At 45.0% G+C, this 57671-nt stretch carries 46 protein-coding genes (2 of these 46 running past the window's edge); 25 read left to right on the top strand and 21 right to left on the bottom strand.

Features of this window, described 5'->3' with window-relative positions; translation table 11 throughout:
• The 5 genes in view from Nant_RS02015 to Nant_RS01995 are tightly spaced (at most 57 nt apart) and all read left to right on the top strand, a layout consistent with a single transcriptional unit that may run on beyond the window.
• Positions 1 to 1931, top strand: the 3' portion of a protein-coding gene (locus Nant_RS02015; RefSeq protein ID WP_054339966.1) for an intermembrane phospholipid transport YdbH family protein. Its footprint begins 391 nt before the window's first position; only the last 1931 of its 2322 coding nucleotides appear in the window; the start codon falls outside the window, past its left edge; its stop codon occupies positions 1929 to 1931.
• Between the two features lie 22 nt (positions 1932 to 1953).
• Positions 1954 to 2151 (top strand): YnbE family lipoprotein, encoded by a 198-nt coding sequence (locus Nant_RS02010; protein ID WP_054339965.1) that lies wholly within the window; start codon positions 1954 to 1956, stop codon positions 2149 to 2151.
• Positions 2152 to 2162: 11 nt separating this feature from the next.
• A complete protein-coding gene (locus tag Nant_RS02005) occupies positions 2163 to 2504 on the top strand; it encodes a YdbL family probable chaperone protein (RefSeq protein ID WP_054339964.1) in 342 nt (113 codons plus the stop codon).
• Between the two features lie 57 nt (positions 2505 to 2561).
• Positions 2562 to 3086, top strand: a complete 525-nt coding sequence (locus Nant_RS02000) for a disulfide bond formation protein B (protein ID WP_076496098.1) — start codon at positions 2562 to 2564, stop codon at positions 3084 to 3086.
• Between the two features lies 1 nt (position 3087).
• Entirely contained in the window at positions 3088 to 4116 is a 1029-nt protein-coding gene (locus Nant_RS01995; RefSeq protein WP_054339962.1) for a lipid A deacylase LpxR family protein, read from the top strand.
• A 115-nt stretch (positions 4117 to 4231) separates the two neighbouring features.
• On the opposite strand, the gene Nant_RS01990 is transcribed toward Nant_RS01995, so the two are convergent.
• Positions 4232 to 6211, bottom strand: coding sequence for a TonB-dependent copper receptor (locus tag Nant_RS01990; protein ID WP_143773593.1), 1980 nt, complete (start codon positions 6209 to 6211; stop codon positions 4232 to 4234).
• Between the two features lie 142 nt (positions 6212 to 6353).
• On the opposite strand from Nant_RS01990, the gene Nant_RS01985 reads away from it, so the two are divergent.
• The 10 genes from Nant_RS01985 (at position 6354) to tal (ending at position 15964) form a co-directional block, all read left to right on the top strand.
• Positions 6354 to 8264, top strand: coding sequence for a DUF2207 domain-containing protein (locus tag Nant_RS01985; protein WP_054339960.1), 1911 nt, complete (start codon positions 6354 to 6356; stop codon positions 8262 to 8264).
• Between the two features lie 58 nt (positions 8265 to 8322).
• Complete coding sequence (locus Nant_RS01980; RefSeq protein WP_054339959.1) at positions 8323 to 8892, top strand: LemA family protein; 570 nt, start codon at positions 8323 to 8325, stop codon at positions 8890 to 8892.
• Positions 8893 to 8894: 2 nt separating this feature from the next.
• Entirely contained in the window at positions 8895 to 9653 is a 759-nt protein-coding gene (locus tag Nant_RS01975) for a glycerophosphoryl diester phosphodiesterase (RefSeq protein WP_054339958.1), read from the top strand.
• Positions 9654 to 10028: 375 nt separating this feature from the next.
• On the top strand, positions 10029 to 10970 hold the full coding sequence (gene paaA / locus Nant_RS01970; protein WP_054339989.1) for a 1,2-phenylacetyl-CoA epoxidase subunit PaaA: 942 nt from the start codon (positions 10029 to 10031) through the stop codon (positions 10968 to 10970).
• A gap of 12 nt (positions 10971 to 10982) precedes the next feature.
• The gene (paaB, locus tag Nant_RS01965; RefSeq protein ID WP_028469980.1) at positions 10983 to 11270 is read left to right on the top strand and encodes a 1,2-phenylacetyl-CoA epoxidase subunit PaaB; all 288 of its coding nucleotides are present in this window, start codon (positions 10983 to 10985) and stop codon (positions 11268 to 11270) included.
• 20 nt (positions 11271 to 11290) lie between these two features.
• Positions 11291 to 12055, top strand: coding sequence for a 1,2-phenylacetyl-CoA epoxidase subunit PaaC (gene paaC / locus Nant_RS01960; RefSeq protein WP_054339957.1), 765 nt, complete (start codon positions 11291 to 11293; stop codon positions 12053 to 12055).
• 3 nt (positions 12056 to 12058) lie between these two features.
• Positions 12059 to 12601 carry a 1,2-phenylacetyl-CoA epoxidase subunit PaaD gene (paaD, locus tag Nant_RS01955; RefSeq protein ID WP_238377044.1) on the top strand — a complete coding sequence of 181 codons (543 nt, stop codon included), beginning with the start codon at positions 12059 to 12061 and terminating at the stop codon, positions 12599 to 12601.
• A gap of 8 nt (positions 12602 to 12609) precedes the next feature.
• Positions 12610 to 13707 carry a 2Fe-2S iron-sulfur cluster-binding protein gene (locus tag Nant_RS01950; protein ID WP_054339955.1) on the top strand — a complete coding sequence of 366 codons (1098 nt, stop codon included), beginning with the start codon at positions 12610 to 12612 and terminating at the stop codon, positions 13705 to 13707.
• A gap of 218 nt (positions 13708 to 13925) precedes the next feature.
• Entirely contained in the window at positions 13926 to 14978 is a 1053-nt protein-coding gene (gene dusA / locus Nant_RS01945) for a tRNA dihydrouridine(20/20a) synthase DusA (RefSeq protein ID WP_420798922.1), read from the top strand.
• Positions 14979 to 15010: 32 nt separating this feature from the next.
• The gene (gene tal / locus Nant_RS01940) at positions 15011 to 15964 is read left to right on the top strand and encodes a transaldolase (protein ID WP_054339953.1); all 954 of its coding nucleotides are present in this window, start codon (positions 15011 to 15013) and stop codon (positions 15962 to 15964) included.
• A 236-nt stretch (positions 15965 to 16200) separates the two neighbouring features.
• On the opposite strand, the gene Nant_RS01935 is transcribed toward tal, so the two are convergent.
• The 9 genes from Nant_RS01935 to Nant_RS01895 form a co-directional block, all read right to left on the bottom strand.
• Complete coding sequence (locus Nant_RS01935; protein ID WP_054339952.1) at positions 16201 to 16683, bottom strand: STAS domain-containing protein; 483 nt, start codon at positions 16681 to 16683, stop codon at positions 16201 to 16203.
• Positions 16680 to 17885: a PP2C family protein-serine/threonine phosphatase gene (locus Nant_RS01930; protein WP_054339951.1), complete on the bottom strand. Its 1206-nt coding sequence runs from the start codon at positions 17883 to 17885 to the stop codon at positions 16680 to 16682. Before Nant_RS01930 ends, Nant_RS01935 begins: the two co-directional genes overlap by 4 nt.
• Positions 17886 to 17919: 34 nt before the next feature.
• Positions 17920 to 18648: an MlaA family lipoprotein gene (locus Nant_RS01925; RefSeq protein WP_082400016.1), complete on the bottom strand. Its 729-nt coding sequence runs from the start codon at positions 18646 to 18648 to the stop codon at positions 17920 to 17922.
• A 163-nt stretch (positions 18649 to 18811) separates the two neighbouring features.
• Complete coding sequence (locus Nant_RS01920) at positions 18812 to 19765, bottom strand: porin (RefSeq protein ID WP_054339950.1); 954 nt, start codon at positions 19763 to 19765, stop codon at positions 18812 to 18814.
• A 362-nt stretch (positions 19766 to 20127) separates the two neighbouring features.
• On the bottom strand, positions 20128 to 24108 hold the full coding sequence (gene hrpA / locus Nant_RS01915) for an ATP-dependent RNA helicase HrpA (protein WP_338011152.1): 3981 nt from the start codon (positions 24106 to 24108) through the stop codon (positions 20128 to 20130).
• A 93-nt stretch (positions 24109 to 24201) separates the two neighbouring features.
• On the bottom strand, positions 24202 to 25890 hold the full coding sequence (locus tag Nant_RS01910; protein ID WP_238377043.1) for an AMP-binding protein: 1689 nt from the start codon (positions 25888 to 25890) through the stop codon (positions 24202 to 24204).
• Positions 25891 to 25999: 109 nt separating this feature from the next.
• Positions 26000 to 26782, bottom strand: coding sequence for a class II glutamine amidotransferase (locus tag Nant_RS01905; RefSeq protein WP_054339948.1), 783 nt, complete (start codon positions 26780 to 26782; stop codon positions 26000 to 26002).
• Positions 26783 to 26785: 3 nt separating this feature from the next.
• Positions 26786 to 27247, bottom strand: a complete 462-nt coding sequence (locus tag Nant_RS01900; RefSeq protein WP_076496096.1) for a bactofilin family protein — start codon at positions 27245 to 27247, stop codon at positions 26786 to 26788.
• Positions 27196 to 28173, bottom strand: a complete 978-nt coding sequence (locus tag Nant_RS01895) for a M23 family metallopeptidase (RefSeq protein WP_054339947.1) — start codon at positions 28171 to 28173, stop codon at positions 27196 to 27198. The genes Nant_RS01900 and Nant_RS01895 overlap by 52 nt, the downstream gene beginning before the upstream one ends.
• 230 nt (positions 28174 to 28403) lie before the next feature.
• On the opposite strand from Nant_RS01895, the gene bktB reads away from it, so the two are divergent.
• Positions 28404 to 29588, top strand: coding sequence for a beta-ketothiolase BktB (gene bktB / locus Nant_RS01890; protein ID WP_054339946.1), 1185 nt, complete (start codon positions 28404 to 28406; stop codon positions 29586 to 29588).
• A gap of 145 nt (positions 29589 to 29733) precedes the next feature.
• Here the strand turns inward: bktB and ppnN are convergent, their stop codons facing one another.
• Positions 29734 to 31137 carry a nucleotide 5'-monophosphate nucleosidase PpnN gene (gene ppnN / locus Nant_RS01885; RefSeq protein ID WP_054339945.1) on the bottom strand — a complete coding sequence of 468 codons (1404 nt, stop codon included), beginning with the start codon at positions 31135 to 31137 and terminating at the stop codon, positions 29734 to 29736.
• Between the two features lie 142 nt (positions 31138 to 31279).
• Entirely contained in the window at positions 31280 to 31996 is a 717-nt protein-coding gene (cobB, locus tag Nant_RS01880) for a Sir2 family NAD+-dependent deacetylase (RefSeq protein WP_054339944.1), read from the bottom strand.
• A 106-nt stretch (positions 31997 to 32102) separates the two neighbouring features.
• On the opposite strand from cobB, the gene Nant_RS01875 reads away from it, so the two are divergent.
• The 4 genes from Nant_RS01875 (at position 32103) to Nant_RS01865 (ending at position 37184) form a co-directional block, all read left to right on the top strand.
• The gene (locus Nant_RS01875) at positions 32103 to 33488 is read left to right on the top strand and encodes a PhoH family protein (RefSeq protein WP_082400010.1); all 1386 of its coding nucleotides are present in this window, start codon (positions 32103 to 32105) and stop codon (positions 33486 to 33488) included.
• Positions 33489 to 33608: 120 nt separating this feature from the next.
• Complete coding sequence (locus Nant_RS01870) at positions 33609 to 34448, top strand: sensor domain-containing diguanylate cyclase (RefSeq protein ID WP_054339942.1); 840 nt, start codon at positions 33609 to 33611, stop codon at positions 34446 to 34448.
• A 136-nt stretch (positions 34449 to 34584) separates the two neighbouring features.
• Positions 34585 to 34857 carry a membrane protein insertion efficiency factor YidD gene (yidD, locus tag Nant_RS20925; RefSeq protein WP_076496095.1) on the top strand — a complete coding sequence of 91 codons (273 nt, stop codon included), beginning with the start codon at positions 34585 to 34587 and terminating at the stop codon, positions 34855 to 34857.
• 101 nt (positions 34858 to 34958) lie between these two features.
• Entirely contained in the window at positions 34959 to 37184 is a 2226-nt protein-coding gene (locus Nant_RS01865) for a sodium:solute symporter family protein (protein ID WP_054339941.1), read from the top strand.
• Positions 37185 to 37240: 56 nt separating this feature from the next.
• Here the strand turns inward: Nant_RS01865 and Nant_RS01860 are convergent, their stop codons facing one another.
• Positions 37241 to 38068: a mechanosensitive ion channel family protein gene (locus Nant_RS01860; RefSeq protein WP_054339940.1), complete on the bottom strand. Its 828-nt coding sequence runs from the start codon at positions 38066 to 38068 to the stop codon at positions 37241 to 37243.
• Positions 38069 to 38260: 192 nt separating this feature from the next.
• On the opposite strand from Nant_RS01860, the gene Nant_RS01855 reads away from it, so the two are divergent.
• A complete protein-coding gene (locus Nant_RS01855) occupies positions 38261 to 38842 on the top strand; it encodes a TIGR04211 family SH3 domain-containing protein (RefSeq protein ID WP_054339939.1) in 582 nt (193 codons plus the stop codon).
• A 63-nt stretch (positions 38843 to 38905) separates the two neighbouring features.
• Here the strand turns inward: Nant_RS01855 and mqo are convergent, their stop codons facing one another.
• The gene (mqo, locus tag Nant_RS01850) at positions 38906 to 40387 is read right to left on the bottom strand and encodes a malate dehydrogenase (quinone) (protein ID WP_054339938.1); all 1482 of its coding nucleotides are present in this window, start codon (positions 40385 to 40387) and stop codon (positions 38906 to 38908) included.
• 548 nt (positions 40388 to 40935) lie between these two features.
• Between mqo and Nant_RS01845 the strand changes: the two genes are divergently transcribed.
• Entirely contained in the window at positions 40936 to 41178 is a 243-nt protein-coding gene (locus tag Nant_RS01845; RefSeq protein WP_054339937.1) for a GrxA family glutaredoxin, read from the top strand.
• Positions 41179 to 41245: 67 nt separating this feature from the next.
• Positions 41246 to 41395, top strand: coding sequence for a hypothetical protein (locus tag Nant_RS21175; RefSeq protein WP_156298814.1), 150 nt, complete (start codon positions 41246 to 41248; stop codon positions 41393 to 41395).
• 64 nt (positions 41396 to 41459) lie between these two features.
• Here Nant_RS21175 and recD read toward each other — a convergent pair whose 3' ends face one another.
• The 4 genes from recD to Nant_RS01825 form a co-directional block, all read right to left on the bottom strand.
• Positions 41460 to 43328, bottom strand: coding sequence for an exodeoxyribonuclease V subunit alpha (recD, locus tag Nant_RS01840; protein ID WP_054339936.1), 1869 nt, complete (start codon positions 43326 to 43328; stop codon positions 41460 to 41462).
• Entirely contained in the window at positions 43325 to 46870 is a 3546-nt protein-coding gene (gene recB, locus Nant_RS01835) for an exodeoxyribonuclease V subunit beta (protein ID WP_054339935.1), read from the bottom strand. The genes recD and recB overlap by 4 nt, the downstream gene beginning before the upstream one ends.
• The gene (gene recC / locus Nant_RS01830; RefSeq protein WP_054339934.1) at positions 46860 to 50213 is read right to left on the bottom strand and encodes an exodeoxyribonuclease V subunit gamma; all 3354 of its coding nucleotides are present in this window, start codon (positions 50211 to 50213) and stop codon (positions 46860 to 46862) included. The genes recB and recC overlap by 11 nt, the downstream gene beginning before the upstream one ends.
• Positions 50214 to 50274: 61 nt before the next feature.
• Positions 50275 to 50490 (bottom strand): hypothetical protein, encoded by a 216-nt coding sequence (locus Nant_RS01825; protein ID WP_054339985.1) that lies wholly within the window; start codon positions 50488 to 50490, stop codon positions 50275 to 50277.
• A 209-nt stretch (positions 50491 to 50699) separates the two neighbouring features.
• Between Nant_RS01825 and ptsP the strand changes: the two genes are divergently transcribed.
• A complete protein-coding gene (gene ptsP / locus Nant_RS01820; protein ID WP_054339933.1) occupies positions 50700 to 52949 on the top strand; it encodes a phosphoenolpyruvate--protein phosphotransferase in 2250 nt (749 codons plus the stop codon).
• A gap of 28 nt (positions 52950 to 52977) precedes the next feature.
• Here ptsP and Nant_RS01815 read toward each other — a convergent pair whose 3' ends face one another.
• Positions 52978 to 54153, bottom strand: a complete 1176-nt coding sequence (locus Nant_RS01815; RefSeq protein WP_054339932.1) for an MFS transporter — start codon at positions 54151 to 54153, stop codon at positions 52978 to 52980.
• A gap of 252 nt (positions 54154 to 54405) precedes the next feature.
• Here Nant_RS01815 and Nant_RS01810 point away from each other — a divergent pair, with 252 nt between their 5' ends.
• Entirely contained in the window at positions 54406 to 55209 is an 804-nt protein-coding gene (locus tag Nant_RS01810; protein ID WP_054339931.1) for a response regulator, read from the top strand.
• A 110-nt stretch (positions 55210 to 55319) separates the two neighbouring features.
• On the opposite strand, the gene Nant_RS01805 is transcribed toward Nant_RS01810, so the two are convergent.
• Together Nant_RS01805 and Nant_RS01800 are read right to left on the bottom strand one after the other, a co-directional pair.
• Positions 55320 to 57113, bottom strand: a complete 1794-nt coding sequence (locus Nant_RS01805) for a methyl-accepting chemotaxis protein (RefSeq protein ID WP_054339930.1) — start codon at positions 57111 to 57113, stop codon at positions 55320 to 55322.
• Positions 57114 to 57284: 171 nt separating this feature from the next.
• On the bottom strand, positions 57285 to 57671 hold the 3' portion of the coding sequence (locus Nant_RS01800) for a M48 family metallopeptidase (RefSeq protein ID WP_054339929.1). It continues 336 nt past the right edge of the window; the window shows 387 of its 723 coding nt (coding positions 337–723); the start codon falls outside the window, past its right edge; its stop codon occupies positions 57285 to 57287.

The following is a 57671-nucleotide window of genomic DNA, read 5'->3' as shown; positions in this document are numbered from 1 at the left end:
TACCCGATCAATGGCTAGGCTTTGCACCCGCTGAAGAACTGGTTATCGGTCAGCTGGATATTCACTGGCACGGGCCGAATCAACCAGATTACCGCTTCACCGGAAACATTTACCTCACTCAGAAGCAGCTGTTAACCCGCGTCCTAAGTAGCGTTAATAACCATCCAATCGCACATTCTGATATAACGCTGCTGGCAGATAACCGTTTTCAAATCAACGTCATTGACCAAAACATCCCTATTACTAATCCGATTTTCAGAATGGTCGGGCAACTAGGTCACGACGATACTTCGATCACCCTGCAGTCCCTGCACTCGCTGGACATAGGTAAAACGCATCAAGCAATAAAACTGCTGGAATTATCAGAAATAGAAAAAATACCCTCTAGCAACGGCGCTTACTCGGGAAAAACTGAACTTTCTGTGGCGCGACACTTTACGGGCAACACCACCCAATGGCTCGCCAGCATAAAAGTAACACAGCACAACCAACTAACTATGTGGCTTGAACATCCACACCCCAGTATCGGTAGACTGGACACGCATCTATCGTCTGAAATATCACTTTCCGGCAGCCAGGACCTTACTATAAAAATAGCCGACGATAGCAGCCTGATAGTTTACCAGGCCCAACAAGGCGATTGGGTAACGGCAAAAATGGAATTGAAACTGGATACCCCGCTGAATATCCGTTCTGATTCAGAAATTTCCATTGCGCCTTTTAAAGTAATCTTTACCCCAGAGCCGACGGTTAATACTGATATCCAGCTAAGCAGCCATCCTATCAGCCTGGCAATCAGTGATATTGATGTTAAACAGCAACGAGCGTTGATTGTATTTAACGCGGAACAGGTACGCAGCACGCTCAATAAGATAACGTTACCGGCGATTCAGGCACAGGGAAAGATCTACATAAAACTCCCGGAAATCAAAACAGAAATAAGCCTGGCGAGTAAGACGTTTCCATTAAACAGCACCATTAGCATAACCGCGAATCTTGACAAAGAGCATATTGATGCGCAATGGCGAATTAAAGAGATTCCACTTTCTGAAAGCCAGTCACAATGGCGTCCTTATCTTCCTTTTGAATGGCCTGAAAAATTAACATTAAAAAATGGCAGCTATACTCAAACAGGTCATTTTCAATGGTTCAGTGGACGTTTGGATGGCAGTCTTACTCACACAATCGACAACCTTAGTTTTGCCCAAGACAGCATCGCCGTGTCAGGTGTATTTATTAACAGCAGCACTCATCTTAGAGGCGATCGTATAGAGGAGCAGGGCTCAGTAAAGATAGACAAAATCATTGCAGGTACTGATATAACCAACCTGCGTACCGAATTTCGTCTTAATAAGCTCGGAACAGATAATAGCATTGCCAATATTAGTCATTTATCCGGCAACATACTCGGTGGCACATGGCAGGCAGCGCCTTTCTATACAAACCTGAACCCGCTTAATCTCAATACTGACATTACACTCAATGAACTTTCTCTTGATGAATTACTCAAACTAGAGCAACAACCCGGATTATCCGGCGAAGGGCGCTTAGAGGGTAACTTGCCACTACGCTATGATAATGCGGGCTTTCATGTAAAGAACGGTAAAATCAACGCGCGCGGGCCCGGCATTATTCGTTACCAGCCGGATGAAGGCGTGCAAGCTTTGCGGGATTCGTATATCGGTTTAGGAATAGCCTTGGATGCCTTATCAAATTTCCATTATCGTCACTTAACGATTCAGGCCAATTACGCTCCCGACGGAACCTTATTATTAGAAAATAATATTGAAGGTACGAACCCCGATTGGAATAACGGACAAGCGGTAAACTTCTCAGTGAATATTGAAGAAAACTTACTTAAACTCCTGAAAACTCTCCAATTCACGGATAAATTGACGGAGACGATAGAGAAGCGTTACCGTACACCTTAGATAGCTTTGAAAGGAGATACTGATGCAACGACATATCACGCTTCTCGCGGGGCTGCTACTCGGTAGCACGCTACTGTGGGGATGCTCACCCAAGGTTCAGGTTTCTGTTCCGAATGAGCCTATTACCATTAACCTGAATGTTAAAATCGAACATAAAATTCTGATTAAAGTTGATCGTGAAATTGATGATCTGCTTAATGATAAAAGTGGTTTATTCTAGGGGTATATTTAATGAAACATACAATACGTTCACTCCTGGCGACTCTCTTTTTGGCTCTCTCGGTTATCGCCATACCCGCATGGGCGATGTCACTTGATGAAGCTAAAACAAAAGGCATCGTTGGCGAAACACCCACCGGTTATATCGCCTCTGTAAAACCCACAGCGGATCAGAATGTCATTAAGTTGATTAATGAGATCAACACTAAACGTCGGGCTGCTTTTACAGAGAGCGCAGCCAATGCTGGCGTAACGATAGACATCATAGAAATCCGTATAAGCCAACGCCTGTATGAACTTGCACCCAAAGGTACTTATTTACAAACCCCGAACGGGCAGTGGCAGCAGAAATAACACACACCAATACAATCGTGATCACAATAAAAACAATAATTATGTGTAGGGCTGCTTGTGAAACGACAAATTGACAATGCGTTTTTTTCTTACCGAAGACTCAATTTAGCGGGTTTATTGCTTACAGGTTCCGCACTGGCGTATGCCTCAATAGTACTTGAAGAACAACTAAACGCGGTTAACTGTTCGCTATGCACTATCGTGCGCCTGTGCTTACTATGCATGAGCGCACTGTTCTTCCTGGCGTTTATACACAACCCCTCAACGTTCGGACAACGCGTCTATGGGCTGCTAAACTGGCTCTTATCTATCGCGGGTATAATCACTACCGGACGCTATATCTGGCTGGAATCACAACCAGCCGATGCATCGTTATTGTGTAATACAGGTCTGGAAGCGTGGACTGAAAAATTACCTTTTTTACCTGATGTATTATTAGCAAACCAGAACGAATGTCTTAGCATTACATGGCAGTTCATGGGATTATCACTATCACAAGTAACTGCAGGCTTATTTATACTCCTGTTCCTAATCACTTGGCGGCTGTTAATCCGGCGCCCTATACCTAAACTATTCTTCTGAAATGACACTAAAACACGTAACATTGCTGGCATCACTACACCTGTTCTGCGTGCCCGCTATCGCCGCACCATGGACACAAAATCTGTATTTTGAAAATGATCTTTTTGCCGACACGGATCAAAGTTATACCAACGGTATCCGGCTTGCCTGGGTATCTCCTGACATTGACACCTATTTGTATGATCCGGCACTTCCGGCATGGTTACGCGAAGTCAATTACTGGTTCACTCCTCTGTACCCACATCCTGAAAACAATAAAGATGATATTCATCGTAATCTTGTATTTACGATTGGCCAACAGATGTATACCCCCGAAGATAAAGCACGCGTCACACTCGACCCAAACGACCGGCCCTATGCAGGCTGGCTCTATGCGGGTTTTGGTTACCATGCAAAAACCAACAACAAGCTAAACTCTGTTGAGCTTAATATTGGTGTTGTGGGCCCTGCATCACTGGCAGAAGACGCCCAGAACCTGATACATCGCGCCCGCGGTATCGACTTATTTCAGGGCTGGGATAATCAATTAAAAAATGAATTGGGTCTTCAACTGGTATGGGAGTACAAGCATCGAATAGCCAAGCAGCCACTTTTTGGCCGCTTTGGATATGATGTAATCACCCATTATGGTGGCAGCTTCGGCAACGTCGGCATTTATGCTAATACCGGGGCAGAAATACGTTTTGGTTTCCACCTGCCGGATGATTTCGGCACCTCTGCACTGCGTCCCGGTGGTGATAACAGCGCGCCGGGAAATGCAGATCCACGCCTACGTCAAGGCTGGGGAGTACACACTTTTATCTCGATAGACGGTCGCCTGGTTGCACGAAATATATTTCTTGATGGTAATACTTTTCAGAGCAGCCACTCTGTTGATAAAAAATACTTAGTCGCCGATGCGGCCTTCGGTATTGCCGGTGTTTATAACAAATGGAAAGTATCCTACGCGCAGGTATATCGCACTAAAGAGTTTGAAGCTCAGAAAGATGCACAAAGTTACGGCTCGTTTACGGTTGCTTATTCTTATTAAAATACGTTCTTATTGGAATAGGTTCTTATAAAACAAAGTATCTCTATACAATATTATCCGCGCCTATTCGAAATAGGCACGGATAATAGTAGGGTCTTTCAGTTCAGGGTTACTATCAGAATCGGGCCGACAGCTTCATCCACACCGACCGGCCGGGTTCGTTTACCTGCAACGGTGTCGGATCAAACACATCATCACGGCTTTCATGCACCCGATACGTTTTATCAAACACATTATCGATACCAGCAGCCAGCGTCACGGCAGGTGAGATCTTATAATCAGCAAACAGGTCAACTAATCCATAACCTGCTGTTGGAGTGACATCCAAACCCGCACAATCTGATGACGCCAGACAAACCTCGTTTTGTGAGGCAACCAGACTACTGATGATACCGCCCCCCCATTTCCCCGATTGATACAGTGCCTGCAGACGTGCAGAGAGTGGCGATATACGCGACAACGCCTGATCATTATCCAGATTGTTACCAACGGTATAGCTGAGATTGCTTTTCAATAACCATTGCTGACTAAGCGGGTATTGATGCTCAAACTCAACGCCGTATATTTCCGCTTCTACATTACGATAGCGCTCTATCGAACTGTCGCGATAACGCAGAATGTAATCATCGATGCGGTTGTAATAAGCTGACAGTGACCACGGAGACTTTGCAGTATTGCTCAATACCCATTCGATCTGGTGATGTTTTTCAGGTGCTAACCAGGGATTACCAATCCAATTACTTTTTGCCATATACCGCTCAGTCGCATCTGCCGTACGCACACTACGTGAAGCGGTCATTTCCACTTGGTAGCTCTGATTAAGCGAGTGCTGCCAGGTGACAAAACCAGCGATATTATGCTCACTCTGCTGTTCAGGCGATGCGCCATAAAGCACTGCCGCCGTCTGATTCATCATAAAGACGTCATTGTCGTTATCCGCATCAGCCGTAATGTAATCGTAACGCAGCCCCAGCTTCACGCGGTTCGTTGCTGACAGTGAACGACTTACTTCACCAAAAATCCCCATTTGTTCAATGCTGACATCAGGCCATAACTGCCCCATCAACTTATTCGCCGGATAGCTATACACCACGCCATTACGCGTATTATTTTGATAGTCCACACCAAACGAGGCCTGATGCGCGCCAAACCAGCCATCAAAGATAACCCGACCACCGCTGGTATCTGAGCTACTAGGGGCGAACATACCTGCCGTTTTATCTCTGAGTGAATAACTGTCCATCAGATGATCAACATTGCTCTGAAATAACTCAGCCTTCATCCTCTGAATCATCCCACCATCAAAACTATGCTCAAGTTTGACGCGATAAATATCCGCATTCGACTCGGGAGAATCCATACCGGCTCCCGCAAACAGTACATCACGCTCCTCATTACGATCATAGCTGATCGTCAGATCGGTATTTTCACCCATCTGCGTTCCCACAATCAGTGCGCCGGAACGAGATCGATAGGCGGATCGCACACTATCGTCATTACCATCTTCGTAGCTATCCATGTCGGCAACTTCACCAATAAAGCGAAAATAACCCTGGTCATTTCCAGCGGCTATATCGGTTGATAGCGTTCCTCCTTCGCCATTACTACGAGCAACCCCCGTCACTGTGGCGGCATATCCCTGCTCATTAAATAGCGGTTTTTCGCGGGTTAAAATCACAGTTCCGCCACTACCACCACTGCCATATAAAACCGTCTGACTTCCTTTAATCAAGGTGACTGAGTCATAGCTATCGCCTGAGGCATAAGTCGTTGGCGGATCCATTCTATTGGGACAACCACCATGAATATAAGCGCCGTCCAGCAGAACATTGAGCTGCGTCTCCCGTTGACCACGAATAATAGGATCAATTGCACGTCCGCCCATTCTCGTGCCTGATACTCCATTGACTGAACGTAACAGCTCCGCCATATCAGCACCCGGCTTATAAGCCATCGACTCTGATGTAAAATAACTAGCGGATTGATCAAGCAAGACTCCGCGAGTGACTTCAACCATCAGAGGGCTTTCATCCGCCTGCACACCCACTGATATTAACGAACAACAAATACAGAGCATCTTCCGCTGACTTTTCAAACCTTTCACCTCAAAACATTAGAAAAAAGCATTTTAGCAGCGGCTAATGTTTTAAAAAATGTGGCAAAACGCCGCAGACTAACGACAAGGATAGCGGTAGACTAAATCACAATATCATAGCGAACTAGCTTAGGATCTAACCGTGGAAGTAACTGTATTAACACGTTTTATGGTAATGCTCGGCATCATATTTATGAGCATAGGTTTAACATCGGCTGAGGAACGTATTCTCGACTACAACACTCATATTCAGGTCAAAGCAGATGGTGAGCTGCTAATAACAGAGAGCATTAAGGTCAATGCTGAACATGCGGTCATTCGGCGCGGCATCTATCGGGATATCCCCACTGTTTACACCTTAGCTAACCATCAGACGCAGCATGTCGGTTTTGAAATCATCAGCATCTTGCGCGATGGCCAAAGCGAACCGTTTCATACCGAAAAACGCCAAAACGGTACGCGTATCTATATCGGCGACAGTGAAAAATATGTTTCTAAGGGCGAACATAGTTACCAAATTTTTTATCGCACTAATCGCCAGATACAATTTCTCGATCAGCGGGATGAACTCTATTTTAATGCCATAGGCCATGGCTTTAGTTTTCCTATCGATAATGCCAGCACCACTATCTCTCTTCCCTCATCGGCATACATTAAAGAATATAAAGCCTTTACCGGCGCTCAAGGCAGTACAGCCAGCCATGTTGACACATACCAAAGCCTGCCTTTCGAAGTAGAATTTAAAACCAGTCGACCCCTCAATAGCCGCGAAGGGATGACCGTGCTGCTGGCCTGGAACAAAGGCGTAGTCTCTCCGCCTTCAGATTTTCAACACATAGAATGGGGTATGCAGGATTACCGTGAAACGATTTATGCTGCAATCTCCACCTTGATTGTTTTTGTGTATTTGCTCATTGCATGGTTTGTCGTCGGGCGCGACCCTAAAGGTAGTACTATTATTCCTCTTTTCACACCGCCTGAAGGTCTATCCCCGGCTGCCTGCCAATTCATAAAAGACCGTCGCTTTAAACCGTCCGCTTTTACAGGAGCGCTGGTCAACCTCGCAGTAAAAGGTTTTTTGACCATTGAAGCATCACCTTCAAAAAACACTTACACACTAAGCAGAACAGGAAAAACAACTGACTTCTTTCCCAGCGAAAAAACATTAGCGGCCCATTTGTTTAGTAATAACCTGCAGCAGCAAACTATTGGCGGGAAATACTCCTCAACCATTGCTAACGCAAAGACAGAACTTAAGCACACGCTTACTCAAGAGTATGCAAAGCAAAATTTCATCAATAATCGTCTTTGGTTTTTTATGGGGGTTGTTATCTGCGTTGTTCTTGGGGCTATGATGGCGATTCAAGACCAGCGTTTTGAACTGATTCTTCTATCCGCATCTGCAGGAATTTTCGGTGTCGTCTTTGTTACATCCATTCGCAGCTCAATTCGTGCTGTAAAATCCACTTCGCCCGTTAAGACGCTCATCAGGCTGATCCCTGTCCTTTTGCCGGTCATTTTCATTTTTACGCTAGGAGGACCCTTCCTTTCTTCTTTTGATACATTGAGTATTGATCTCAACAGCATGGCTATTCCTGCATATTATCTGATATCCGCGTTGTTACTCATGTTGTTTTATTGGCTATTAGAAGCACCGACCCTTGCCGGCCGGGCGACATTGGATAAGATAGAAGGCTTTAAACATTACCTATCCGTGGCCGAGAAAGACCTTCTTAATTTTCAGCACCCGCCGGATAAAACACCTGAGCTGTTCGAACGCTATCTGCCTTACGCTATATCGCTGGGCGTTGAGAATGAGTGGGGGGAAAAATTTACTGCGTTACTGGCGGCTTCTGCGTTGAGCGGTGGTACAGCAATGAACTGGTACCATGGTCACACGAATAACGACTTTTCAAACCTGACATCGAATATGTCCAACGGACTCGACAGCGCTATCGCATCATCGTCTACCCCTCCCTCCTCCTCAGGTAGCGGGTTTAGCGGAGGTTCGTCTGGCGGTGGTGGTGGCGGAGGGGGTGGTGGCGGATGGTGAGCCCCGACTTATTGATTAGATTATTGCTTTTAACCCACGCTGGCGGAGAATACATCCTGTGATAACACTCTCGATTACTGCAGCTCTCATCGTAGCTTGCGCACTTTATGTCATCAGTCTTTATAACGGCTTAGTTGATAAAAAAACGCGGGCAGAGGAAGCATGGAGCGGCATTGAAGTGCAACTAAAGCGTCGTCATAACCTTATTCCTAATTTAATAGAAACCGTTAAGGGTTATGCATCACATGAACAGCAAACCTTTGAAAAAGTCGTCAATGCACGCAACAACGCCATTAAAACAGGACAATCCAGTACGGCAAGTACGGCGCAGGCCGAAACGGTTTTAAGCGGCGCGCTTCGCCAGCTATTTGCGCTCGCTGAGGACTATCCGGACCTAAAAGCCAACACCAACTTTTTGGATTTACAAGAACAATTAAAAGAGCTGGAAGATCATATCCAGATGGCACGACGCTTTTATAACGGCTCGACCCGTGACCTGAATATTATGGTTGATAGCTTTCCATCCAACTTAGTCGCTCAGCGTTTTAGCTTTAACCGCTTTGATTTCTTTGAACTGGATGAAATAGAATCAGCCGATGTTAAAAAAGCACCTGTTGTGAGGTTCTGAGTATGACAAATAAGAAAATCGATATGGGTAAAACGATACAAGCCAGCGCCATTATTGGCCATCGGGGCCTCTCGGCTCTGTCCCCTGAAAATACCCTCGCGGCCATTAAAGTCGCTCATCTTCATAAAATAGACTGGATCGAGGTGGATGCCAGCATTTTGGGTGATGGTACTATTGTGCTATGCCATGATGACACGTTAAACCGCTGCAGCGATAGACAAGGTTCTCTCCTCAGTATCAACCAGCAAGACCTGCTCACGATCGATGCTGGCAGTTGGTTTTCTGATACGTTTAAAGGCGAACCCATCCCTACACTGATTGAGGCTTTCGTGCTGTTGTCTGAGCTAAATATTGGACTGAACCTTGAATTAAAAGCACAGCAAGGTGTTACACCCCACACGACAGTTAACCTGATATACCCATTGATAAAAAACCACTGGAAAAGCAATAAACCACTCTTAATCAGTAGTTTTGATCATGAGATACTTCGCCTTTATCGTCAGCGTGACCCGCAACAACTGCTTGGCCCTTTATATGAAATAATAGAAGAGAACTGGCACACGACGATGCAGGAACTGGGAGCCGTCAGTCTACATTGTGACTGGCAGCATTTAACCCTACCACTCGCGATCGCCATTAAAACCGCCGGTTATCAATTATTTATCTATACCTGCAATGACCCTGATATAGCCAAAAAACTTTGGCATATGGGTGTCGATAGTATTATTTCAGACGTCCCGCACCTGCTCTCTCCTCGCTAAACTGAATCGATCCAACACCTATTCTGCTACCCAATTGACCACTACAAACAGCCACCTTGCGGTGGCTGCTATAAGCCTTTTTCAGACTAAATGATTAAAAACCGCATCATCTCATTGGATGTTATTTATCGCCTCAACTTTCGTCTCAACGCTAGCCTCAACCCTCACCTTAAGTCTTATAAACACCTGCATGAGAAAATAAAAACAGACTAAGTGATACACTAATTTACATTTTTGAGTATTTTTATGTATCATTTAAAAATATTTCGAGGTACATTTATTCTTAACGACAAGACCGATAGATGTGACCGCTATGAAGACAATAAAAAAATTTCATAGTCTGACAAACGAACAAGAAGATCGGAGAGCAGAATGATGACGCCAGAAGAACAAAATTTCATGCGTAAGATCAACGCTGAAGAGAAAATCGAACCCAAGGACTGGATGCCGGATGCTTACCGCAAAAATGTTATCCGCCAGATGTCTCAACACGCTCACTCTGAAGTGATCGGCATGCAGCCTGAAGGAAACTGGATCACTCGTGCGCCTTCCTTACGTCGCAAAGTCGTTCTGCTTTCTAAGGTTCAGGATGAAGCAGGTCACGGACTGTATCTTTACAGCGCTTGTGAAACACTGGGCATTTCTCGCGCAGAAATGATTGAAGCATTGCAAAAAGGTACGGCTAAGTACGCATCTATCTTTAATTACCCGACCCTTACCTGGGGTGATGTTGGCGCGATTGGCTGGCTGGTTGATGGCGCAGCCATTGTCAATCAGGTATCGCTGCAGCGAACCTCTTACGGCCCTTATGCGCGTGCCATGATCCGTATCTGTAAAGAAGAAAGCTTCCATCAGCGTCAAGGTTATGAAGCGCTTCTGGTATTGGCTAAAGGCTCACCAGAACAGAAACAGATAGCACAGGATTCATTAAATCGATTCTACTGGCCCGCACTCATGATGTTTGGTCCTCACGATGCAGAATCAGCACACTCTGCTAAGTCGATGCAGTGGAAGATCAAGCGTGAAACCAATGATGACTTGCGCCAGAAATTTATCGATCAGACAGTGCCACAGATCGAATTTTTAGGATTAGAGCACCCGGATGCAGCGATCAAATGGAATGAAGAGCGCGGCCATTATGATCATGGCGACATCGACTGGGAAGAGTTCTACAGCGTAATCAATGGAAATGGCCACTGTAACCGCCAGCGTATTGAGCATCATGTTGCCGCTCATGAAGAAGGCGCGTGGGTACGTGACGCTATTACTGCATATAACGACAAAAAAAATGCCAACAAAGTAAAAAACGTGGCGTAAGGGGTATTTGACATGACAACTGAAAAACTAGAACTGTTTGAAGTATTCATCCGCTCAAAACGTGGGCTTGATCATAAACACGTCGGCAGCTTACACGCAGAAGATCACGCACAGGCACTGGAATACGCGCGGGATTGCTACACGCGTCGTAGTGAAGGCGTTAGCATTTGGGTGATGAAATCGAACGATATCTGCGCTTCTCAAGAAGATGATGCTGAAAGCTTTTACGATCCTTCAGATGACAAACCTTACCGTCACGCGACTTATTATGTCTTGCCTGACCCTGTCAACAACATGTAATTCAGTGAGGACTATTTAAGATGAGTGATGCAATTAAAGCAGCCACACTGGAATATGCGACGCGCTTAGGTGATGACGCTCTTGTACTGGGACACCGCATATCTGAATGGGTAAGCTATGGTCCATTTTTGGAAGAAGATATCGCCTACGCCAACGTATCACTAGATTACGTAGGCCGTGCACGGATGTTCTACACCTATGCGGCAGAACTCGCTGCTGATGGCCGCACCGAAGACGACTTTGCCTATATGCGCAGTGATCGCGATTATCACAACCTGCTATTACTCGAAATGCCGCGTGGTGACTTTGCCTATTCACAGGTTCGCCAACTGTTTGCTGATGTTTACTACAGCCTGGTACTACCGGAACTGGTGAAATCAAAAGATGAAAGACTCGCCGCCGTTGCTGCCAAAGCCATCAAAGAAACCAAATACCATGTACGCCGTAGTCGTGACTGGGTGCATCGCTTAGGAGAGGGTACCGAAGAAAGCCATAAACGCACCCAGAAAGCCGTCGATCAACTCTGGGGTTATACCCATGAGATGTTTGACATGGATGACACTGAGCAATTGCTGGCTGACAACGGTATTGGTGTGGATGTTTCTAAGCTACGTGATCAGTGGCACAAAGATGTCAGTGCTATTCTCACCGAAGCAACCATCACAGTACCTGAAGACAGCTGGGCTGTACGGGGTGGACGCACCGGTTATCACACTGAAAATCTGGGTCACATGCTGACCGAGTTACAGATTGTGCACCGCTCCCATCCTGGTTGTCAGTGGTAATTGATGATGAAACAGATCTCACTGATGCCAGACGAGCAATATCAACGTCTGCAACAACGCAATAACGCAGAGGTAAAAGAACTCTGGGATATTCTTGATGAGGTAAAAGATCCTGAAGTACCTGTACTCAGTATTTGGGATCTGGGCATTTTACGTGATGTAGAGCGCGATGGAAGCAGCGTGGTAGTGACCATCACTCCCACCTACTCCGGCTGCCCGGCTATGGATACCATCAGTAGCGATGTAGAAACCGCACTGAACAAAGCAGGATATTCAGAGGTGGTTATAAACACCCAACTCTCGCCAGCCTGGAGTTCAGAGTGGATGTCGCCGCAAGGCCGCAAAAATCTTCGCGAATATGGTATTGCGCCACCGGAAGATGCCGATCTTTGTGAAGATGGCTTAACACCTGAAGCGCATGCCCGATGCCCTCATTGTGGTTCCAGAAACACTCGCAGGATCAGTGAGTTTGGCTCTACCGCCTGCAAAGCACTGTTCCAATGCAATGATTGCAGCGAGCCATTTGACTATTTTAAAAAGATATAGGTGAAGCGATGTCTGACACCAATTTCTACACATTAAAGATAGCTGACGTACAACCGGAAACGGATACGGCTATCTGTGTAACATTCGATGTTCCAGAAGCTCTGAAAGAAAAATTTACATTTATCCAGGGTCAGTTTTTGACCATTAAGGCAATGATCGACGGTGAAGAAGTACGTCGTTCTTATTCAATATGCTCAGGTATTAACGACGGGCATATGCGCGTCGGTATCAAGCGCGTAAAGAACGGTAAGTTCTCAAACTTTGCCAATGATACGTTTAAAGCCGGTACTGATATCGAAGTGATGCCTCCGCAGGGTAGCTTCTACACTGAACTCAAAGCTGACAATGCCAAGAACTATATGTGCATCGCAGTAGGCTCAGGTATTACACCGATGATTTCGATCATCAAATCCGTGCTGTCCGTTGAACCGGATAGCCGTGTTACCCTGATCTACGGTAACCGTCGCAGTAACTCAGTGATGTTTAAAGAAGAGCTGAACTTCGTCAAAAACCGTTATATGGATCGCTTTCAGTGGATCAATATTATGGACTTCGAAGATCAGGGCGCAGATCTTCTGAATGGCCGCATCGATAACAAAAAAGGATACGCCCTGCAGAAAAGCGGACTTATCGACATCAAAACGACAGATGAAGCCTTTATTTGTGGCCCTGAGTCTATGATGTCTGAAATTTCCCGCGGTTTCCGTATGGAAGGCTTGAACGACGACCAGATTCACTATGAGCTGTTTGCTAACTCATCAGCCGACTCTCAGGCGATTCTGGACAAAGCCCAGAAACGTATCGAAGAGTTTGGTGAAGAAAAACTCAGCAAAGTGACGGTTATTGCTGATGGCCGTTCGATCATGTTTGAACTGGCAACCGTAGGCTCAAACATTCTCGATGCCGGTATGGATAACGGCATCGAGTTACCTTACGCCTGTAAAGCCGGGGTGTGCTCTACCTGTAAGTGTAAACTGATGAAAGGTGAAGTCGACATGGACATCACTCATGGTCTTGAAAAACACGAGATCGAAGCGGGTTACATTCTTAGCTGCCAGGCACATCCTATTTCAGATGAAGTCGTGGTCGATTTCGATCAACGCTAAATCGACATCTGAATAGATGCTACTGATCCGATAAAGCCCTGCCGGCAGGGCTTTATTTATTAAATTCACTGAATCATCTCCTCATACCGCTCCCTCTCGATCAAAAGCTAAATCATCGCGCTGCTGCTTTTCGCTGATCGAATCTTTTTGACGCCTGATATATAATCATGCCATTACGTCTGATTATGACAAAAAACACTTAGGAACAAATACAGGCTTTGAATAATCCAATAGCAACAAGCACAAATCCGGCAAGCCCAGCAACGCCTGTTCCTTTAACTACAGTAGCTACCCGGGATAGCGTGAATCGCCGCTTCTCTGTTGCGCCGATGATGGACTGGACCGATAAGCATTGCAGAATGTTTCATCGAACACTCTCCAAAAATGCGCTTCTCTATTCGGAAATGGTCACTACAGGGGCGTTAATCTTCGGTGATAAACATCGCCACCTTGCCTATAACGAAGGCGAGCATCCCGTAGCCTTACAATTGGGTGGAGGCGATCCGGCTGATCTGGCTAAATGTGCACGCCTGGCTGAGGAATACGGTTACGATGAGATCAATCTGAATGTGGGCTGCCCCAGTGATCGCGTTCAGAACAATATGATTGGCGCCTGTTTAATGGAATACCCCGAAAAAGTACGGGATTGTATGTCTGCCATGCTCGACGCTGCAACGATTCCCGTCACCATTAAACATCGCCTGGGTATTGATGAACTTGATAGCGATGAGCATCTCCATCATTTTGTCGATACCGTTAAAGCATCTGGTTGCACCACCTTTATTGTGCATGCCCGCAAAGCCATTTTGCAGGGACTCAGCCCGAAGCAGAATAGAGATGTACCGCCGCTACAATACGAGAGAGTCTATCAACTCAAGCAATTATTCCCTGAGCTGGAAATCATTCTCAACGGAGGCGTCAAAACACTGGATGAGTGTCAGCATCACCTCCAGCATATCGATGGTGTGATGATGGGCCGTGAGGCGTACCAAAACCCCTATATACTGGCTGAGGTAGATAACCGGCTATATGATGATAACCATGCCCTGATGAGTCGTATAGAAAGCGTAGAAGCCTATTTACCGTACATCGAAACACAATTAAAACAAGACGTTTACCTTAATCATATTTCGCGCCATATTCTGAATATATTCCATGGAATGCCCGGGGGTAAACAATTTCGGCGCCTGATTAGCGAGCAAGCGCACAAGCCAGGTGCTGGTATAGAAGTCATTCACCAAGCGCTGTCGAAAATCAAAGACTTTACTTAATCATCAACACATTAACTTATGGAAATCCGCTAATGGAAAGCCAATTACAGCAACTTAAATCAATGACCACCGTAGTTGCGGATACAGGCGATATAGAAGCAATCGCTCAGTTTATGCCTGTCGATGCAACCACCAATCCGTCTCTTCTGCTCAAAGCGGCCAGCCTCCCTATTTACGCACCGCTGCTTGCACAAGCCAAATCCTGGGCGCTACTGCAAAGCAATGATGCAGACGAGCAGTTCAGCCTTATGACGCAAAAACTCAGCGTCTTAATTGGCCTTGAAATTCTTAAAATAATTCCGGGGAGAATTTCCACTGAAGTAGATGCACGCTTGTCGTTTAATACCCAGGCAACACTGAAACAGGCTTATCAATTAATCCAGCTTTATAATGACGCCGGGATTAGCAATGATCGGATTTTAATCAAAATCGCATCGACCTGGGAAGGTATTCAAGCAGCCAGAACGCTGGAGAAGGAAGGGATTAATTGCAACCTGACACTGCTGTTTAGCTTTGCTCAAGCAGCCGCCTGTGCCGATGCGGGTGCCTATCTGATCTCGCCCTTTGTCGGCAGAATACTCGATTGGAATAAGTCGAATAAACCAGATCAGGACTACTCGGGCGTACAAGATCCCGGCGTTGAATCAGTTACCAGTATTTATAACTATTATAAATCTAACGGTTTTAACACCATCGTAATGGGTGCCAGTTTCCGAAATATTACGGAAATACAGCAGCTTGCAGGGTGCGACCGACTCACAATCAGTCCTCAACTTATGCTTGAGTTAGAAAATAGTCATGCACCTCTATTACAAAAACTGAGCGCTGAATCAGCCTCTTCAAAGATATCAATACCTGACAATGATGAGGCTACTTTCCGTTGGCTAATGAACGAAGACGCAATGGCAACAGAGAAACTGGCTGAAGGCATAAGAGGGTTTGCGGCAGATCAGGTCAAATTAGAACAGGTTTTAGCGAAGCTCTGAATAAAGTCCGGATTAAAGTTCTGAATGACGCTCTGAATAAAGTACTAAAAAGCAGATAAAATAAAGGGCTCTTATGCATCCTGCAGCGAGCCCTTCCTTTACATCCTGTAAGTCATCGCAACAATCCCGGAGCAATGGTCAGAAGCACAAATCCATTCGTATAAACAACATCCCTGCTACTTCCCTGACAATTGATATTTTACAGATGCGATAAATAAAGAACATAGGAAAAACTCCTATTTTCTCTCAAGAACACTCACCAGACTATTAAATGCTTCGTAGTTTGAATCATTTAATGACATCAATAATTTGTGAGCATGAATAATACGCCTTTGGGTTTCTTCAACAGATTCCTGAACCATAGGTATTTGTTGTAACTCATATAACGTGTCAGGAAGCGTATCGAGTAAAACAAATATCTGATCGAACCCCATACTTAATAAAGTTCGGGTTATATCTTCATGAGTAGACACCAGAATAGGCTTAGGTAAAGCACAATGCTGCGCCCGAATGGCTAATTTAGCGATCAAACCAAGGGTTGTACTATCCAGACAAGTGGCTTGCGTTAAATCTACTAACACATAACTGCACTTATCTGATGCTAAAACCTTCTCAAGATGCGTATCTAAAGCAGAGCACAAGGTTAAACGTACTTCACCAACAAACTTAATAACATAGTGATTATCAAGAGTCGCATAATAAATAGTGCCGCAGCTCATGATAATACTCTCGTTAATACTTTCGATGAAACTTCCGATGAAGCTCCCGCTGAAATTTTCGAAACCGACATTATGGTGATGTCATCGGGATATTGATCCTGATGTTTATTTTTTTGAAAAATATGAGACTTGAGCCCTTCAAGATCAGCGGCGTTATTATCCACCCAATCAAATAAATTTTGTTCTTTTTCTTTAATAGAAGACCCGGATAACAGATCTAAAACGCCATCTGAGAAAAGAGATAAAGAAAAATCATTATCCAGATCTATCATCTTCTGAGTAAATATAGCCTCGGCAAATAAACCGACCGGCATGCCTCTACCCTGGAGCACTACTGTTTTATGCGCAGACTTATAAATCGGCATAGGATGATGCCCACCCACCGCATACGTTAAGGTGTTTTCAACATGATTAATTAAGCCACAGAAAATCGTCAGGTGTTTATCCAGTGCCAGTGAGTATATTTCTGAATTAATTCGATCCAGCGTTTTTAGAGGAGACAAAATATCATAACTGGAAGCCCGTTTGAAATTACGCAGCAATCGGCTTGTTAGATTTTTCAGGAGAACCGTTACTAACGCAGAGGATGCGCCATGCCCAGAGACATCTGCAAGATAAAATAACGTCAACTCATCATCAATAGCAACGACATCCACAAAATCTCCGCTAACGATTAATGACGGTGTAATGCTGTATTGAAACTCTATATCGTGAATAACTTGCTGTGGAGCCGGAAGCAATCGCCCCTGAACCTGGTAGGCTGCGCGCTGATCGTTTTTTAGCTCCTCAAGAGACATTTCAAGCCCTTGCCGATACACAAGCCGCTCATAAAGCAAGCGGCATCGGGTTAGCTTTTTCTCTATTGAAGCATTAAACGTGGACTGCTCACACTGAAGAGTTTCAAGATAAAACACATCGTCGGCACCGGCTCTTAACGCTTCAATGACAGACACCACACTATTTTCACGCAAGATGACGATAACGGGAAAGCGCTCATCCTCAGCTAATCGGTCTATCTGTTGCAAGCTCAACCGATCTTCAATACAAATGATATAAATACCATAGTGCTTAAACAACGGGAGTGTAACGGATAAACCTTGATCAACAGCATTAACATCTGCACCACCCAGCACTGACCTGACTAAAATCAAATCTTCATTATTAAAGCTAATGAGTTGGATGCTTGATAAGTGATTCATCATATAAAGTGGAATAATCTGTCAGCGCTAATTATCGTTAAAAATCTTCCTGGTTAAATTTACTATCCATTTGCCCGTCTTTAACAACAAACTTACGCTGCTGCAGATAAGCATCTCGAACAAAACTATATTCGTCCCCGGCAATGAGTTTTTCTGTCGAGAAGAAGCCTACGCGCGTATCCAGCAGATCAATTCCATATCCCGCATTACGGCTAGGAATATGATCAACCTCACTCGCCCACACATTGGTATAGCTATCCGGTATTCTTCCAAGACCATCGCGCACCGAACTAGGACCTAAAAACGGCAGCACAACATAAGGACCCGACGTCACTCCCCAATAACCTAATGTCTGCCCGAAGTCTTCATCTGTACTTTTAAGTCCCATTGGCGTAGCAACATCAATTAAACCAGCCAGGCCAAACGTAGTATTAAAGACAATACGGGAAAAATCAGTTGCTGAGGCCTCTAGCTTAAACTGCAACAGATTATTCGCTAACGAGGTTACATCGCCGAGGTTTGAAAAGAAATTATGGAAACCTGTTTCGATGATGTCAGGCGTGACCGCCTGGTAACCTTTCGCCAGCGGTTTTATAACTATACGATCAACGCCCTTATTGAAACCATAAATACCTCTATTCATACCTTCCCAAGGGTCTGCTTTAACACTTGCCTGTGCGCCAGAAACAACAAAAACAACGCTTAACGCAGCACAGCCACCTAACACAACGTTTTTACTTAACCCAGCCATTCGCTTACTCACCATCGGAAATTCCTGCCACAACATAAACTTTATTAATTGTAAGGCACTGTGCTGAAAAATAAAATCAAACTCTTACCTAACTTTTAGTAAACTCTTCTAAACTCTGCTAAAACGCAAAAAGACTCCCGAAGGAGCCTTTTAAGAGAGTAACTAATCTAAGTTCAGATTAGAAATCTACGCGCATACCAGCAGAGAAAGTATCGCCGTTACCAGCAAGTTCTGCATCGTCGTTTGCTTCTTTGTAGTTAGCAAATAAGCGAGCTTGCTTGCCCAGAGTCTGCTGAACTTCGAGACCGTATATTTGAGCATCGTTACCCATATCAGCAATGTTAGCCAATACTTTAGTATCGCCGAATGCATAAGAACCGGCTAACTCGTAGCTATCATCATCATCATTTGCAACAGAATCTTCATGGTTCTGATACAAAGCAGCAACATACAGAGCGTCAGCAGCATAAGCTACAGAAACAGCAGTTCTGTCCATGTCTTGAGCAGTCTCAACACCAATGAAAGATGCAGCAGCAGTGAAGCCAGCTACAGAGTACTTAGCAGCAACGTGGTAAGAATCAGCATCTTCGTCATCTGCTACAGCATTAACAGTAAATGAAGTGTTTGGAACAGCAGCTGCACCTGTTACAGAGTTGTCGTTAGCTACAACAGCTAAAGCAGCCTGAAAGCCACCCATTGCAGGAGTAACATAAGAAATCACATTGCTTGCGCGGAACACATCTACTGTTACAGCAGTAGAAGTACCATCCAGAATATCAACAGCGCCAGTTACGAAGCTGTATTCAGGAGTCCACTGCTGACCGATTGCAGCTGTACCGAAACCACCTGTCAAACCAACATAAGCCAGACGACCTTCGCCGAAGTTAGCTTCGTTAGCTCCAGAACCGTTAATTTTCCACTCACCACGGTAGATAGCTTTTACGCCATCAATGTTAGTGTCTACAGAACCCTTGATACCAACACGTGAAGCGTTATCAGCAACGTCCAGTGATTTACCATCTTCAGCTACTGCCATCAGACGTAAAGAACCGTAAAGTGTAGCGTCAGCCTGTGCAACCATTGGAGCAGTCAGAGCACCAGCAACAGCTAGAGCGATCAGTGACTTTTTCATCAATATTTCCCCTTCAAGATTCAACATAATAGTAGTGAATTCAAGTTTTTCTTAATGCCCGCTCTTTTACAGAACAGTACGAACTAAGAAAGTACTATAAATTTAAAATATTTCAAACAGATGAAAGTGTTTTTTTCAATTTTTCTTTCATATGTTTATAAAATTCTCTAATTTTTTCTTCTAACAAAGCCATGTAACGCTGAAAATCCTGACCTGTTATTATCTAAGCCTTTACTCCATCAAAACTATGTTTTAATGGTTATGCTTAAATTGGATGCATTACAACACAGCGAAGCAGACTCCGCAACCTTATTAAAGTTTCCTATAATTGTTTTATAACAGAAACCAATCTTACGTTGACCTTAATCACTTTGTATCGCTTTCCAGCGCTGCTTTACTCGCTTTTCAGAGACACTTTCTGCTGTACCTAACTGCTGCGCAAAAAGCGAAACGCGGTATTCCTCAAGATACCAACGAAAACTATTAAGCTGTTCACTTATTTGCTCCGTCATTCCACCTATTTTATTTTTATGCTCTTGCAGCGTATTATATCCGTTCCATAGCTGCTGTAACTGATCACTCAATAAGCGTTGACGTGGAATTTCCCGCGGGAACTTTTCGAGGCGCATAACTATAGCCTCCATATATCTTGGGTAGTGAGTCAGCTCCAGCCACGATAGATGCAATAAATAATGCTTATGCAGTAAATTTTCTAATTGGCTTTTTATGTCATTTAAAATTGTCACTGCTTCAAAAGAAACACTACTTTTTACCTGCTTCAGAATAGCGTGATACTGCTGGTGTATTTTAAAAACAAGCCCCGCTAATTCAAGCACCGCCGCATGCAGCCCTACTTTGGCTATCGCCACCCTATTCTCAAATTCTTTCTTAGAGCTGGGTAAGTTTATATCTAATTGCATAGCGCGGCGAATAGCATGGAGAATGATATCGTTTTCCAGTTCTTTTTTAGTGTAAATTTTACTCGCAAACAAAACACTCTCATTGAGACGCGGTATTTTTGACCGGGAAAAACGAATCTGTTGCCCCATTGCCAACATAGCTAAACGCGTAACACCATGAATAGACTGCTGTGTAGCTTCTGCTTTATTCATGGCAAGCGTTAATTCCACGCTATCTTTACGATCCACCAGCATAGGCCAGGCATCCAGCATGATTCCACCGGCCTGGCGTAATTGTATTTTCTCGGCCAGATCACCAAAGTCCCATTCGGTAATACCTTTTTTACCCCAGCTATCTTCTGGCCCTTCTTTAATCGCCGCATCTGAGTGAGAGCCATACTGCTCACACAACACGCCCCAATCCCTGCTTTGCGTTACTAGCACGCCGGTATCATCGACTAACTTAATATTGATACGGTAGTGATCATCCAGCTGAACTTCTGCCAACTCCGATACTGCTAACTTTACACCGCTCATACGCAATAATTGATGCGCCATGGCTTCATACACATCGCCATCTCCGAAAACGATAGCCTCCGCTAGCGCACCCGCATAATCAGGTACAGGCACAAAGTTCTTACGCCGCTGCTTTGGCAAACCCTTGAGCAGTGCCATATATTTTTCTTTAATCATACCCGGCACCAACCACTCAAGACGCTTAACCGGTAGCTGTCTTAATAATGCCAGCGGTACAGAAATTGACACGCCGTCATCAATAGCTCCCGGCTCAAAATGATAACTTAATGCCAGTTTTATACCTTTCCAGGATAGCTCGTCGGGGTAGTCACTCAAAGACACATGAGAGGTTGAGCGTTGCAGCAGATCGGCTTCGGTCAAATAAAGCGCATTCTCACGCTTGGCTTCTGCGCCTTTACGCCATTTTTCAAAACCCGCACCATTAACAATGTGCGTGCCATCGAGTTCTATAAATTTTTGCGCATAAAAGTCGTACAGGGTGTCTTCATCCACCAGCAGATCTTTACGCCTTGATTTGGCCTCCAGCGTTTCTATCTCACCAAGCAAGGCCTGGTTATGCTTAAAGAATGCACCTTTGGTATCAAAATCACCCTCGACTAAGGCTGACCGGATAAAAATCTGATGTGATTTTTCGGGATCAATCACGCCGTAATGTACTGGCCGCTTGGGTATAATCAGCAGTCCGAACAACGTCACCTGCTCTATCGCAACCACCTGCGCCCGCTTTTTTTGCCACGCAGGTTCGAGGTAAGTGCGTTTGACCAAATGCGCGGCCAGGGGCTCCGCCCATTCCGGCTCGATACGCGCCACCATACGTGCATACAACTTGGTAGTTTCTACCATTTCCGCCGCCATGACCCATTTAGGCGGTTTTTTGAACAACGCCGAGGCCGGAAATATATTGAAACGGCGGTTGCGGGCACCCAGAAACTCTTTGTTTTCCTGCTTAAAACCAATATGACTTAACAGGCCGGATAACAAGGATACATGCAGCTCCCTATAGCCTGCCGGTTCTGCGTTTTCCTTTAATCCCAGTTGTTTAGCAGCAAGGTGCAACTGACGATGCACGTCACGCCATTCACGCATGCGCATAAAGGAAAGAAAGTGTTGCTGGCAGTATTTACGCAACTGGTTCTGCGTAAGCTCCTGGCGCTGCACCTCGTAAAGACCCCACAGGTTCAACAGCGTGACGAAGTCAGACTGATCATCAGTATAATGTTTATGCTTCTCGTCGGCAGCCTGCTGCTTATCCATTGGACGTTCACGCGGGTCCTGAGCACTTAGCGCACTGGCAATAATCAAAACTTCTTTCAGCGCACCCTGTTTTTCTGCTTCAAGAATCATGCGGCCAATACGCGGATCAACCGGTAACTGGCTAAGCTTTTTACCGGCAGGCGTCATCTGTCGGCGAGCATTCACCGCCCCCAGCTCTTCCAGCAAATTAAAACCATCGCTGACAAAACGACTATCAGGCGGATCAATAAAAGGAAAATCAGCAATATGCCCGAGTTTCAGGTTAAGCATTTGCAGAATGACAGCCGCCAGGTTGGTACGCTGAATTTCGGCGTCGGTAAACTCTGCCCGCTGTGTAAAGTCCTCTTCACTGTAGAGACGCACACAGACACCGGCCGCAATACGTCCACAGCGGCCTGCACGCTGATTAGCGCTAGCCTGAGAAATAGCCTCTATCGGCAACCGCTGCACTTTGGAGCGGTAGCTATAACGCGAAATACGTACGACACCTGTGTCTATCACATAACGGATATTCGGTACCGTCACCGACGTTTCAGCCACGTTGGTGGCTAATACGATGCGTCGACCGGTAGCGCGCGCGCCCTGAAAGATCCTATTTTGCTCGGATACACTTAAACGCGCATACAACGGCATGATCTCGGTATCGCGTAACTGCGCTTTGCGTAGTAGCTCTGCGGCTTCTCGGATTTCACGCTCGCCACTGAAAAATATTAATATGTCGCGCGGGCCGGTGCGTTTATCGGCTTTATCGAGATCTGTTATTTCCTCTACGGCACTCAAAACGCCCTGCTGTATGGTTTTGTCCTGCTGATCCTCTTCATCACTTAGCAGAGGCCGGTATAACACATCTACAGGGTAAGTCCGACCTGACACCTGAATAATAGGAGCATTACCAAAATGCTCGGAGAATCGCTCCAGATCAATGGTTGCGGAGGTAATAATCAGCTTAAGGTCAGGCCGCTGTGGCAAAATTCGCTTGATATAGCCCAGCAGGAAATCAATGTTCAGACTTCTTTCATGCGCTTCATCAATGATGATGACCTGGTATTTTCTCAATAATGGGTCATGTTGAGTTTCAGCCAGTAAAATACCATCGGTCATCAACTTAATCAGCGAGTACTCACCTACCTGATCGGTAAAACGAACCTGATAACCGACCTTTGCCCCCACCTCCGACTGCAGCTCTTCAGCGATACGCGTTGCCACTGTACGGGCCGCTAAGCGACGCGGCTGTGTATGACCAATTAAGCCTTGCGAACCATAACCCAATTCAAGGCATATTTTAGGTAGCTGAGTAGTTTTACCTGACCCTGTTTCGCCCGCAATTACCACTACCTGATGCTTGCTGATAGCGTCTTTGATCTCTTCTTTGCGATCCGCTACCGGTAGCTCGGGGTAATGAATCGTCCCGATCGACACGCGACGTAACTCGACCCGCTTCTGACTGGCGTCAATCTGCGATTCTATGTGTGATCGCATCTCATCAATCGGCTGATTCTTTTTAATCCGGTCAAGCATCTTACGGATACTATTGTGCAGACGAGGCTGATCCATCGTCAGACAGGTATCAAGTCGCTCAATAAATGCAGACATTGGCTCAGATGTTGACGGCGGCGATGTTGACGGAGATAGTCGTTCTGTATTGTCTTTCACTAGATTCACATAAACTGTTTTAAAGGGAGATGGGCGTAAAGGGAGGTGCTTTTATAAATGATGCTTATTAGGCGTCAATATATTGAAAACACTTTATAGATGCCGACCATGTTTCGAATGCTGCAAAATATAGATTTCTTCTTCTCTGAGCTGTCGCCGCAGTACTTTTCCTACTGCATTATGAGGTAAATGCGTTCTGAATTCGACTAATCGTGGTACTTTATAAGAGGTTAAACGCTCACGACAATAACCGCGGATATCACGTATCGATAACCGTGGGTTTGATGAGACAACATAAACCTTGATATGCTCGCCCGTGACATCATCGGGTATACCTATGGCTGCGCACTCTAATACATCGGGGTGACAGCTAATGATTTTTTCCAATTCATTCGGGTATACCGTAAAACCTGAGATGTTAATCACATCTTTTTTACGATCAACGATCTGAATATTACCCTGCTGATCAAGCCTGGCAACATCCCCTGTTTTAAGCCAGCCATCCACTAAAACCTGGTCAGTCTCTTCTGGCTTCCCCCAATAACCCTGCATCACTTGTGGACCTTTAACCCATAACTCTCCCGTTTCGCCATAGGAAAGTATGTCACCTTCTTCACCTATTATTCGAACCTGCGTATCACGCAATGGCTGACCCACAGTTCCGTGCGCAATGGCATTCGGACGATTGGCGGTTACCACGGGAGACGCCTCGGTTAAACCATAGCCTTCCAAAATCCTGTTACCCGTGACAGCTTGCCACTCAACGGCCGTTGATTGAGTCAATGCAACGCCACCCGAGATAGTCGCTTTCAAGCGGCTAAAATCCAATTGTCCAAAAACTGTATGTTGGCATAAGCCAACAAAAAGGGTATTCAGGCCAGCTAAAAATGTAACGGGGTACTTTGCAAACTCAGCGACCAACGAATCAAGGTCTCTGGGATTAGGAACTAAAATCATGTGACTGCCTTGAGATAACATAACAAGACAATGAAAGGTCAGAGAATATATATGATACATAGGCAAAGGTACGCATACGATTTCAGCCCCGGATTCAACCATATCCTCAAGTAAATCATTAATTTGCTGCATATTTGCTATCAATTGAGCGTGTGTCAGCATCACACCTCGTGCCCGTCCTGTGGTACCACCGGTATACTGTAAAAAAGCCAGATCGTCAGATAAAGTCGCTCCGCTCTCCCACCGCCTTGCCTCGCCTATTTTCAACGCTTGTCTGAAATTAATCGCATGAACGAGATCCTTAGGCAGCGCTTTGTGTGCACTACCCCAAGGCTTAGTTAAGCGTTTAGTTATAACATTCCAATATCGAACAAAAGGAGAATGGCAATCAGCGACGCCCGTAACAACAACCTCTTCTATCATGGTGGCATTCAGAACTTCTGCTAAATTACCCGCAAGATCAGAGAGTAGGACTACCGCTTTAGCGCCGCTATCATGTAACTGATATTGCAATTCAGGTGGCGTAAACTGCGGATTCATATTAACGACCACCAGACCTGCTTTTAATGCCCCAAAGAGGACGATAGGAAATTGCAGCAAATTAGGTAATAAAAGAGCAATGCGGTCACCCCGCACCAATCCTGTATGATGCTGCAAATAACTGGCAAAAGATGAACTGAGCCGGTCCAGTTCAAAGTAACTCAGCGTTGCGCCTGCATGGCTAAACGCTGGATGATCTGCATAGCGATGACAGGTCAATACCAGCAAATCAGTAATGTTTGAAACGGGCAAATCCATTTTCGGGCTCAAATTATTACGATCCACTATTTATTACGATCCATTATCGGTAAAGGAAACGGTTATAACCAATGAAGTTAAAGAAGCACTGCTATAACAATAATCACTGATTACTGCTGAGGTTATAGCGCCCTGATTAAGGCGCTCGATGATCCTGAGCCAGCCCTTCGTGAAAAACCACCAACTCGCCAGCGTTTAGTCTGGTCCAGGCCTCATTAGCCGTCAGGGGTTCCGTCGCAACCACTGTGACGACATCGTTGTTCGTTGTTTCTTGGCAAAAATCAACGGTTAAGTCATCATCTTTCAGGCTCGCCTCCCCAAAAGGAGCTCGCCTCGTTAACCATGACAATTTTGAAGAGCAATAAGCAAATAAATACTGAGACTCCGATAACAACATATTAAAGACGCCCATTGATCGTAATTGCTCACAACACTGATGGATAAACGTAGTCAGCTCATCAAAATTATCGGGCCGTTCTGGAAATGTCAGACGTATCTGATCAAGCAACCAGCAAAATGCATACTCACTATCGGTACTACCTACCGGCTTATAGAAGATCAAAGGCAGATCAAAAATTCGCTTATCCAGCTGACCATTATGTGCAAACGCCCAACTATAGCCCCATAACTCACGAATAAACGGGTGAGTATTCTCCAAACAAACCAAACCTACATTGGCCTGACGAATGTGACTGATAACAACCAGGCTTTTTATGGGGTGGTTTTTTATAAGCTGGGCTATGACAGAATGGCAACTAGGCGCCGGATCATGGAACGCCCGGATACCTTTTCCTTCATAAAATGCAATACCCCATCCATCACGATGCGGGCCTGTGCCACCTCCTCTCTGCATCAAACCACTAAAACTAAAGCAGATATCGGTAGGCACATTGGCACTCATGCCTAGTAATTCACACATAATTCAGATCGTCTTTTTATCGGATGATGTCAACGTAATTTTATCCGGTAACGAATCTATAGCGTCAACACCGGATTCAAATTCAGGAATTTTAATAGCAGGATAAGCAGGCGCTTCATTCTGACGACGCTCACCCTCAAAACAACCGGCCGGATCGATGCTCATTAATTTGCTGAGCACGGTAGCACGCACTCGCCCCCCTCTTTCGATGTGTAACTCATCGCAAACAATTTCACCTTCAAGCAGGCCACTGACAGTCATATGCTTGGCTTTAATGATGCCTGAGACATGCCCTGTCGCACCAATCGAAATATTATCCAGCGATTTAATATTTCCTTCAAATACGCCATCAATATGCATCTTTCCTATGATGTTCATTTCACCAGAAAGCTTATTCCCCTCAGCAATAATGGTTATGGCTGAGCGATTTGATTTAGAGGATACAGATTTTTTAAAGATGCCCATTTAACACTCTTCACTTTTGTAAAAATTGAGTCAAAGTTAGCGATATTCCAGGCAACAAAAGGTGCCGGATTAATCGCTGAATAGAGGTGCCTGACCTCATAATGCAAATGAGGGCCTGTGGTTCTACCCGTATTCCCACTTTCACCTATTTTTTGCCCCTTATGAATGAACTCGCCGCTATTCACATCGATGTCATTCAAATGACTATAAGTAGTTTTGAATCCGAAATCATGCAGAATCACCACCTGTTTACCATAACCATCATGTTGATTACCGGCAGATTCAACCACTCCATCAGCGGTTGAATACACCGGCGTACCTACATCGGCTTTATAATCTATACCACTATGCAGGATACGTTTATGTTTTGTCGGATGCATACGCATGCCAAAACTATCGCTGATCCGTATAGCCTGTATGGGCACACCATTCGGGATACTATTCAGCATAAATAAACGCTGATTTGCCATCATCGTTAGTGATTCCAACCTTTCTGTCGACAAATCACCCGTTGGTTCTACATTTAAAAGTGTTTCCAACCCATTTAAGCTTGTCCCTAGTGTCGCACTCAACTCACCTATACGATTATTGCCTTCGTAAAGTTCATCTCCCATACGAATGTTTTCAGCCTTTAATTTATCTCGCTGGCTGGCCACACGCGACAGCGATACACTAAGCTGGTCTAACTCATTTTTATATAGATTCTGCGTTCCCAGCATCATTTCATATTGATCGTTAAGCTGTTCATGATCTTCCACCAAATCCGCCAGATCATCCGATGTCTTCACCAACAACCAGTTCGAAATAAAAAAACTGACAGCAGATAACGCTATAAAAAATATCACCAGATAGCGAGCTACCTGTCCCAAAGAGTATTGACGGGAACCACGTACCGTCGTTAACGTAACGATCAATTTATTCTTCAATCTCTGATCCCTAAAACTTCATCAGGCAGCTGCAAATATACGCATAAATTTTAGAATTGTCATAAAACACCCTGATATTAACCTTTGGATGTTACCCAATAGTCTAAAAATTAAACCAATTGCTTATAGGCGACTATGACTCCGATGGAAAATATGGTTTATGTTCTGTATTTCTGAATCGGTTTCCCCCCAATCAGTGATGTTATTATATTAAAAAAGGAAAGTAGGGTATGAGTCAGCATGATGTAGTTTTTTTAAGTGGCGTACGTACAGCCATTGGTGGTTTTGGTGGTAGTTTGAAAACTAAAACCCCATGTGAGCTTGCAGCAGCCGTTGTAGAAGAAGCAGTTAAACGCTCTGGAGTGGAGCCCGCTGCTTTTGGGCACAGTGTTATCGGTAATGTTATCCACACTGAACGCCGTGATATGTATATAGGCCGCGTTGCTGCTGTTAATGGTGGCTTGCCACATGAAACACCGGGTCTTACTGTAAACCGCCTGTGCGGTAGTGGCTTGCAAGCAATTATTACCGCTGCCCAACAGATCGAGTTAGGCCAGTGCTCTGCAGCTGTCGCTGGAGGAGCCGAAGTAATGAGTCGCTCTCAATACTGGATCCCAAGCGCTCGCTTTGGACAACGTATGGGTGATGCCGAAATCGTTGACGCCATGGTAGGTGCCCTTACCTGCCCATTCGATGATACTCATATGGGTATCACCGCTGAAAACGTCGCGGAGAAATGGAAGATCAGCCGTGAAGATCAAGATGCGCTGGCGCTGCTAAGCCATCAGCGTGCCGAAGCAGCGACAACCTCAGGTCGCTTTAAAGATCAGATTTTACCGATTGAACTGAAAAGCCGTAAGGGCAGTACTTTTTTCGATACCGATGAGCACACTCGCAAGGGCTGTACATTAGAAGACATGACGAAATTACGTCCTGCATTCAAGCGCGACGGTAGTGTAACGGCCGGTAATGCTTCAGGCCTGAACGATGCAGCAGCAGCGGTTACTCTAATGAGTTCCGACGAAGCAGCAAAACGCGGCCTTAAGCCAATGGCACGTCTGGCTGGTTATGCCTTTGCAGGTGTTGAACCAAAGTACATGGGTATAGGCCCTATTCCCGCTGTTCGTAAATTACTGGACAATGCGGGCCTTTCTATCAGCGATATCGATGTTTGGGAAGTAAACGAAGCATTCGCAGCGCAAGCACTGGCTGTGGCACGCGATTTAGACCTGCCTGCCGATAAGGTTAACGTTAACGGTTCGGGTGTCTCTTTGGGCCACCCAATTGGTGCTACTGGTGCAATTATCACTGTTAAAGCACTGTATGAACTGCAACGCGTTGAAGGACGTTATGCGGTTGTTACTATGTGTATCGGTGGTGGTCAGGGGATTGCCGCACTGCTAGAGCGTATTTAACTTAACTGCTAGAGCACATTTAACTTAAGAGCGGCTAATATCTGTTTCAGATATTAGCGTCAGGAGCCTCTGTTTGAGGCTCCCTTTTTTTAAGGATTTTTCATTTCAAGCTTACGTCATTTTTATTTTAAGACAGCATATAGCCTTATATTACGTCCTTTGACTTCTCTACTATTTCATCATTCACAATTCTGTAACACGGCTCATATTCTTCGTGGTTGATTTTCATACGTTTCTGCTCAACAAATGAAGATAGCAACTCATCTAATGAGTGCATAATATCCTTATCCCCTGTCAGCTCAAAAGGACCATATTGTTCAATAGCCAATACGCCGGGCTCTTTAACATTACCTGCAACAATACCTGAAAGCGCCTTTCTTAACTGAGCCGCCAAAATATAATCAGGCTGACCTTTTCTGAGATTTAACTGCGCCATCTCTTTATGCGTTGGTTCAAAAGGCTGCTGGAACTCATGAGGAATGTGCAACTGCCAGTTATAGTGATATGACTCGTCTGTTTGGTTACGATAAGCTAATACACTTTCAAGACCCGCCTTCATTTTCACAGCAACATCATGCGGATCCCCGACAATGATCTCGTAACGTTGTGCCGCGCGCGCTCCGATAGTTGCTTTAATGAAACGATCGACCGTCTCAAAATATGCCTCACTGCCTTTTGGCCCTGTAAAGATCAGAGGAAAGGGTACATTTTGGTTTTGAGGGTGCAGAAGAATCCCCAGCATATAAAGAATCTCTTCAGCCGTACCTGCTCCCCCCGGAAAAACAATGATGCCATGCCCTAAACGTACGAATGCTTCCAATCGCTTCTCAATATCAGGCAATATGACGAGTTCATTGACGATAGGGTTAGGTGATTCTGCTGCGATGATCCCGGGCTCAGTCAGGCCGATATAGCGAGGATTATGTTTCCGCTGTTTCGCATGGGCAATCGTGGCTCCTTTCATGGGTCCTTTCATCGCGCCAGGTCCGCACCCTGTACAAATATCGAATGATCGCAAACCCAGTTCGTAACCTACCGTCTTTGTATAGTCATACTCGTCCCTCTGTATAGAATGACCTCCCCAACAGACAACCAGGCTGGGCTCCACATGAGGCTTCATAGCGGCAGCATGACGTAAAATATGAAACACTGTATTGGTGATACGTCCCGACGCATTCAAACCGGCAGAACCCTGATCCAGTTCGTCACCGACATACAATAAATCTCTTAACACGGTGAACAAATGCTCACGAATACCTTGAATAAGCTGACCATCAACAAACGCCGAAGCAGGCGCATTAATCAACTCCAGCTGTACACCTCTATGCTTAGTTTTAATCCGAATATCAAACTCACGAAAGCGATGCAGTACAGTACGCGTGCTATCAAGCTCACTTCCCGTATTCAAAACAGCTAGGCAACATTGACGAAATAACCGATACAAACCGCCCTGACTCATATCTTGTAATTTTTCGACCTCATGTGGAGAGAGGGTATCCATGCTCTCCAAAGGCGTCACACTTGCATTGATAAAATATTCGGTGATCATATACACCACTCTCCTTAAAAATAAATTACGATAGGCGTTGTCGATTACCCGCCTAGCGTTTCAACATATTATCCATATACCATTCAACATAGTTCACTTTGTCACGTTGGTATATCTATATATAACAAAAACTTATATTTTCTCAAGATTGCTGATCTGCAATTATTTTATCCACAAACGCCGGCACCTGCTCACTGGCAAGGCCATAATAATGTGCCTTGAAATGAGACTCTTTTCTTGAAGGCTCCAGATTAATTTCAACGCTGTGAGCACCCGTTTCATTGGCAATTTCAACGAACCCGGCAGCCGGATACACATGCCCGGACGTTCCGATAGACAAAAACAAGTCACACTGACTTAAGGCCCGATAGATTTCATTCATTTGCTTCGGCGCTTCTCCAAACCAGACAATATCAGGCCGTAAAGTTCCCCTTAGCCCACAACAAACACATCGGTCTTCATGCCCGACAGGACCCGCTACTTCAAAAACATAATCAGAACGAGTACAACGAACATTCAACAGCTCGCCATGCATATGTATAAGCGCCTCACTGCCTGCACGTTCGTGCAAATTATCCACATTTTGTGTAACCAGAAGAAATTCGCCCTGAAATGCTTTTTCCAGACGCGCTAAGGCTTTATGTGCTTCATTTGGCACAACGCTCGAATCGGATAACTGTGCACGCCGGGCATTATAAAAACGGTGCACTCGTTCCGGGTCACGAAGAAAACCGTCAGGCGTTGCTACATCCTCAATGTGGTGATCTTCCCATAATCCATCACAGGCTCTGAATGTCCTTATTCCTGACTCGGCAGAGATACCCGCCCCCGTTAACACGACGATTGACTGATAACTCATTTACTTCCCCAATAGTTGACCGCAAGCCTCAAACATTAGACTATCATGGATATTGAAGGTCTATTAAGTTTGTCATTCTCTGTTTCGGCTGCAAAAGGATAGAGCCATGAGCGCAACAAAACTCTATATTCTCGACACAAACGTACTGCTGCATGATCCTAAATGCCTGTTCGCATTTAAAGAACAGGACATCTGTATTCCGATGACCGTTCTTGAAGAACTGGACGACATTAAGGATCGTAAAAAAAATGTTGCTCAGGAAGCTCGCTATGCGATTCGGGCCATAGACAATATTTTATCAACGGCAACGTCTCCATCGCAAATAACGAAAGGAGTACAAATTGCTTTACCGGGTAAGGACCGGGAGATCAGACTCGGAAAACTCAGTATTTTTCCTGATCATGAGCTCACAACAAAGCCGGGCTTTCTCAGCAGTAATAAAAAAGATAATTTAATCATAAACTGTGCGCTGCACTTACAGTCTACAACCACACATCAAGAAGTTATTTTAGTCACAAAAGACATCAACATGCGCTTAAAGGCAATGGGTGCTGGCCTGGAACGCGTTGAAGATTATCGCACCGACCAACTCGTCTCTGACATTGACCTGCTGCCTGCCGGTCATGCCCACTTAGATGGTACATTCTGGGAACAGGTAGATCAGGTAAAAAGTGTTCAGGAAGAGGGGAACACTTATCATTATATTGATAAAACGCTTATCCCTAACGCGTATGTAAGCGAATACATTTTTGATGATTCTAAAGATTTTGCAGCGCGCGTAGTCTCCATCGATGATAAACAGATCACCTTACTGGATCTTGGCTACGATCACCTGATGCAGCAAAGCTGCTGGGGTATCTCCCCCATTAATATCTATCAGGCATTTGCCATGCAAGCCGTTCTCGATCCCGCTATTGATCTGGCTATTCTCAATGGCGCCGCAGGATCAGGAAAAACCTTAATCGCCCTGGCATCTGCACTCGAAATGGTCATAGAGGAAAAGCGTTATAATAAAATTATTGTGACACGCTCAACACCACCGGTTGCAGAAGATATTGGCTTTCTTCCGGGCACGGAAGAAGAAAAAATGACTCCGTGGATGAGTGCAATAAATGACAATCTGGAAGCGATGCATGAAAATGATGAACGCCCTCTGAGCAGTGTTAAATACACCATAGAAAAAGCGAATATTCAGTTTAAATCTCTTAATTTCATTCGCGGCCGAAGTATTCAGAACGCGGTTGTCATTATTGATGAAGCACAAAATTTAACGCCATCACAGCTAAAAACTATTCTCACGCGTTCAGGCAAAGGCACTAAAATGATTTGCCTGGGAAATCTGGCACAAATTGACTCCAACTATCTAACACCGCTAACGTCAGGGTTAACCTATATTGTCGAACGCTTCAAAGGTTTTGACGGGGCGGCTAACGTTCACTTTGAAGGCATATTCCGTTCAAAACTGGCAGAGTATGCAGAAGAGCACCTCTAAAATCAGGTTATTAACGGTTATAACAGTTGTCAGAATATCGCTTCGGCAACTGTTATTCTATTTTCATTCGGTTTATTAGCTCGTATGATTGAAGCATAATCAAACATATGGACTTCTAAAATGAGTAACGATATCGCTGGCGCAGAGTTTTCATCGAACCCACTTGTTGATTTCAGCCCACATGGAATAGTGGTAGTTGATAATGCTCACGTTATTTATGCCAACGAAGCAGCAAGCCATGTTTTCTATACTCCGGTATCTGAACTCATATTAATGACACTGTCTGATTTAAATCAATCGCAGGAAACGCTACAGAGTCTGCTTAATTATGCGAAAGCGGCCATCGCAGAACAGACTATTCAAACTTATCAGATAGCATTAATGAGCGGTGCAGGTCTGCGCTATTACTCAACCACTTTTCATCCTGATGGTCATCGTATCTATATCTATTTTCAGGATATTAGTGCTCTGATTCAAACAGAACGTTCACTACAAACCAACACGACTCATGATTCATTGACGGGGCTTTTTAATCGACCACAATTATTCATGATGGCGACTCAGGATATTGCCCGATCTAAACGCTATCGCACCCCTTTGTCCCTGCTTGTTATCAACATCGCCAATATTCGCAGCATCAATCAAAGCTACGGCTACGCCATGGGTGATCATGTATTGATCAATGTATCCAGAGCGTTACAAGACGCGCTTAGAGAGTCAGACTACGCCGCGCGACTCGATAATAAGAGTTTTGTAATCTGCCTGATAGACGCAACACTTGAGCAAACAGAGATCGTTGCCAATCGAATAAACGCAGTAATTAGCGAACGAAATATTCTTATTGCTGATACCGCTATTACTATTGAACTGGCATACGGTCACGCTCAATTCGATAATGTTACTGACCACCAATTTGATAACCTGCTATTACGAGCAGAAAAAAATTGCGATGAGCTATAACATGTTCGTAAAAGCAATAAAAACCGTACTAACAGGTCTTATCCGACTTTATCAATATGCAATCAGCCCCCTGCCAGGTAACATTTGATGACCTTCTACCTAGTGCGTGCAGAAACAAACTGCGGTGAGCTATAACATGTTCGTAAAAGCAATAAAAACCGTATTCACCGGTATTATCCGACTTTATCAATATGCAATCAGCCCCCTGCTAGGTAACAATTGCCGCTTCTACCCAAGCTGCTCTCACTACATGCTTGAAGCAATTGAAATACATGGCCTTTTAAAAGGCACCGGGCTTGGCACTCTTAGAATTCTCAAATGCCACCCATGGCACGAGGGAGGAGTCGACCCGGTTCCACCGGCGTGCCAATGTGATACGCATAAACACACCCCTCCTCCGCAAAGCTAAATAGTGTTTAAGCCTTCCTACAAAAACGCGTTACAATACGCGCATACCTCTATGAACTTATACGATCCAACAAAACAGCATTCACTGGAAGGCTATCCTTGATGTTTTCGCCCTTAGCTGTCATTTCAACCGTCATTGTCTATATGCTTCTGCTCTTTACGGTTGCTCAACTCGTTGAGAGACGGGTAGCAAAAACAGGCACCCCCCTCAAAAGCCCATGGATCTACGCGCTTTCCCTTGCGGTATTCCACACATCATGGACGTTTTATGGCAGCGTAGGTTTTGCAAGCACATCAGGGCTACTTTTTCTGGGTATCTATGTTGGGGCGTTAATCGGTATTATTTTCTGGTGGGTCACGCTCAGAAAAATGGTTGCTATTAAAGAAACCTTTCGTATAACCAGTATCGCCGATTTTATATCAACCCGATATCGGCGCTCACAAAAAATTGCCGGGCTGGTCACGCTAATTGCCTTAATAGGCATCCTTCCTTATATCGCACTGCAATTAAAAGCCATCGTCAATTCATTTGAGATCATTACGCAAGACCACGGCCCTGCATGGGAATACAGCGGCCTGTTTGTCATATTAATAATGACCGCTTTCACCATTATATTTGGTGTTCGTAAACTTGATCCAACGGAACGGCATCAAGGAATGATCGTTGCGCTGGTGGTTGAAAGCATTGTAAAACTCGTTGCTTTTGTCAGTGTTGGCTTGTTTGTCTGTTTTATTCTCTATGATGGCCCAGGCGACATTTATGCTCGCATGATAGAAGCAAACCTCTCCTATCTGACCCAATTCGATGTTGTGGATAATAGTGCCAGCATGTGGGTGACACTCATCATTCTGAGTTTTGCCGGTATCTATCTCCTACCAAGACAGTTTCATGTCGCGGTCGTTGAAAATACTGACAAGAAACATATAAAAACCGCGATGTGGTTATTCCCGCTTTATATTATAGCTATCAACTTATTTGTCGTTCCGCTGGCAGCGGCGGGCCTGATGTCAGGCATTCCTGCTGAATATGCTGACTTTTTTGTTTTATTATTACCACAACAAGCAGGCTACCAGGGGCTTACGCTATTTGCCTTTATTGGCGGTTTTTCTGCCGCGACCGGTATGATCATCATTACCACCATGACATTAGCCACCATGGTTTCGAATCATCTTTTATTACCCATTATTGAATCTGTTACCGCCACGCAGCGCTTGCGCGCTCACCTCTTGCAAATTCGCTGGGTACTGGTGGCGTTGATTTTAACAGGCAGTTATTGGTTCGAACGCGAATTCAGTGATTCTTACATTCTGGTCGCCATTGGCTTACTCTCTTTTGTCGCTATTTTACAGTTCGCACCCGCCGCTTTTGGTGGTATGTTCTGGCATCGGGGCAATAGCGGGGGTGCTTTTTCAGGCTTGCTCGCAGGATTTTTTATCTGGTGTTACACCTTAGGCTTGCCTACTTTCATCAAACAAGGCTGGTTGAGTCCAACTATTCTGACGGAGGGTCCCTGGGGCATAGAGCAACTAAAGCCGGAAGCACTGCTTGGGCTTGACGACTTTAACCCACTCACACACAGTGTTATATGGACTTTACTATTTAACATCAGCTTCTACATTATTGGCTCATTGATATACCACCCGCATAAAGATGAACGCACGCTGACGACAGAGTTCATGGCGGCGTTGCAACCACAAATCATAAACAAGAAAGCACGCCCAACAGGGCTGGATGCGTACATAACACTAAGCATCAAAATAGAAGAAGCTAAAAACCTACTCGCCCAATACTTAACGGCAGATAAAGCGCGAGAGTCGGTATACACCATCGCAGAAGACTTACAGGTACTTGGCAAAGCCTACATAACAATCATTGAATTAATTGAGTTCCATCGGATGATTGAGCATCTACTGGCGGGTTCCATTGGAGCGGCCAGTGCGCATAGCGCACTCGAACAAACAATTCGCTATTCTGAGCGGGAATCCAGTGATCTTAAAGCGCTTTATAGCCATATAGTCAATGAGTTAAGCACCCAGAGTGTCGTACAGAAACAAGGCAATGAAGACGCTGATGATGACGATGATCATTTACCGAATGGCTTCGGAATGCTATCGAGTCTTCAGTCACAAATAGATACACTCGAAGCCACCATCACTGCGCAACAACAAGAGATCGTGCTTCTGGAAACAAAACTAGACACCCGGTACGAAGAGATATTTAAATACCGAACAGAATCACAACGAATTAAACAAGAAAATGATGACCTTAGAAATCAGGCAAATCTACTTCCACGCAACGTAAACGTATCACCAAAAGAAAGCAGCTAAACTAATAAAAGACGATAATATCAGGTGGCATGACTCTGCCACCTGATATTAATCAATTACTCTTCTTTATGCAGGTGTACATCCATCTGCGGAAAGGGAATAGAAATACCCGCCTCATCAAAACGTAACTTAACTTTCTCATTAGTATCCCAAAGCACCGCCCAGTAGTCCGCCGTTTTAACCCAAGGGCGTACCACGAAGTTAACACTGCTATCAGCTAGCGCAGAAACAGCAACCACCGGTGCTGGTTCCAGCAAAACACGCTCGTCCTCAGCTATGATTTCAGCTAACAATGTCTTCGCTTGCAGCAGATCAGCATCATAACCAATGCCAAATATCATATCGACCCGACGGGTATCACGTTTCGAATAATTGGTAATTACGCCGCCGTAGATCGGCCCATTAGGCACGATGACCTCTCGATTATCGCCGGTACGCATAACGGTACTGAAAATTGAGATACTCTCAACAACACCTGAAACGCCCGCCGCCTCAATAAAATCACCTGCACGGAAAGGACGAAACACCACCAGCAACACACCAGCGGCAAAGTTTTTCAAAGAATCCTGCAGTGATAAACCTATTGCCAAACCAGCGGCACCCACAATCGCGATCAACGAAGAGGTATTAACACCTAATTGATCAAGAGAAGCGACGACCACAAAAAGCAGTAATACAGCACCTAAAATAGACGTGATGAAATTAATCAACATATCATCCATTTTTGACTTACGTAACAGCTTTCTGGCTAAACTCATCATCAGGCCGATAACCATACGCCCAACAATAAATACGGCTAGAGCAGTCAGAACATTGATGATCCAGGGTACGATATATTCATTTTGCAGGGCGATTAACTGGTTTGAATCCAAAAAATTTTCCATCTATGACTCCTTCGTCTAATCGGACTTATTAATATGGGGGCACTATTATCCCTTGCGGAAGTAAAAAAACATACTTTTAAAGGAACTTTAGTCCGTACTTTCCATCGTATAATCCATAAAATGCTTTACTATAAGATTCTACTCAGAGACATCCATACACAATATTTATCTGAGACAAAGGCTCTCTGAATTATGAAAAAATACGTTTTAGCAACAGCGCTCATATCAACAACTATCTTTGCCCTCCCTGCATTTGCGGAGAAAGGACACATCGCTGATGATGTGTTTGTATTTATGCACGGTGGGCCCAGTAATCAATATCGAATTTCCGGACGTGTACATAGCGGCTCCCCGATAGATATCCTCAAAAAAAGCAATGATGGAAAGTATATTCAGGTACGCACAAGCGCTGGATCAGTTGGTTGGGTTGATGCCAACAATATTGAGAATGGCGATAGTATCCAGATTCGGATGCCTAAACTCGAATCTGCGCTCGAAAGTAGCCAAACACTGGTAAAACAGCAGTCAACCGAAATTCAGAGTCTGACAAGTGAACTGGACACCTTTAAAGCAGAAAATGGTACCTATTCAGATCAGTTATCCAAATTAAACACTGATATAGAAGAGCTGAACCGTCAGATAGACAATATGGATGAAAGTAATCTTATGCGCTGGTTCACTTACGGTGGCTTGGTTGCGCTAGGAGGTGTGTTTTTAGGCCTACTTCTACCCTATATGCCTAAAAAGAAAAAACGCCGCGATGATTGGCTATAGCAAAAAACAAAAAAAGCCGATGTACATCGGCTTTTTTTTGGTGTCATTCAATTACAAAAATGACTAATCCAGCGCTAAAGTTGAAAGTGTGTATTGGCGAACACGTTTTTGCAATTCAGTATTATCAGTCAGTGACTCACCATAAGAAGGCACTAATTCCTTCATCTTTTTCTGCCACTGCGGCGTTGCCATTTTTTCAGGAAAGCAGCGCTCTACGATATTAATCATAGTACTCACAGCAGTCGATGCACCCGGCGAAGCGCCTAACAGCGCAGCAAGAGAATGGTCAGCGGCAGTGATTACTTCAGTACCGAATTCCAGTTTACCGCCTGTCTCTTTGTCTTTTTTGATGATCTGAACACGCTGGCCCGCGGTCGCTAATGTCCAATCGTCATTATCCGCGTCAGTATAAAATTTACGCAAAGAGTCCATACGGGCATCATGTGACTGCATTGCTTCACTAATCAAATAGCGTGTTAAATCCATGTTATTTTTACCAACAGACAGCATAGATTTAAGATTATTAGCCCGCAAACTTTTAGGTAAATCAAGAACAGAGCCTTGCTTCAGGAACTTAGTAGTAAAACCAGCGAAAGGTCCGAACAACAAGGCTTTCTCACCGCTGATAATACGCGTGTCAAGATGCGGAACAGACATAGGAGGCGCACCAATAGGCGCTAAGCCGTAAACCTTAGCAAAATGTTTTTCAACTATTTCAGGTTTTTTACATACCAACCATTGACCACTAACAGGGAAGCCACCGTAACCATCACCTTCAGGAATACCCGATAACTGTAATAATGGTAAAGCACCACCACCGGCACCTAAAAAGACAAAACGAGCATTAATAACTTCGTCATCACCTGTCGTTTTATTTTTTAGTTCGACGCGCCATTGACCGTTATCCCGCTGCTCAAGATCTTTAACCGTATGACCGAGCAACAATTCAAAATTATCCTGCGATTCAAGATAACTCGCCATATTACGTGCCAGAGAACCAAAATCTACATCGGATCCATAACGAACACGCGTACCTGCAATGCTCTCCATAGGGTTGCGGTTTTCAAGAATCAGTGGCATCCACTCACGCAACACTCTTGGATCTTCACTGTATTCCATATCAGAAAATAGCGGTGACTGACTCAGTGCTTCATAACGCTTACGCAGAAAAGCTACGTTTTCTTCACCCCAGACAAAACTCTGATGAGGTGTCGGATGGATAAAGTTTTCAGGGGAAGGCAAAGCACCCTGCTGCACCAGATAAGACCAGAACTGCAAGCTAACTTCAAAAGCAGAATTAATTGCGAAAGCTTTGCGGGTATCGATACTACCGTCAGGTAACATCGGCGTATAGTTCAGCTCACAATAGGCTGCATGCCCAGTGCCGGCATTATTCCAACCATCAGTACTCTCGTGGGCTACGTGGTTTAAACGTTCAACCATCACGATATTAAAGGAAGGGTCGAGCTGCTTAAGAAGCATGCCCAGGGTAGTACTCATCGCACCCGCACCCACCAACAACACGTCTACCGATTTTGCTGTCATTTTGCTCTTCACCATTTCTAATATAAATATGGGATTTGAAAATCACATCCGATAGTTCTGTTCAATACTGGTATATCAGCATTAAATCAAACGGTAACGAAACTTTTGGTTTCATCAATAACCGGATGTCCTACCCCAGCATTTTCGTACTGACTAAAAGCATATGAATATGACATTTCGTCCTTCATATGGGGAATATTTGCGCGAATTATACGGGTTCTTTTACAAAAGTCTTGAAAAATTGAGCCATTAGTACTGGTCAATTCGTAGTATACAATCATTATCGAACGATATTGAGTACCGCTAAGCAAGCACCTTAACCCGTTAAAAATTCTCGATTTTTATTTAATTCGTTAATATTTATAGATTAGTTCAGTGGAACTTTTTTGATAAAGAATATGTCTCTGTTGAGCACACACATTTTATAGATATAAAAATCGCCATTAATTTTCATTATCAACTAAATAGTTATATACCATTAGCAAACTATTCCTTACAGGTGTCTGATAGAGAACGTCTAGCTGAACTGAATTTATCAGGGAGTATTTATGGAACGCGTTACGATTTTTGGCAAAGAAGGCTGTGGTTTTTGTAAACGAGCTAAGCTGCTATGTGAGCAGAATAATTTTGCTTTCAAGTATCTGGATATCCATCAGGAAAATATTAGTCAGGCTGATTTGGAACAAACCATCGGCAAGCCTGTCAATACAGTACCTCAGATTTTTATTGGCAAAGAATATATTGGCGGATACACAGAGTTCGCCAAAAAAGTTGCTGAAACAGGACTTTAGAGGCTAAAGTGTAATTACATCTTCTCAGGGTGTAATTAGATATTGATGAAAACAGACGAGGTAATATATGACTATTATGGCAACTATCATCTGCGCAGCAATTGCCGTTTATATAGGTAAAGCATTACTTGATCATAACCATCAACAAAAAATGCAGCCCATTCGGATTAAGAATGATAGCCCTACAGATCGTCTTCACACTAAACGTCGCCGTTAATAAGAACATAGAGGCGTTTTAACACGTCTCTGCTTATTCTGGATTAAGGGCGGTCTGATTTACATCAAACGCCCCATATTCTCGCCGCCAACCCACTCATCCTGACCGTGGGTTTATCAATTGATGAGGTGATAGTTTTTAATGAACCGTACAACGTGCAATGCTTTTTCGCACGCGTAATACCGGTATATACTAACTCCCGGCTGACTACTTTCGCTTCTTCTACCAACACCAGTGTTACATCATCAAACTCTGATCCCTGACTTTTATGCACCGTCATTGCAAAGACAGTTTCATGCTGTGGTAAACGGCTGGTAATATACGGAACTAAAGCCCCCCCCTGCTCAAACCATACTTTGAGTTGCTGTGTTTCAGAATCGACTAACGCAATACCGATATCACCATTATACAACTGCAGAGAACGGTCATTACGGGTAATCATTACCGGACGGCCAGGATACCAGCGACCATTCATGTCAATAAGACCACGGCTTTGCGCCAGTTTTTCAAAATCGGCATTCAGCGTCTCAATACCGAAAATCCCTTTGCGCAAACCACATAACACCTGAAAAGCTGAAAAGCGTTTTACAATCGCTTCAGGCGATTCCTGAGCGGTCACAGCGGCCAGATAGGCTCTATATTTATCCAGCATATGCTGAAGCAGCTGGGAGTTATCCGTCACGCTAACAGGTAGTTGCTGCAGATCTGGATAACCTGACTGCAACACGTGCCGCACTTCCTCTGCACTGCCGTTGTTAACCGCGCGTGCCAGTGCGCCAATACCGCTATCCATTGAAAAACGATAACTACGTGTAAGGAATGCCACGGAGTCCGCAAATAATAGTTTTTTTGTCTGAGCAGACTCTGGCAAATCACAGGTTATGCGTAATAATTCAGCCATGTGATTGCTGCCTCTCACTTGCTCAGGGAGGGAGCAAAGATCACCCAACACACTGCCAGCCTCCACAGACGCTAACTGTTCTTTATCGCCAATTAAAATAAGCCGGGCATGTTCCGGCAATGCGGCCAATAATGCAGCCATCATTGGCAAATCAATCATTGAGGCCTCATCAACCACCAGCAGATCAAGATGCAATGGATTATCAAGATTATACTTAAACGCGGCCTGGCCAGGACGTGCGCCTAGCAGCCGATGTAAAGTGGTCCCCTGATCAGGTATCAGATTCTTAATATCTTCGCCTACATCAAGGGCAGCACGTGCCTGACCTATCGATTCCGACAATCGCGCGGCGGCTTTTCCTGTCGGGGCCGCCAGACAAATTACCGGAACATACTCTGGATTAAGGTTACGCTGCATCTGTAAATAGATTGCCAGCATCCGTGTAATTGTCGTGGTTTTACCGGTTCCAGGTCCACCGCTGATAATCGCTAAAGATTGCATCACGGCAGTCGCTGCCGCTACGCGCTGTCCGTCGGGTTGCGAATTGCTGCTACTCTGGTCAATGTTCTGATCAACGTTCAGGCTAACGTCTTGCTTAAAAAGCACATCCAGTTTTTCTTTAAGGAACGCAACATCAAATTCAATCGGTTTCGCTCTGGCTAACAGGTCACAGGCAACCTGACACTCATATTGCCAATAACGATATAGATACATTCTGTCTTTATCCAAGACCATAGGCGTTAATTCACTACCATCTCCCAGAACCAGAGAATCGATTAACGTATCGACTGAACCGCCCGCCAAAAGAGCGTTAGCTTCTTCCCGCAATAAGCCAGGCCATGCAGACCAGATCACCTCCAATTTACCCAGATGGATACATATATGCCCCTCTCCCAGTTGCTGGCTGGTCAACGCTGCCAGCAAGACCAACAATTCAGGCATCTCGGGTTGCTGCCTTGTTAGCCATTGAGCGAAATGAATATCCAACGGCCGCAGATAACCGTGCGTATGAAGATCATCCAACAGTTTCATACCGATACTCCCATAAACATGTGATCCAACGCATCAATCAACGCGAAATCCGGCTTGGTATAAAACACACCTTGTTCTGGATTATCTGGATGCATCCCTCGCAGAAACAGGTAATACACGCCTCCGATATGAATTTCGTAGTCATAGTCAGGCAAGCGGATTTTAAGCAATCGATGTAACGCGAGCGTATACAACACATACTGCAGATCATAGCGATGTTCAATCATGGCCCCGGCCATCGCCTCCTGGCTATAATCCTCTGCGGTGTAGCCCAAATGATTCGATTTATAATCCACCACATAATAACGGCCGTCATAACGCAGAGTCAGATCGATGTAACCTTTCAGCATCCCCTGTATCTGATCAAACTGCAGCGTGCCTGCCCGCATCGCTAAGGGGTCATGCTGACGTAATAACTGATTCAGCTGTGGTGCATTCATTGAGGCAAAAGGCAGTACAAACTCCATCTCAACCAAGCGGTCCTGATGAGCGATATCCATCAATCGACAGTCGGCCTGCATTAAAGGCACCTGCAATACTTGTTGAATAAAATCAGCCAGCACCGGCTGCCATTCAGACTCAAAACCGCTTAATAGCAGATGTTTTTCAAGCACTTCATTTAACTGTTCAGGTGTTACCGTCGCAAAATCAATCTCTTCAAACAACGTATGCAGGAAAGTACCGGCTGCCGCGCCACGATGAAACGTGAAAATATTGAAAACGCCCGCCCTATCATCTTCAGTAATGTCCTGCTCTTCGAGTACTTCAAGATCAATATTAATTTCAGTGACAGGCTCACGTGTATGAAACCGACTTAATGCTGAGTAACTGGTCACACGCCAGTCACGCTGAATCATGCCTGTAAATGTTCGCGTTACGGGGGCAGCGGGAACTTCTTCTGGTGAAGCAAACATATCCAGCGTACCCATACTATGAGCCGGTATAGATTCTGGTAATGGCTCCACATGTAATGCGGGAAAAGCAGCGGCGAACCGATTAACCGCCTCAGCCAGGTCGGGCTCTGCTCCCATCAACAGATAACCCAACGCACTATTGACAGTTTTTCCTTTTTTGCTGTTGCGGTAACGGATATCGCACACCCCTAAATAACAGGCATGTACGGCACGGGTAATCGCGACATAAAGTAAGCGAAGATCTTCCGCTAAACGCTCTTTTTCGACCCGTGCTTTGATCTCTTCATCGGGCTCCAGGCTCAGCACAGAACGCCCGTCATCGTCGTGATAGAGCGACGAGGAGCTATCCCGATAGCGGCAAATAAAAGGCAGATAGACAAGCTCGTATTCCAGCCCTTTAGATTTATGGATGGTGATAATCGTCACACGAGAACGGTCGCTTTCCAGGTGCAACTGTTGTTCATCCGAGTTCTGATTGGGGCTGGCAAGATGTTCAGCTAACCAACGCAGCGTTCCCATCATACCTTCTACATCCTGACTGGCCTGTTGCAGCAATTCACCCAGGTGTAACAGATCGGTGAGGCGACGTTCGCCCTCTTCATTCGCCAGTATTCGGTTAGACAAGCGCCGCGTAGCCAGCAGATTATGCAGCATAGGCAATACTCCTAAGCGCTGCCAATGCTCACGATATTGTTGGAACTCAGCCACCAGCGCTTCCCATTCCAGCTCACTCTGGCATAAGTGATCCAACTCAGACATATTCAGATGAAATAAGCCGGTTGCCAACGCCGTCCGCAGCGTACGCTCGTCGGTAGGTTCAGCAATCGCCTGCAGAATATAGAACAACTCACGCGCTTCTACCGTACTGAATACACTTTCGCGGCTAGACAGAAACACCGAGGCAATACCACGGCCACGCAGTGCTTGTTGAATTTCTTTGGCCTCTTTACGATCCCTCACCAATACCGCGATATCGGCGGGTAAAGCACGTCGTTCGCCTATGTGATACTGGCCAGAGTTCAATACCGATTCAATATGCTGCGCGCAGGCAGCCGAATAACGTTTAAGGTAGTCCCCTGCGCTTAGCGATTCATCAGCCAACCAAAAATTCAGCGCAGGCTGAACCTGGCCATTACTGCTAAAAGGTGTTTTATCGGCCTGTGCCGATGCTTTAGCGGCGTAAAACGGAATATCCTGATCATATATAAAAGGCGAATCAACGTATCCGAACAGTGCGTTAGCGGCGGTAACCATGGCCGTAGATGAGCGCCAATTGGTGTCCAGCGTATAATGTGCCGTTACCTGCTTACGCGCCTGCATATAGGTGAAAATATCAGCGCCCCTAAAAGCGTAAATAGATTGTTTCGGATCACCTATCATCAGTAACGCCGAAGGCGCTGCCGGATAGATTTGATTGAAAATCGCATATTGCAGCGGGTCAGTATCCTGAAATTCATCGATCATCGCGATCGGATACTGCTTACGAATGGCCTCTGCCAGCCTTTCACCGCCGTCTCTGCGTAAAGCTGATGCCAATTGAGTCAGCAGGTCGTCAAACGCCAGTAATTGATGACGTGCCTTTTCAGCTTGTAAGCGTTTCTTCACTTCGCCCAGGGATTGCGAAATAATGACAGCTTCAACCGGTACACGAAGATCGAACAATTGATCGATCTGCACAAAAACCGGATGCTGTGGCGGTGACCCTTTGGGGCAATCATCCTCAATAATTGAAGCCCGGAAATAATTCAGTTTATCCCAGGGCGCATGCGGCTCATCGCCCTGCGCATACGCGGAAACAACCTCCAGCCAGCCCGGCAGGTTACGCTTACTGTAACGGCGCTTATTAATACCAGAAGCGTCGATCAACGGAGCTAAATCGGCCACCGCGGCCAGCCAGGATTGTTTAAAGAGCAGCAACGCCTGTTTTTGCGCCTGCCAGCCCGCCTTAAGATCAAACTGACTATAGTCCGGCTCCTGTACCAAATCAGGTATACCCAAAAAACTACGAATAGCAGGCAGCAAGTTATCCGGCGTTTTGAACTGCTGCAGCATCTCACCTGCCAGTTCATCAGAGGCCTGATAAAAAGCATCGCGCCAATAATCCAGCAACGCCTGACGAATAAGGGGAGCATCATCGGTGGTGAGCTCCTGATTGAAAAGCGCACCACTCTCAAACGCATGCCGTTTGAGCATCCGCTGACAAAACCCGTGAATCGTAAAGATCGCCGCCTGATCCATCTCCGCTGCCGCCAGCTCAAGTAAGCGGGCTTTATCCTGATGATCTGTTGTGTGATCTAATAACCGCGCTAATAACGGGTCCTTACTTTCGCCCGCTATAAACGCTTTTCGGGCTTCCCTGATGCGCTGCCGAATTCTATCCCGTAACTCCTGTGTTGCCGCTTCGGTAAAGGTCACGACCAAAATCTGTTCAACGCCCAAAGGGGTTTGGCTTTGCTGCAAAGCTTCCTTATCTGAATCAGCCCCTGATCCAGAACCAGAACTTAAGCCCAGCAGTAAACGCAGATACAAAGCGGCCAGCGTGTAGGTTTTACCCGTTCCTGCGCTGGCTTCGATCAGGCATTGGCCTGTGATCGGGAGAGTGATCGGATCCAGAAGCTTAATTGTCATCTTTATCGACTTCCAGATAGTTCATCATTTCACTAAACAGCTGATCAGAATACGCGAATACACCGGATTCCAGCATACGCCACTCGGGGTAAACCCGCCGCACATAGGGATTGCTGCCATCTCCACCTCTGTCACTTTCAAAACGACTCTGGGCGTCTTTGCGGGCACGATCTTCATCCTTCTCGCGAAGGCTTAACCATTTCCAGGCAGGTTCGGGTATCCAGTTAAGAGGGAGGCGTTGCCCTTCCCGATAAACGCTGATGAGTTGTGTGAGTTCTTGATGAGCCAGTTCAGCAGATACCGGCTTAAAACTAAACTGTTCGCTCAAACCCCGATAAATAGTGCGCTCGGCAAAGCCTGCGGCACAGGTCGCCAAATGCTGTATCCACGTAATAAAACGGTGTCTGCCAGATACTTTGGATACATCATATTTGAGTACGCCACCCTGATAAGCATCATTAACCCAGCCCTGCAGCGTCAGGTCACAGGCTTCCATCTCAGTAGAACCGCAGTTCCCTGACTCTGAAAGTTTGCCTGACCCTGAAAGCTTTCCTAATCCCGGAAACCTCAGCTTAATCTCTAAACGACGTGGCTCACCTGTCATCAGTGGTTGCATTTTTTCATACAGCTCACCGATATCACGGGTTCGTTTGAATAGTTCAATATCACCCGCCTTACCTACCGGCAATACACCAGACTGACGGATGTATTGTCCGGTCGCTTCTAATCCATCGCCCCGCAATGCAGATTTCAACAACCGCTTGCGTAAATGGTAATCGGTCAACGGCTCCAGATGAAATGGCTCTTCGTCAGATAAGACCAGCTCATCATCACGGAAATAGATTTGCATTCTTTTCTGAAAAAAATACTGAATCGGATGCCGGTAGAACATGATGAGTTCTTCCAGTTCCAGCTGCTCACATTCTGTTTCCTGAAGCTTACCTTTGATAAAATTTTCAGCCTGACCTCTTGCAACTTGAGCCGCCTCAGCCTGAGGAATAGCCCAACGCGCGTTATAGCTGAATAAACGCTCAGACGAGGCATCAAAATAAGCAGGACTGTAGGCCGTTAACGGATGTTCAAGTAATAAATGCTGCTGGACGAGCAACGCTAAGCCCTCAATCCGATAGGCCTGGTCACAATATTCCAAGACTTCGCTGACTAACACCGAGGGGACGCGTTTGGAATTATCCGCAATCGAGCGTCCCACATAACTGATATAAAGTGTTTCACGTGCGGACAACAGTGCTTCGAGAAACAGGTATCGATCATCATCACGGCGAGAGCGGTCGCCTTTGCGAGGATGGTCGACCATCAGGTCAAACCCCATGGGCGGCAATGAGCGCGGATAATCGCTATCATTCATGCCAAGCAAGCAAACGACCTTGAACGGAATCGCCCGCATCGGTATCAATGTACAGAAGTTAATTTGTCCGGATAAAAACCGTTGTGACGAACGCTGGCTGGAGAGTTGTTCCTGTAAATAATCCCGCAGTATCGCCACATCGATGCTGCCTTCGAAAGTGACTTCCTGAAAGGTTTCACGTAAAGATTCGAGCGCTTGATAGATGAGCTCCAGCGCTTCATGATCACGTTCATCAGGCAGATACATTGAATCCATCATCTGATGAATCTGCACGATCCACTCAGTCAGCGACTGCTCACCCGAGAACAGCTCCTTTAACTGGCCTAGCTGGGTCAGAAATGCAGATAGCTGACCCAATGCTGCCGCCGATAAGCCGCCTACCCCATCGTAAGGTGCAATATCATTCCATACCGTATCAGCTGCACCTAACGCATAACCGCTAAAAAGACGATCCATGCCAAAATGCCAGCTGTTTTGCTCAAACTGAACGCTACCGACATCCTCACGGGACGCCTGATCCAGCCCCCAATGAATACCGGTTTCATGTATCCAATGGCGAATATTCTCAAAGTCTTCCTGCTCTAAACCAAAGCGCCGCAACGTGGCGGGCAACTCTAACAGCGCTATCACTTCGGATACGCTAAAACGGCTATTATTCAGCGCAATAAGCTGCATAAAACTGCTCAGCAGCGGAATTTCCTGCTCCGCAGAGCGATCTGATATGGAATACGGCAGGAAACATTTCTGTTCAGCGTTACCAAAAACCGCATCAATATAGGGCGCGTAATGCGCCACATCCGGCATCATCACAATGATATCGCGCGGTTTCAGTGTGGCATTGTCGTTAAACATCGCCAATAACTGATCTTGCAGAATTTCCACTTCACGTAACGCGCTGTGTGCCGAATGCAGTTGAATACTCTGGTCGTCTGCAGCAAAGCTAATAGGCATCAGATCAGGATCTTGATGTAAGTGCTCTAAAACCGACCCTCGGTTATTCAGCTCAAGAATGTCCGATTGTAAAGCGCTTAGCATCAAGTCATAGCAGGCATCGTTAAACAGCCCGACTTCCGGCAACTCCATTTGTTGAATCAGATACAGATAATCACGCCCCAGCTTACCCATCGACGCTAATAAAGGATGACCTGTTTGGTAGGTACTGTCGGCATCCTGCCCCTTCGATAACCAGAGCCTATTCAACCGCGCCAGATAAGCGGGATCGACGATATCACCCCAATAATGTCGACATGGATTCGCCAGCATTAAATGAACATCAATTTTTTCACCTAAGGCGGCGAGTGCTTCAATATAGTTTTGAGGTAATGCAGAGATGCCAAACACAAAGATGCGTTGCGGCACGCCCGATAAAACTGAACTTTTATCAGACAGCGCACTAATAAAAGTGTCGTACATATTGGCACGGTGCCAGTGCGGTAATCCTCTGGCACTTGTATCGGCAACAATCGCCCGCCATAAAACCGGTTGCCAACGCTGTTCCTGGTCATCGGCGGGCTGATCATCACCCTGCTCCCAGGCAGCAATCCAGTCAGGGCGATAAACAAGATACTGATCGTATAGATCAGCTACCTTTGCACAGAGATGATAAAGGCGCAGCGGATCATCATCCTGTTTAAGGTATTGTCTGAGAATACTGAACAGATCATCATTGAGATGCTCAGGCAAAATCCTCATTAACACCCAGGTCATCGATGCTTTATTGTACGCGGAGCGCTCAGGAACATCGTCAAGTGCCGCGACAAAGACTTTCCAGAGGAAACTTGCCGGCAAAGGGAACTCAATATTAGCAGCAATGCCCAGGCGTTCAGCTAACTCTAATTTTAGCCACTGCGCCATTCCGGGGCTTTGAACCAAAATCTGATCCGCCAGAAAGGGATCTGATTGCGGATCATTTTTGATCATCTCAACCAGTATATCGCGCAGAGTATCCAGCGCATTTGAGTGATAAATCCTTAACATGGTCCTGTCCCGTGATAGCTCGCCTTATCATCGCCAGCCCTGTGATAAATAAAAGCGATCGCTAACCGGCAGGAGGAATGCCTGACTGACTCAGCTCCTCTGATTTATCGACAAACACAAAGCCACCTTCAGTTGTCCATACATCTTTACCTTGTTCAACCCGGACCACACCGGTAAAGCGCTTACCCAAGTACGTAACAGCATCTTCTAGTGTGTCGATTTCACACAACATCACACCACCACGTTCATCTTGCGTCGCGAACAGAAAACTTTTCACTTCAATCTCCTGCTTTTTCAACATCAAAACATCATCTATTTTAACGTAAGTATTTGTTTTATTATCCGCATCAAACATGCTGACAACTATTGTGCCATCTTACTGGAACTCAATTGGTGCAGCCATTGATAAATAATTGTTTTATGTGCGATTATGTTTTTTTAAATCATCTATAACTAACTTGACTACCATTAACACAGGACGTTTGTATGCAACCCTCACTGGCTACTTTAACAACACTTGTACAAGAGATTTCGGGTGCTGAAAATGCCATGAGTGCCATGCAGATTATTGTGGCACGACTTAGCCTGTTAATGGATGTACCTGTTTGCAGTTTGTATCTAAAGTCACCCTCGCGCGCCAAATTGATTTTAGCCGCCACACAAGGACTCTCTACTTCATCAGTTGGCAAAATAAAGCTGCGTTTAGACGAAGGGCTTGTGGGGGTCATTGCTTCAACCAAGCATCCGCTCAATTTAGCCGACGCCCCGACACATGATAACTTTGTGTTTTTCCCAAAGGCACATGAAACACCCTATCGTCAGTTTATGGGCGTACCATTGATATATTTTCGCCAGCTTATTGGTGTAATTGTCGTTCAGGGAACCGAAACGGAACCCTTTTCTCAGGAAGCAGAAGCATTCCTTACTACCATTGCGTCGCAGTTAGCCGCAACACTTTATAACATACAACGATCCGGGGAGTGGATCCCTTCCCGTAAACCCGGAAAACTGTATAAGCGTTTTAACGGCGTTGTCAGTTCGTCAGGTGTAGGTATCGGCGAATTAATTCATATCAATACGCATATTGACCTGCAAAAAGAACCCGAGAAAACGGGCGGACAAGTAACAGAAGAACTGACGATCTTTGAAGCCGCCATGGAAAAAGTCATCAAGGATCTGGAACAGGGCTCCAACCGAATAAAAAAAGACCTCCCTGAAGATATCGCATCATTATTTTCTGTCTATCGGATGATGCTGGAAAGCCCTGAGTTACGCCAAGGTACGACAAAACACATTCAACAGGGCAACAGTGCTATGTGGTCTGTCAGACAAACGTCTCTGGCTCTGGCCGACGTTTTTGAAATGGCAGAAGACCCCTACATGAAAGCCCGGGGAGAAGACGTCAGGCATATTGCGATTAAACTGATGACGCAAATGGCCAAACGAGAACGATCAGTCTCCCCAGATAAAAACAAAGCCATTATCTTAGCCGGTGAATTGATTAGCATTGCTGATCTATCTGAATACAATTCCGATCAAATTCAAGGTGTTATTTGCACATCCGGTTCAGCTCTATCACATACTTCTATCGTGGCGAACGCCCTCGGTTTACCTGCAGTCATGGGGGTTTCTGATCTAGACATCAAACGTTATGCCCACCAATTAACTGTAATCGATGGAAACCGTGGCGAAGTTATTATTTCCCCTCCTGCCGAGATGATAAGGGAATATCGCCAGCTGGAAAAAAACGAACAAGAATTCAATAAAGCACTGGCAAAATATAAAGACTTACCGGCAGTCACACTGGATGGTTTTCACGTCACTCTGCATACGAATACCGGACTGCTAGCGGATGTATCGCCGGGGTTACGTAACGGTGCAGAGGGGATTGGCTTATATCGCTCAGAAATACCTTTTATGGTGCATGACAGCTTCCCTACAGAAGAAGAGCAGTATCACGTTTATAAAGAAGTTATCGATGCCTACAGTCCACGTCCCGTCTCCATGAGGACGCTCGATATTGGTGGCGACAAACAACTCCCGTACTTTGAATTCAAAGAAGAGAATCCTTATTTAGGCTGGCGTGGCATTCGCTTCACACTGGATAACACGGCACTGCAGGTCACTCAGATCAGGGCCATGCTGCGCGCGGCCCACGGTCGGGAAAACCTGCAGATTTTGATTCCTATGGTCAGCCGTATTGAAGAAATAAAAGCAATAAAAGAACTCATTAAACAATCGTTAGCAGAGCTCAACAAGGAAGGGAAACAAGTCACTAAGCCTAAGCTGGGCATTATGATTGAAGTACCTTCAGCCATGCTATTATTGGACAAAATAGCCCCTTATATTGATTTTGTATCCATTGGTTCAAACGATTTAACCCAATATCTGTTAGCCGTAGACCGTAACAATCCCAAAGTGTCCCGCTTGTTTAACAATCTGCATCCCGCCGTTTTAGTGGCCTTACAGATGATCAGAAGCAAATGCTCTGAACTAAACTTATCTGTATCACTGTGTGGAGAGATGGCAGCAGACCCCGCCTCTGTACTATTATTAATTGCCATGGGATTTGATCGACTCAGCCTCAGTGCGCACAAGATACCTAAGATAAAATGGCTAATCAGGCAGGTTAATCGTGCCGACTTGCTGAAGATTCTGGTTAAAGCGAATGCCGCCGAAGATGAAGCGGAGATCCACAAAATACTGCAGAAGAAACTAAAGGAACTGGGGCTCTAAGCAACGGGGCAGCCCCGTCTTTTTTAACTTAAGCGATCACTGGCACCGCTATTTTCCTTGAGAATAGCGCAATGATCAGCATGGCCCAGACAACAACAGGTATCATGATGACGTTCATGGTTTCCCAACCCACACTCACTTCAAGCCAGCCTGAACTCAGTGCAGACAGCGTCACCATACCAAACACCATAAATTCATTAGTTGCCTGTGTCTTAGCCCGCTCCGAATCCGTATAAGCCCCCGTTACCATACTGGTCGCACTAATAAACATGAAGTTCCAGCCTACTCCCAGTAAAAATAAAGCACTCAAAAAATGCCACTGCGAATTACCATTCAGGTTAATGGCGATACACGCCAACATCAGTAACCCACCAGACAACATCATAGGTACTGAGCCAAAGCGTTGAATTAACCGGCCAGTAAAAAATGAAGGTAAGAACATACCCAGTACATGCCACTCGATCACCCAGGCCGTTTGCGGAAACGAAAAACCACATCTGGCCATAGCCAATGGCGTTGCCGTCATTAACAAATTCATCACCGCATAACCCACCATACCGGCAAACACCGCCACGATAAAAACCGGTTGTGTAACGATTTCAAATAAAGGTCTCTGTATACTCTTTTTAAGGTTGGAACTAACAGAATGAGGAATTGATACGCCCGTCAAAAGGAGTAACGCCAATATATATAAACCAATCAAACCAACGAAAGAACCGACAAACGCCTGAGAAGAGATCCAGTCCCGGCTTTCAACCGCCAGCGCAGGCCCCATCATCGCCGCCAACACACCTCCCAACATCACCATAGAAATAGCACGATTCTTATATTCCGGCTCACATGCTTCCACGGCAGCAAAACGATAGAGTGTTCCAAACCCAATACCTATGCCAATAAATGTGGTGCCAACGCAGAAAAAAAAGAAACTTTGATATATCAATGCTACTGCGGATACAGCCGCGCCAAGAATGCCCAAAGAGTTACCCAGAAAAAAGCCATTACGACGCCCGATACTCCGCATCAGAAAAGAAGCAGGAATAGTTGCCAGCATCAAGCCAACAAATTGCATTGCAATTGGCAGAGTGATCAGCGCTGCTGATGGTGACAATTCTTGACCAATGAGCCCGTTAACCGAAATTAAAAGAACATTCCCGGTCCCCAATAGCGCCTGACATAATGATAGTAAAAAAACGCTTCGGTTCATCTGCACTCCACAGTCCTTGTAGTTGAATTTATAGCCAAATTATCGCCGTAAGATATCAACAGCGGCTCATATCAGCAATCACAACTATGTATGATTTATACGTGATCATTTATAGAGAAAACACCACATGATTGGCGCTATTGTTTAGTTTATTTATCTTTTTAAATCTATCTAACTACGCAAACTCAAGTAACGAATGCTAAACTAAACAGCTGTTAAAATACGTTTTCTGGCATATACCGAGACTCATTTATGAATTTTTCAGAACTATTTGTACTTATCATCGAACCGTCGAGAGTACAAAGAACAATTATCATTAACCATCTGAAAAGCTTCGGAATAACCCATATTGATGAATACGATGAAGGCCAGAGCGCACTAACTGCAATACGTCTCCAAACCCCTGACATTGTACTTTCTTCAATGCACCTCCCTGATATGACTGGCACTGACGTTATAAATATAATGCGTCAGGATACATCCCTGGCTGATATTACTTTTCTACTGGTATCTTCTGAAACCCATTATCGTTATTTGGAACCCATCCGCCAGTCAGGCGCTATAGCCATTTTGCCTAAGCCTTTTACACGTAAAGATTTGGGAGTAGCACTACAAAGCACCTTGCACTACCTTATTGACATTGATACTCCGGATGACAGTAAACCGGAAGATTTTGAAAATATTCGTATACTACTCGTTGATGACAGCAGCGTTTCCCGGAAGTATCTGCACCAAACACTGACAAATATCGGTATTCATGAAATCACCGAGGCGAAAGATGGCGCTGAGGCGCTGGAAACACTCAAACAACAAACATTTGATCTGATTATTTCCGACTACAATATGCCTAATATTGATGGCCGTGAGATGGTGGAATATATTCGCGCCCACGGGCAGCAGCCAACAATTCCAGTAATGATGGTCACATCAGAACAGAATAAGAATCAATTAGCCGCTATACAAAATGCCGGCGTATCCGCTCTTTGTGCAAAACCACTCTCTTACGACATCATGAAGAAAGTGATAGAGCAACTGGTATTGAATGATGACATCTGATTAATTTGCTAACGCCTGAATAAATTTAAGCCCGGCTAGCCGGGCTTAAATTTATCTTTTTTCAAAAATGTTATTCTTCAATGAACCATCGGCCAGCTTAGAAAAAAAGACTACTCTTCAAGCAACCTTTCAGGGTTAAACCCCATAATTAACGCACCCCAATGCTGGCCATCAATGTAGATTGGGATAGAGAGATCATTCAGTACCTCTCCCGTATCACGAATAAATGTCTGCAATAAGAATGGAGCGGTATGTGTAGCACGGCGTTTCTCTGCCCGATTACCCGCGAATATACGGCGATGCCGGCTTTTGACATTATCGACCTCAAAAGTACCCGTCAATCTGTTAGAAACTTTAGTATGATGCGCGGGAGCATAACCCTTTTTATCCACCGCAATCGCATAAATAAACTCAGGACGCTCACTGATAAAACGATCAAACATGGGTCGTAATAATGTTTCGTATGCATCCACATAACTAACATCATATTTTTCAGGTAACTGTCCTTCATTGGTGCGCTGGTAATTACTATCGAAAACATTTTGACCACTCTCAGCCAGCTGTTGAAGCGCTACTGTTGTCTGCTCTGCCCAGTGACGTCCGGCTTTAATCATACTTTCAAAACCGCCATAGCCAATATTAAAACGAGACAACAGCTCTTGAGTCTCTTCAGTGGCGAGTTCTAAATGATTTGAATGGGTCTTAGATTCATCCATTTCATGTTTAATATCATGGGCGATATTTGTGATCTCTGTCACATGTTGATGCGACTGTTTGGTCGTATAAGAAAGTTCATCGATTGCAGCACTGATACCAGAAAGCTGTGAATTAACACTCTCAAAATCATCCACTAGTTTGATAAATTGCGCATTAGTGTTTTCTATAAAACCCTCAGTACTGATAACGTATGTCTGAATATTATGAGCACTACTACGGGTATGCTCTACCAACGATGTCATTTGACCAATATTCAAATCGATTTCACGCGTTGCCACACTAACTTTCTGCGAAAGGTTACGCACTTCATCAGCGACAACTGCAAAGCCTCTGCCCGCCTCTCCGGCTCTGGCCGCTTCTATGGATGCATTAAGCGCTAATAAATTGGTCTGTTCAGAAAACTCCTGAACCATCGTTAAAATCTTAGTAATATTGTTAGAGTTTTCACTGAGTTTTTGTACTGTGTCCTGAAAGCTAGTCACCAAATCCCGAATAGAACGGACTTGCACTAACACTTTCATCAGCTCATCACTTGAGTTTCTGACATCCTGCATATTAGAGCTATTGTACTCATTCAACATCAGTGTGCTGCTCGCCACTTCATCAATGGCCTGAGTGGACTCCTGGCTAGACTGGAAAACCAGTTGCGCTTGCTCTTCTTGACGGGTAACAGAAACAGACGCCTGAGATAATACTTTTTGCAACTGCGTTGCACTTAACGCAACACTGACACTACGGCGCCTGGATTCTGAAATCATTTTTTTCAAACTGTCGGCAAACTGATTATAGCTACTCGCCATTTCAGAAATTTCATCGTAAGTAAACTCAGGTAATGTTGCGGAAATATCACCGTCATTTTCTTTGATCTGCTTCAAAATATGCGTAATAGCGTTAATAGGCTGTAAGAATAAGTGGCGCATAAAAAATATACTTAATAGCCCGATGCAAATAGCAACCACAACAGTAATAGCGCCAATGTGCCAAAAATCATCCAGTGTTGTTAACAGTTGCTCTGTTACCTGAGTATCAAGATTGAGCCCTTGGACCCGCTGGACTATTACGTCTGAATAATAATATCCAATCGCTAACAAAATAAAATGCGGAAAAAGCAGAAAGAGTACATTCCCCACAATTTTTTTTGTCAACGAATTAAAAAAGATGCGCTCTATCGTTTTATATAGCCCCATTCTTACCAATCTCGATTATTTTTATATAGTTAAGGTGTTATGGCTTTACCGATAGTAAAGCTAACAATCACAATCAGTGTAGCAGTGGTTTTAATATCTGGCCGATTCAAAATAAAAATTACTACTAAATACCTATGCTTCTACACCTTACGGGTAAAAGGGTGATGCGCACTATCTCCAGCTAAGCCAGACACTGCGCTCTTTAAAGTAATGACGCCATACTTGCGTATTAGCGCAATAACCGCCCACTTTTTTCCAAAAGGCTGCTGAATGATTAAATTCCTGTAGATGGCAGATCTCATGGATAATGACATAATCGATGGCATCAGGTTCGGCCAATATCAAGCGCCAGTTTAAAGTGATGTCACCTTTAGCTGAACAGCGCCCCCACATACTTTTAAAATTACCGATGTCAATCGTAACAGGCACCAGTTTCATATTTTCAGAGAGTACCCGCGTGCGGGAAATCAAATGATCTCTAGCGGCCTCAACTAACCATGCCTGAAGTAATTCATTAGTCACTACTTCAGGATCTCGACTGATACGCCGATTAAGATG

The sequence above is a fragment of the Neptunomonas antarctica genome (genome assembly GCF_001305295.1).
GTDB lineage: Bacteria > Pseudomonadota > Gammaproteobacteria > Pseudomonadales > Balneatricaceae > Neptunomonas > Neptunomonas antarctica.
The sequence above is the reverse complement of the archived record's forward strand: the minus strand, read 5'-3'. Positions and strand labels throughout refer to the sequence as shown.

Bases quoted from the DNA above. Each gene is read 5' to 3' on its own strand.
- Nant_RS02010 (WP_054339965.1), top strand. From the start codon at position 1,954: ATGCAACGACATATCACGCTTCTCGCGGGGCTGCTACTCGGTAGCACG.
- Nant_RS02005 (WP_054339964.1), top strand. From the start codon at position 2,163: ATGAAACATACAATACGTTCACTCCTGGCGACTCTCTTTTTGGCTCTC.
- Nant_RS01995 (WP_054339962.1), top strand. From the start codon at position 3,088: ATGACACTAAAACACGTAACATTGCTGGCATCACTACACCTGTTCTGC.
- Nant_RS01975 (WP_054339958.1), top strand. From the start codon at position 8,895: ATGACAAATAAGAAAATCGATATGGGTAAAACGATACAAGCCAGCGCC.
- paaA (WP_054339989.1), top strand. From the start codon at position 10,029: ATGACGCCAGAAGAACAAAATTTCATGCGTAAGATCAACGCTGAAGAG.
- paaB (WP_028469980.1), top strand. From the start codon at position 10,983: ATGACAACTGAAAAACTAGAACTGTTTGAAGTATTCATCCGCTCAAAA.
- paaC (WP_054339957.1), top strand. From the start codon at position 11,291: ATGAGTGATGCAATTAAAGCAGCCACACTGGAATATGCGACGCGCTTA.
- paaD (WP_238377044.1), top strand. From the start codon at position 12,059: ATGATGAAACAGATCTCACTGATGCCAGACGAGCAATATCAACGTCTG.
- Nant_RS01950 (WP_054339955.1), top strand. From the start codon at position 12,610: ATGTCTGACACCAATTTCTACACATTAAAGATAGCTGACGTACAACCG.
- tal (WP_054339953.1), top strand. From the start codon at position 15,011: ATGGAAAGCCAATTACAGCAACTTAAATCAATGACCACCGTAGTTGCG.
- Nant_RS01935 (WP_054339952.1), bottom strand. From the start codon at position 16,683: ATGAGCTGCGGCACTATTTATTATGCGACTCTTGATAATCACTATGTT.
- Nant_RS01930 (WP_054339951.1), bottom strand. From the start codon at position 17,885: ATGATGAATCACTTATCAAGCATCCAACTCATTAGCTTTAATAATGAA.
- Nant_RS01925 (WP_082400016.1), bottom strand. From the start codon at position 18,648: ATGGTGAGTAAGCGAATGGCTGGGTTAAGTAAAAACGTTGTGTTAGGT.
- Nant_RS01920 (WP_054339950.1), bottom strand. From the start codon at position 19,765: ATGAAAAAGTCACTGATCGCTCTAGCTGTTGCTGGTGCTCTGACTGCT.
- Nant_RS01905 (WP_054339948.1), bottom strand. From the start codon at position 26,782: ATGTGTGAATTACTAGGCATGAGTGCCAATGTGCCTACCGATATCTGC.
- Nant_RS01900 (WP_076496096.1), bottom strand. From the start codon at position 27,247: ATGGGCATCTTTAAAAAATCTGTATCCTCTAAATCAAATCGCTCAGCC.
- bktB (WP_054339946.1), top strand. From the start codon at position 28,404: ATGAGTCAGCATGATGTAGTTTTTTTAAGTGGCGTACGTACAGCCATT.
- ppnN (WP_054339945.1), bottom strand. From the start codon at position 31,137: ATGATCACCGAATATTTTATCAATGCAAGTGTGACGCCTTTGGAGAGC.
- cobB (WP_054339944.1), bottom strand. From the start codon at position 31,996: ATGAGTTATCAGTCAATCGTCGTGTTAACGGGGGCGGGTATCTCTGCC.
- Nant_RS01875 (WP_082400010.1), top strand. From the start codon at position 32,103: ATGAGCGCAACAAAACTCTATATTCTCGACACAAACGTACTGCTGCAT.
- Nant_RS01870 (WP_054339942.1), top strand. From the start codon at position 33,609: ATGAGTAACGATATCGCTGGCGCAGAGTTTTCATCGAACCCACTTGTT.
- yidD (WP_076496095.1), top strand. From the start codon at position 34,585: ATGTTCGTAAAAGCAATAAAAACCGTATTCACCGGTATTATCCGACTT.
- Nant_RS01865 (WP_054339941.1), top strand. From the start codon at position 34,959: ATGTTTTCGCCCTTAGCTGTCATTTCAACCGTCATTGTCTATATGCTT.
- Nant_RS01860 (WP_054339940.1), bottom strand. From the start codon at position 38,068: ATGGAAAATTTTTTGGATTCAAACCAGTTAATCGCCCTGCAAAATGAA.
- Nant_RS01855 (WP_054339939.1), top strand. From the start codon at position 38,261: ATGAAAAAATACGTTTTAGCAACAGCGCTCATATCAACAACTATCTTT.
- mqo (WP_054339938.1), bottom strand. From the start codon at position 40,387: ATGACAGCAAAATCGGTAGACGTGTTGTTGGTGGGTGCGGGTGCGATG.
- Nant_RS01845 (WP_054339937.1), top strand. From the start codon at position 40,936: ATGGAACGCGTTACGATTTTTGGCAAAGAAGGCTGTGGTTTTTGTAAA.
- Nant_RS21175 (WP_156298814.1), top strand. From the start codon at position 41,246: ATGACTATTATGGCAACTATCATCTGCGCAGCAATTGCCGTTTATATA.
- recD (WP_054339936.1), bottom strand. From the start codon at position 43,328: ATGAAACTGTTGGATGATCTTCATACGCACGGTTATCTGCGGCCGTTG.
- recB (WP_054339935.1), bottom strand. From the start codon at position 46,870: ATGACAATTAAGCTTCTGGATCCGATCACTCTCCCGATCACAGGCCAA.
- recC (WP_054339934.1), bottom strand. From the start codon at position 50,213: ATGTTAAGGATTTATCACTCAAATGCGCTGGATACTCTGCGCGATATA.
- ptsP (WP_054339933.1), top strand. From the start codon at position 50,700: ATGCAACCCTCACTGGCTACTTTAACAACACTTGTACAAGAGATTTCG.
- Nant_RS01815 (WP_054339932.1), bottom strand. From the start codon at position 54,153: ATGAACCGAAGCGTTTTTTTACTATCATTATGTCAGGCGCTATTGGGG.
- Nant_RS01810 (WP_054339931.1), top strand. From the start codon at position 54,406: ATGAATTTTTCAGAACTATTTGTACTTATCATCGAACCGTCGAGAGTA.
- Nant_RS01805 (WP_054339930.1), bottom strand. From the start codon at position 57,113: ATGGGGCTATATAAAACGATAGAGCGCATCTTTTTTAATTCGTTGACA.